General features: G+C 41.6%; 55 protein-coding genes and 1 pseudogene (1 of these 56 running past the window's edge). 17 read left to right on the top strand and 39 right to left on the bottom strand.

Annotated elements, in window-relative coordinates; genetic code table 11:
* The 8 genes from HC175_RS09890 to HC175_RS09855 all read right to left on the bottom strand — a co-directional run.
* A protein-coding gene (locus HC175_RS09890; RefSeq protein WP_168138338.1) for a monovalent cation:proton antiporter family protein crosses the window boundary here: on the bottom strand, positions 1-73 show its beginning. Its footprint begins 1898 nt before the window's first position; the window shows 73 of its 1971 coding nt (coding positions 1-73); the start codon lies at positions 71-73; its stop codon lies off the left edge, out of view.
* A gap of 93 nt (positions 74-166) precedes the next feature.
* A complete protein-coding gene (locus HC175_RS09885; RefSeq protein WP_168138337.1) occupies positions 167-712 on the bottom strand; it encodes a 2'-5' RNA ligase family protein in 546 nt (181 codons plus the stop codon).
* Between the two features lie 12 nt (positions 713-724).
* The gene (locus HC175_RS09880) at positions 725-1195 is read right to left on the bottom strand and encodes a hypothetical protein (RefSeq protein ID WP_168138336.1); all 471 of its coding nucleotides are present in this window, start codon (positions 1193-1195) and stop codon (positions 725-727) included.
* Between the two features lie 210 nt (positions 1196-1405).
* Entirely contained in the window at positions 1406-3238 is a 1833-nt protein-coding gene (locus HC175_RS09875; RefSeq protein WP_168138335.1) for an ABC transporter ATP-binding protein, read from the bottom strand.
* Positions 3239-3308: 70 nt separating this feature from the next.
* Positions 3309-4118, bottom strand: a complete 810-nt coding sequence (locus tag HC175_RS09870; RefSeq protein ID WP_168138334.1) for an alpha/beta hydrolase — start codon at positions 4116-4118, stop codon at positions 3309-3311.
* A 22-nt stretch (positions 4119-4140) separates the two neighbouring features.
* The gene (locus HC175_RS09865; RefSeq protein WP_168138333.1) at positions 4141-4473 is read right to left on the bottom strand and encodes a hypothetical protein; all 333 of its coding nucleotides are present in this window, start codon (positions 4471-4473) and stop codon (positions 4141-4143) included.
* Between the two features lie 223 nt (positions 4474-4696).
* Positions 4697-4933, bottom strand: coding sequence for a PLDc N-terminal domain-containing protein (locus tag HC175_RS24765; RefSeq protein ID WP_168138332.1), 237 nt, complete (start codon positions 4931-4933; stop codon positions 4697-4699).
* A 6-nt stretch (positions 4934-4939) separates the two neighbouring features.
* On the bottom strand, positions 4940-5332 hold the full coding sequence (locus HC175_RS09855; RefSeq protein ID WP_168138331.1) for a hypothetical protein: 393 nt from the start codon (positions 5330-5332) through the stop codon (positions 4940-4942).
* Between the two features lie 217 nt (positions 5333-5549).
* Here HC175_RS09855 and HC175_RS09850 point away from each other — a divergent pair, with 217 nt between their 5' ends.
* The gene (locus HC175_RS09850) at positions 5550-6836 is read left to right on the top strand and encodes a dipeptidase (protein WP_168138330.1); all 1287 of its coding nucleotides are present in this window, start codon (positions 5550-5552) and stop codon (positions 6834-6836) included.
* 111 nt (positions 6837-6947) lie between these two features.
* On the opposite strand, the gene HC175_RS09845 is transcribed toward HC175_RS09850, so the two are convergent.
* From HC175_RS09845 to HC175_RS09835, 3 genes are all read right to left on the bottom strand, one after another.
* A complete protein-coding gene (locus tag HC175_RS09845; protein WP_168138329.1) occupies positions 6948-7364 on the bottom strand; it encodes a hypothetical protein in 417 nt (138 codons plus the stop codon).
* A gap of 208 nt (positions 7365-7572) precedes the next feature.
* Positions 7573-8283, bottom strand: a complete 711-nt coding sequence (locus HC175_RS09840) for a TVP38/TMEM64 family protein (RefSeq protein ID WP_168138328.1) — start codon at positions 8281-8283, stop codon at positions 7573-7575.
* 3 nt (positions 8284-8286) lie between these two features.
* Positions 8287-9150, bottom strand: coding sequence for an SdiA-regulated domain-containing protein (locus tag HC175_RS09835; RefSeq protein ID WP_168138327.1), 864 nt, complete (start codon positions 9148-9150; stop codon positions 8287-8289).
* Between the two features lie 167 nt (positions 9151-9317).
* On the opposite strand from HC175_RS09835, the gene HC175_RS09830 reads away from it, so the two are divergent.
* Complete coding sequence (locus HC175_RS09830) at positions 9318-11609, top strand: transglycosylase domain-containing protein (RefSeq protein ID WP_168138326.1); 2292 nt, start codon at positions 9318-9320, stop codon at positions 11607-11609.
* A 128-nt stretch (positions 11610-11737) separates the two neighbouring features.
* Here HC175_RS09830 and HC175_RS09825 read toward each other — a convergent pair whose 3' ends face one another.
* Positions 11738-13261, bottom strand: a complete 1524-nt coding sequence (locus HC175_RS09825) for a DEAD/DEAH box helicase (protein ID WP_168138325.1) — start codon at positions 13259-13261, stop codon at positions 11738-11740.
* Between the two features lie 201 nt (positions 13262-13462).
* Here HC175_RS09825 and HC175_RS09820 point away from each other — a divergent pair, with 201 nt between their 5' ends.
* Both HC175_RS09820 and HC175_RS09815 read left to right on the top strand, forming a co-directional pair.
* The gene (locus tag HC175_RS09820; protein WP_168138324.1) at positions 13463-14176 is read left to right on the top strand and encodes a Crp/Fnr family transcriptional regulator; all 714 of its coding nucleotides are present in this window, start codon (positions 13463-13465) and stop codon (positions 14174-14176) included.
* A 90-nt stretch (positions 14177-14266) separates the two neighbouring features.
* Entirely contained in the window at positions 14267-14812 is a 546-nt protein-coding gene (locus tag HC175_RS09815; protein ID WP_168138323.1) for a hypothetical protein, read from the top strand.
* Between the two features lie 124 nt (positions 14813-14936).
* On the opposite strand, the gene cysM is transcribed toward HC175_RS09815, so the two are convergent.
* From cysM to HC175_RS09800, 3 genes are all read right to left on the bottom strand, one after another.
* The gene (gene cysM / locus HC175_RS09810) at positions 14937-15824 is read right to left on the bottom strand and encodes a cysteine synthase CysM (RefSeq protein WP_168138322.1); all 888 of its coding nucleotides are present in this window, start codon (positions 15822-15824) and stop codon (positions 14937-14939) included.
* Complete coding sequence (gene epsC / locus HC175_RS09805; protein WP_168138321.1) at positions 15821-16609, bottom strand: serine O-acetyltransferase EpsC; 789 nt, start codon at positions 16607-16609, stop codon at positions 15821-15823. Before epsC ends, cysM begins: the two co-directional genes overlap by 4 nt.
* A 337-nt stretch (positions 16610-16946) precedes the next feature.
* Positions 16947-19154 carry an FUSC family protein gene (locus HC175_RS09800; RefSeq protein WP_168138320.1) on the bottom strand — a complete coding sequence of 736 codons (2208 nt, stop codon included), beginning with the start codon at positions 19152-19154 and terminating at the stop codon, positions 16947-16949.
* 198 nt (positions 19155-19352) lie between these two features.
* Here HC175_RS09800 and HC175_RS09795 point away from each other — a divergent pair, with 198 nt between their 5' ends.
* On the top strand, positions 19353-20033 hold the full coding sequence (locus HC175_RS09795) for a type 1 glutamine amidotransferase domain-containing protein (RefSeq protein WP_168138319.1): 681 nt from the start codon (positions 19353-19355) through the stop codon (positions 20031-20033).
* Between the two features lie 9 nt (positions 20034-20042).
* Positions 20043-20942, top strand: coding sequence for an alpha/beta fold hydrolase (locus HC175_RS09790; protein WP_168138318.1), 900 nt, complete (start codon positions 20043-20045; stop codon positions 20940-20942).
* A gap of 42 nt (positions 20943-20984) precedes the next feature.
* On the opposite strand, the gene HC175_RS09785 is transcribed toward HC175_RS09790, so the two are convergent.
* Positions 20985-21704, bottom strand: a complete 720-nt coding sequence (locus HC175_RS09785; protein WP_168138317.1) for an SDR family oxidoreductase — start codon at positions 21702-21704, stop codon at positions 20985-20987.
* Between the two features lie 233 nt (positions 21705-21937).
* Here HC175_RS09785 and HC175_RS09780 point away from each other — a divergent pair, with 233 nt between their 5' ends.
* Positions 21938-22312 (top strand): hypothetical protein, encoded by a 375-nt coding sequence (locus HC175_RS09780; RefSeq protein WP_168138588.1) that lies wholly within the window; start codon positions 21938-21940, stop codon positions 22310-22312.
* Between the two features lie 74 nt (positions 22313-22386).
* Positions 22387-23013, top strand: coding sequence for a YqaA family protein (locus tag HC175_RS09775; protein ID WP_235942578.1), 627 nt, complete (start codon positions 22387-22389; stop codon positions 23011-23013).
* Between the two features lie 86 nt (positions 23014-23099).
* Here HC175_RS09775 and HC175_RS09770 read toward each other — a convergent pair whose 3' ends face one another.
* The gene (locus HC175_RS09770) at positions 23100-24212 is read right to left on the bottom strand and encodes a DEAD/DEAH box helicase (protein WP_168138315.1); all 1113 of its coding nucleotides are present in this window, start codon (positions 24210-24212) and stop codon (positions 23100-23102) included.
* A 211-nt stretch (positions 24213-24423) separates the two neighbouring features.
* Here HC175_RS09770 and HC175_RS09765 point away from each other — a divergent pair, with 211 nt between their 5' ends.
* Complete coding sequence (locus HC175_RS09765; protein ID WP_093112854.1) at positions 24424-24567, top strand: YqaE/Pmp3 family membrane protein; 144 nt, start codon at positions 24424-24426, stop codon at positions 24565-24567.
* 131 nt (positions 24568-24698) lie between these two features.
* Here HC175_RS09765 and galE read toward each other — a convergent pair whose 3' ends face one another.
* Positions 24699-25730, bottom strand: a complete 1032-nt coding sequence (galE, locus tag HC175_RS09760; protein WP_168138314.1) for a UDP-glucose 4-epimerase GalE — start codon at positions 25728-25730, stop codon at positions 24699-24701.
* A gap of 215 nt (positions 25731-25945) precedes the next feature.
* On the opposite strand from galE, the gene HC175_RS09755 reads away from it, so the two are divergent.
* From HC175_RS09755 to HC175_RS09745, 3 genes are all read left to right on the top strand, one after another.
* Entirely contained in the window at positions 25946-26230 is a 285-nt protein-coding gene (locus HC175_RS09755; protein ID WP_168138313.1) for a DUF3817 domain-containing protein, read from the top strand.
* 3 nt (positions 26231-26233) lie between these two features.
* Positions 26234-27517, top strand: coding sequence for a mechanosensitive ion channel family protein (locus HC175_RS09750; RefSeq protein WP_168138312.1), 1284 nt, complete (start codon positions 26234-26236; stop codon positions 27515-27517).
* A gap of 143 nt (positions 27518-27660) precedes the next feature.
* Entirely contained in the window at positions 27661-28758 is a 1098-nt protein-coding gene (locus HC175_RS09745; RefSeq protein WP_168138311.1) for an endonuclease/exonuclease/phosphatase family protein, read from the top strand.
* Here HC175_RS09745 and HC175_RS09740 read toward each other — a convergent pair whose 3' ends face one another.
* The 3 genes from HC175_RS09740 to HC175_RS09730 are packed head-to-tail and all read right to left on the bottom strand — an operon-like array spanning position 28759 to position 30946.
* A complete protein-coding gene (locus HC175_RS09740) occupies positions 28759-29148 on the bottom strand; it encodes an acyl-CoA thioesterase (protein WP_168138310.1) in 390 nt (129 codons plus the stop codon).
* 11 nt (positions 29149-29159) lie between these two features.
* A complete protein-coding gene (locus HC175_RS09735) occupies positions 29160-29591 on the bottom strand; it encodes an NUDIX domain-containing protein (RefSeq protein WP_168138309.1) in 432 nt (143 codons plus the stop codon).
* Positions 29592-29593: 2 nt separating this feature from the next.
* On the bottom strand, positions 29594-30946 hold the full coding sequence (locus tag HC175_RS09730; protein ID WP_168138308.1) for an NAD-dependent succinate-semialdehyde dehydrogenase: 1353 nt from the start codon (positions 30944-30946) through the stop codon (positions 29594-29596).
* 151 nt (positions 30947-31097) lie between these two features.
* On the opposite strand from HC175_RS09730, the gene HC175_RS09725 reads away from it, so the two are divergent.
* Both HC175_RS09725 and HC175_RS09720 read left to right on the top strand, forming a co-directional pair.
* Positions 31098-31505, top strand: a complete 408-nt coding sequence (locus HC175_RS09725; RefSeq protein WP_168138307.1) for a glyoxalase — start codon at positions 31098-31100, stop codon at positions 31503-31505.
* 97 nt (positions 31506-31602) lie between these two features.
* The gene (locus tag HC175_RS09720) at positions 31603-32055 is read left to right on the top strand and encodes a transcription elongation factor (RefSeq protein WP_168138306.1); all 453 of its coding nucleotides are present in this window, start codon (positions 31603-31605) and stop codon (positions 32053-32055) included.
* 5 nt (positions 32056-32060) lie between these two features.
* On the opposite strand, the gene HC175_RS09715 is transcribed toward HC175_RS09720, so the two are convergent.
* The gene (locus tag HC175_RS09715) at positions 32061-34106 is read right to left on the bottom strand and encodes an HD family phosphohydrolase (protein WP_168138305.1); all 2046 of its coding nucleotides are present in this window, start codon (positions 34104-34106) and stop codon (positions 32061-32063) included.
* 109 nt (positions 34107-34215) lie between these two features.
* Here HC175_RS09715 and HC175_RS09710 point away from each other — a divergent pair, with 109 nt between their 5' ends.
* Positions 34216-35394 (top strand): acetyl-CoA C-acyltransferase, encoded by a 1179-nt coding sequence (locus HC175_RS09710; protein ID WP_168138304.1) that lies wholly within the window; start codon positions 34216-34218, stop codon positions 35392-35394.
* 28 nt (positions 35395-35422) lie between these two features.
* Complete coding sequence (locus HC175_RS09705) at positions 35423-36169, top strand: C40 family peptidase (protein ID WP_168138303.1); 747 nt, start codon at positions 35423-35425, stop codon at positions 36167-36169.
* A gap of 56 nt (positions 36170-36225) precedes the next feature.
* On the opposite strand, the gene HC175_RS09700 is transcribed toward HC175_RS09705, so the two are convergent.
* Together HC175_RS09700 and gyrA are read right to left on the bottom strand one after the other, a co-directional pair.
* Positions 36226-37500, bottom strand: coding sequence for a tetratricopeptide repeat protein (locus HC175_RS09700; protein WP_168138302.1), 1275 nt, complete (start codon positions 37498-37500; stop codon positions 36226-36228).
* Between the two features lie 21 nt (positions 37501-37521).
* A complete protein-coding gene (gene gyrA, locus HC175_RS09695; RefSeq protein WP_168138301.1) occupies positions 37522-40077 on the bottom strand; it encodes a DNA gyrase subunit A in 2556 nt (851 codons plus the stop codon).
* A 257-nt stretch (positions 40078-40334) separates the two neighbouring features.
* On the opposite strand from gyrA, the gene HC175_RS09690 reads away from it, so the two are divergent.
* Positions 40335-42896: an ATP-dependent Clp protease ATP-binding subunit gene (locus HC175_RS09690; protein ID WP_168138300.1), complete on the top strand. Its 2562-nt coding sequence runs from the start codon at positions 40335-40337 to the stop codon at positions 42894-42896.
* A 159-nt stretch (positions 42897-43055) separates the two neighbouring features.
* On the opposite strand, the gene hisIE is transcribed toward HC175_RS09690, so the two are convergent.
* The 15 genes and pseudogenes from hisIE to efp all read right to left on the bottom strand — a co-directional run bounded on the left by hisIE (position 43056) and on the right by efp (position 57588).
* Positions 43056-43667 carry a bifunctional phosphoribosyl-AMP cyclohydrolase/phosphoribosyl-ATP diphosphatase HisIE gene (gene hisIE, locus HC175_RS09685; protein ID WP_317172107.1) on the bottom strand — a complete coding sequence of 204 codons (612 nt, stop codon included), beginning with the start codon at positions 43665-43667 and terminating at the stop codon, positions 43056-43058.
* Between the two features lie 166 nt (positions 43668-43833).
* Positions 43834-44589 carry an imidazole glycerol phosphate synthase subunit HisF gene (gene hisF, locus HC175_RS09680; protein ID WP_168138298.1) on the bottom strand — a complete coding sequence of 252 codons (756 nt, stop codon included), beginning with the start codon at positions 44587-44589 and terminating at the stop codon, positions 43834-43836.
* A 148-nt stretch (positions 44590-44737) separates the two neighbouring features.
* Positions 44738-45457, bottom strand: a complete 720-nt coding sequence (gene hisA, locus HC175_RS09675) for a 1-(5-phosphoribosyl)-5-[(5-phosphoribosylamino)methylideneamino]imidazole-4-carboxamide isomerase (RefSeq protein WP_168138297.1) — start codon at positions 45455-45457, stop codon at positions 44738-44740.
* An 88-nt stretch (positions 45458-45545) separates the two neighbouring features.
* Positions 45546-46154, bottom strand: a complete 609-nt coding sequence (gene hisH / locus HC175_RS09670; protein WP_168138296.1) for an imidazole glycerol phosphate synthase subunit HisH — start codon at positions 46152-46154, stop codon at positions 45546-45548.
* Positions 46155-46187: 33 nt separating this feature from the next.
* Entirely contained in the window at positions 46188-47324 is a 1137-nt protein-coding gene (gene hisB, locus HC175_RS09665; protein ID WP_168138295.1) for a bifunctional histidinol-phosphatase/imidazoleglycerol-phosphate dehydratase HisB, read from the bottom strand.
* A gap of 3 nt (positions 47325-47327) precedes the next feature.
* Positions 47328-48374: a histidinol-phosphate transaminase gene (hisC, locus tag HC175_RS09660; protein WP_168138294.1), complete on the bottom strand. Its 1047-nt coding sequence runs from the start codon at positions 48372-48374 to the stop codon at positions 47328-47330.
* Positions 48367-49665, bottom strand: coding sequence for a histidinol dehydrogenase (hisD, locus tag HC175_RS09655; RefSeq protein ID WP_168138293.1), 1299 nt, complete (start codon positions 49663-49665; stop codon positions 48367-48369). Before hisD ends, hisC begins: the two co-directional genes overlap by 8 nt.
* A 12-nt stretch (positions 49666-49677) precedes the next feature.
* A complete protein-coding gene (gene hisG, locus HC175_RS09650; RefSeq protein ID WP_168138292.1) occupies positions 49678-50535 on the bottom strand; it encodes an ATP phosphoribosyltransferase in 858 nt (285 codons plus the stop codon).
* Positions 50536-50749: 214 nt separating this feature from the next.
* Positions 50750-51562 carry a prohibitin family protein gene (locus HC175_RS09645; protein WP_168138291.1) on the bottom strand — a complete coding sequence of 271 codons (813 nt, stop codon included), beginning with the start codon at positions 51560-51562 and terminating at the stop codon, positions 50750-50752.
* Positions 51563-51581: 19 nt separating this feature from the next.
* Positions 51582-53609, bottom strand: coding sequence for a VWA domain-containing protein (locus HC175_RS09640; protein ID WP_168138290.1), 2028 nt, complete (start codon positions 53607-53609; stop codon positions 51582-51584).
* A gap of 162 nt (positions 53610-53771) precedes the next feature.
* Complete coding sequence (gene fabG, locus HC175_RS09635; protein ID WP_168138289.1) at positions 53772-54518, bottom strand: 3-oxoacyl-[acyl-carrier-protein] reductase; 747 nt, start codon at positions 54516-54518, stop codon at positions 53772-53774.
* A gap of 138 nt (positions 54519-54656) precedes the next feature.
* A complete protein-coding gene (sucD, locus tag HC175_RS09630) occupies positions 54657-55529 on the bottom strand; it encodes a succinate--CoA ligase subunit alpha (RefSeq protein ID WP_168138288.1) in 873 nt (290 codons plus the stop codon).
* Positions 55530-55593: 64 nt separating this feature from the next.
* Positions 55594-56004 (bottom strand): nuclear transport factor 2 family protein, encoded by a 411-nt coding sequence (locus HC175_RS09625; protein ID WP_168138287.1) that lies wholly within the window; start codon positions 56002-56004, stop codon positions 55594-55596.
* Between the two features lies 1 nt (position 56005).
* On the bottom strand, positions 56006-56938 hold the full coding sequence (locus tag HC175_RS09620) for a UDP-3-O-(3-hydroxymyristoyl)glucosamine N-acyltransferase (RefSeq protein WP_168138286.1): 933 nt from the start codon (positions 56936-56938) through the stop codon (positions 56006-56008).
* A gap of 84 nt (positions 56939-57022) precedes the next feature.
* Positions 57023-57588: pseudogene (efp, locus tag HC175_RS09615) on the bottom strand (elongation factor P).
* Positions 57589-57671 lie beyond the last annotated feature (83 nt).

Here is a 57671-nt window from a genome sequence, read left to right as displayed (position 1 = left end):
GCTGGAGCACCAGTACCACCACCACAGAAAATCCTAGTAAGACAACGATATCCTGAAGTAATGGAAAATGCATAAATAAAGGTTTTAAGCTGCTGAATAAAAATATTTAATTTCAAGTTGATATCGGCCGTCAAAGTAAAAGAAAAGTACTGGGAAAATCTTTTTTTCATTCCAGGCTTTGAAAAGGAAATTCCTCGAGTACACTCCAGCTTTTCCCATCGTGTTTCAATAAGCACAGAGATTCGGCATAAAAAATTTTTCTGAAGGCCCTACTGGAGAAATCCTCCCAGGCACGTTCAAAAAATTCCTTCCTAAGATCTTTGGAGGCCAGAGTAATGTGCGGGTGAATGCTCTTTGAAAGCTTTAGATCGTAAGATTCCAGTGCGGCAATGAGATCGAGATACAGATCCTGAAAGAATTTTTGTGCGTGAACCTGAAGAAAGATCACTCTTTTGCCAAAATGCCCAAGCCCATTAATCTCAACCTGCCATCGGCGGTGCGCTCCAGCTACTCTCGCAATTGAAGATTTAAATTGTTCCTCCTGCGATTGTTCAAGGTTAATTGGCGGAGTAATGGTGATGTGGGCAGGAAGTTTCAACGCATGCGAAGCATGGTACGTATCCTTCATTTCGAGCTTTAGGTCAAGAATTTCTTTGCTGATCTCTGCAGGTGGAAGAACGGCGGTAAAATAAAGAGCCCTTGAAAATGACATTTTAGAAAGGTCTTAGATCATACGTGTCAGCAGGGATTTACCTTTACTTTTTTGGCGACGGTCAAAGAGGGAACCAATAAAGAATCCCAGCAACAGGCAACATAACGGAACGTAAAATTTGATTTCAGAATCGGTATAAAGAATGAGAAGACTCATAATGGTGAGCCCCACAAAAAGTCCAGCTTTTAAACCGTACATGGCCCAGTAACTTTCAGGGACTAAAGAAAAATTTCGTCGCAAATTTCTTATAAAGGAAATCAATTTTGGTTCAAGTGCTGCTTCTGCATTTGAAGATTCGACATCCAGCCCTTCAAAAATTTCATCCAGCTCTTTTTCAACTGCAGTGAGCTGTTCCTGAGTGAGATTTTTATATTTTACCTCCTGAAGAATATTGCTGAACTTCTGCCTAATTCTATAAGAATTACTGCTGCCGTGGACTCCTACAGCCCTGTCAAGGCGCTGAATGGCTTCTTCTAATTTCATCTTGAAAATTAATCCTGGCTGTTAGACGCAGAATATATTTTTTGTTACCCTTCAAAAAGTTAAAATTTGAAGAAAAGTTTTAACAACACGATGGGAACCGATAGAAACTGACAAGCTATCCATAATATTTTTATTAAGTACTGAATCCCAAAATGTTTCCTTTCAGTTTTTGTTTGTAATAATTTAGATCCAAAAGTTTTCCTGCGAAAATTATTTATAGCCGGCAGCCTGGAGATTAAAGAGTTCGGCATAAAGCTTTCCGTTAGCCATCAACTCTTCATGCGTACCTATTTCGAGTACAGCTCCGTCCTTCAACACCATGATCCTGTCGGCTATTCGAACGGTACTAAATCTATGGGAAATGATCACCGCAGTTTTTCCTTCTGTAAGTTTGATGAACCTGTTAAAAGCTTCTGTCTCGGCACGTGCATCAAGGGCCGAAGTGGGTTCGTCAAGGATCAGCACCTCTGAATTCTTCATATAAGCTCGTGCAATTGCTATTTTTTGCCACTGTCCGCCAGAGAGATCCTTACCTTGCTTAAAGCGTTTCCCCAGCTGTTGGTCATAACCAAAAGGCAGTTCATGAACTACTTGATCTGCCAGGCTCTTCTCGGCTGCCAATGAGATCCTTTGCTGGTCATCGATGCCCGAGATCTCTCCCATTGCAATGTTTTCTCTAAGGGTGAGCTCAAACTTCACAAAGTCCTGAAAAATGACCCCAAAATACTGCTGGTATGCTCTGCGGTCATATCTCTTAATTGGAATTTCATCCAGCATAATCTCACCCTCTGTAGGCTCATAAAACTGCAGCAGAAGTTTAATAAGAGTAGTTTTTCCCGCTCCATTTTCCCCTACAAAAGCAAGTTTCTCACCTGCACTGAGTTCGAAATTAATGTGCCTTACTACCCATTTTTCAGATTTAGGATATTTAAAGCCAACATTTCTGAATTCAAAGCCTTTCTGAATAATTTCAGGCAGCGGAAGTACCCCTGTAGTATCTCGTTCTTCGTACTTAAGATCGAGGAATTCAAAATAATCCTGAAGGTAGAGGGCACTTTCAGTAATAGCAGTAAAACGAGTAAAAAATCCTTGCAGCTTTTGCCTTAATCTGTTAAAGGAACCTGCAAGGAAAGTGAGGTCTCCAAGTGAAAAGATCCCTGCAACAGTTCTAAAGACAATGAGTACATATGCGGCATAATAGGCCGTAGTGCCCACAACATTAAAAAATGCACCCCAGCCTGCCCGTTGTTTGGCTAAATTTTTACTTTGGGCGTAGTACCTTGTTGAGAGGCCTTTAAATCTATTGGCCAGATAATCACTTAAACCAAACAGCTTAACCTCCTTTGCTGTGACATCGCTTGCTCCAGCATACCGCAGATAATCAAGTTCCCGCCGCTCCTGTGTCCAGCTTCGGGCGAGGGAATAACTGGTGCCGCTGAATTTTATCTCATTGATCATTGTGGGTATTATCGACACGATGAGTAAGAGGATCAGCCAGGGTTCAAAGGCCACGACCCCGGCGAGCAAGGTGGCAATTACAATAATATCTTCTGCCTGGGTAAGAATATTAGACATCAACCCCACCCGGCCCGTAGTTTGCTGCCTGGCTCTCTCCAACTTGTCGTAAAACTCGGAATCCTCAAGTTCATCGAGATCAACTTCCGAAGTCTTTTTAATGATCTTTACAGAAGTATCAATAGCATATTGATCACCTAAAAGAGCATCGATCAAACTGATACCTCTGCTTAGTAGATCTGACAAGATTGCCAGCGCCAACTCTGCTGCAACGAGAGTCCACAGTCTGTCCATATCCTTTACCTCTGCTGCGATCTGAACTACCACCTCATCAATGATCAATTTTCCAAGCCACAGCATAAGAACAGGAAGGACCGCATTGATGATCCTGCCCACTATATTCGCATAGAACAAGGCAGGATTTACCTTCCGGATCTCTTTAAAAAAACGGGGAACAAACTTCAGGGAAGAAAAACTTTCCCTGAACCTGAATTTATTTGTGGATATCGACTGTTGCGGGCGTGGCAAGTTTGATTTTTTTACAGATTAAATGAAGATAGACCAAGCCTTCCTAAAAATTGAGTTTCAACAGGGCTTTTTAGTTTTCATGAAGGAGCCATTGCAATGCCTCCGGAAATTCGCTGCTCCAAAAAGCCTCATTATGTTCTGCTCCTTCTACGATCTTTACATGCAGATTTTCCTGCGGAAAATTTTTGTCCAGCAGGAGCGACTTCATTTTAAGAAGATCGGGGACCATAGCTTCGCCTTCAGCAGTACCTCCTAAAAAATATATTCTGGTGTTTGGAGAGATTTCAGAGGTTCTTACAAATTGAAAAATTTCTTCACTGTACCAGAAAGAAGGCGAAAAAACGCCGATCCTTCCGAAGGTATCAGAATGTTTTAAGCCGGCATAAAATGAAATCAATCCTCCCAGGGAAGAACCCATTATCCCAGTATTTTTTGATTCAGGGAGGCTGCGATAATTGCTGTCAATATATAATTTCAAGGTATTGACAATGAAGTCAACGTATGCTGCCCCTTCCCCGCCTCCGTACTTCTCATTTGCAAAAGGAGTGAGTTCTGCAATTCGATCTTCATTACCGTGATCTATGCCTACTATGATCACTTTTTGCCCTTTTTGAGCATCCAGGAATTCATCTACTTGCCATTCTCCCGAAAAAGCAGTTGCTGTATCAAACAAGTTCTGAGCATCATGCATGTACACCACCGGGTAACGCTCTTTGGCGGAATCGTAACCTGCCGGAAGATAGACCCGAATAGTCCTGATCGCATCCAGCTGAGGTGCCTCAAGTTGAAAGGTCTTCACATTGGCCGAAGCAGTAGATTGTGCTGCCGCTGAAATGCTGACAGAAAAAAGCAACGCGAAAATGACATTTTTGAGCGGCATAGCGGGAAAGTATTTATAAAAATTAAGCGTCCTTTACTTCTTCCCCTTCAGCAAGGCAGAAATGATCAAGACTAAAGATGTAAATACACCAAATTACTACCAGAAGGACGGAGAGCGTCCAGCTAACGGGTCTTCCGAGGTAATAGCCCATGAAAAAATCGGCTAAAATGGGCAGTGCGCCTACCGGTAAGATCCCGACAACCGCCAGGAGAATTCTTCTTTTTGCATCAACTGTCAATTTTATGCCACAGCTGGCACATTCCCAGCTGGAAAAAACATTCTGGAAAAAATGCTTTTTAAGGTGATAGCCAAAAGAGTATTTATAACCGCAATTGGGACAGGTACGAACTTTCATAATAAATTATTTTTCAGCTAAAAAAGAGGCTCTACTCAAGTTAAAAACATCAGTTCCTTCTGCAGCTTTTAACTTTTGATAAAGGTAAACATATCCTACAATAGATATCAAGAAATTTGGTGGCTTTCCGTTACAGGTCTCAATAGCTGTGCAGACAGGTTTTGAAGCTATGGCCGAGCCCGGAAAAGCTTCTCAAAAATGACATTTTTGAAAGGTATTATTTCTATTCCCTGCGGGGGCGAAATTCAGGGGCGAAACTGCGTCTTCGGCTTTGCTTGAAATTCTTTTTCAGCAGTAAATAGAGGATAGAACCCAGGAGCGGAAAAAAGATAATAATAAGCAACCATGCTAATTTCCATTTAACATCTTTGAACCTGGCATTGGCAAGATCCAGAAGGGCCCATATCCAGAAAATAAGGAATAGGAAAATCGGCAGAATGTAGATCAACCCCGTATCCATAAAAATTTATGAAGTTGCCAACCGCGGACTCAAAGATTCGAAAAAATGATTGAGCTCCTGTAAAGAGTCTTCTTCAATAAAGCTCTTTTCTATGAGCAGGGACTGTCCTGTTGTTTCGATACGATAGCTGTCTACAAATTTTCTTATTCGGGTGATCTCCGAAATTTGTATTGACTTTGGAATAAACGAATGTTTGATCAAATGGTTTCCCTCTATAGTGAGATATTGCTTCCTTTTTTGATAATAAGCCGTGCCCGTTTGCAACATTCCAATGAACACCCATAAATAACTAAAGAGCGATTCGCGGTTAATGTAAATAGCGAACAAGCCAACCGCGATCATCAATAGCCCATAAATAAAATTGTTCTTAACCCTGCTTTTTGGATATCTAACTTTCATGATTTCAGAAATTTAAATGTTAAATATTTTAACAAGATAAGAAGAAGAAATAAAACAGCAATAAAAAAAGCAATTTTCTCCACTTAAGATCCTGAATACAAAGCTGTACGGCTTCCTTTTTTGAAAAATTCCGCAGGCAACAAATCCAATAATCTCTGTAAAAGATGCCGTTCTTAAAATAATTATTATTTTGAGCTTTTTAATTCAAATCCCAAATATGAAATTCTCGAAAACCTACTGCCTTATATTCTTTGCTGCACTTACTGCCAATGCCCAGACGACAGATGAAGCCCTGAAAGAAAAGGCCCGGCGCATTCATGAAAAAGTTATTACTATTGATACTCATAACGATATCAACACCAATAATTTTACTGCTCAAAAGAATTATACTCAGGATCTGGATACCCAGGTCAACCTGCCAAAAATGGAAAAAGGAGGTGTGGATGTTACCTGGCTCATTGTATATACAGGGCAGGAATCTCTTAATTCCGCAGGCTACAAAGCAGCTTTAGAAACAGCCATGTCAAAATTTGAAGCCATTCACAGGCTGGTAAATGAGATTGCCCCATCTAAAATAGGTCTTGCCACCACATCTCAGGAAGTAAGAAAACTAGTGACCCAGGGCAAAAAAGTAGCCATGATAGGGGTTGAGAATGGTTATCCAGTGGGAACTGATATTAAGAACGTTAAAAAATTCTATGACCTGGGAGCACGATATATGTCGCTCTCTCATAATGGCCATAGCCAGTTATGTGATTCAAATACCGGCGAAGCCAATAAAGAATGGTTACATGGCGGACTAAGCCCTTTGGGGAAAGAAGTTGTAAAAGAAATGAACCGGCTGGGAATGATGATCGATGTCTCTCATCCTTCCAAGGAATCCATGCGGCAAATGATCGAACTTTCCAAGGCGCCACTCATCGCTTCTCACTCCTCGTCAAGAGCATTATGTAATCACAGTCGTAATCTTGATGATGAGCAGCTGCAATGGCTCAAAAACAATGGCGGAGTGATACAAACTGTGGCCTTTAGTTCTTATCTGAACACCGAAAAACACAATAATTTTGATGCTGCAGTAAAAAAGATCTACCAGGACGTAGGTGAAAAAATAGGATTCAAGGTTTTGAGCCGGGAGGAAGTCAGGGCGATGGAAAGCAAAAAACGCGATCTGTACTATGAAGACTTTAGGAGGGTGAGAAAGCTTTCCCAGCCAAAAATTCAGAAACTAAAGGAACAGGTTCCTCCTGTGAACGTATCAGATTTTGTTGATCACGTGGATTACCTGGTGAAGAAGATTGGAATTGACCACGTAGGGATAAGTTCTGACTTTGATGGTGGTGGCGGAATTGAAGGCTGGAATGACGCTTCCGAATCATTTAATATCACCCTTGAGCTGGTAAAACGAGGTTATACAGAGCAGGAGATCGCAAAATTGTGGGGAGAAAATCTGCTAAGAGTTCTGGATGAAGTTCAGGCTGTAGCACAAAGGCTTCAGAAAAAGTAAAAAAACAATAGAGGCTGCCCGAAAAATAAAAAACTTCATTTTGCTATTTTCCAGTGAAGCGTGATAATAAAGGCTTCACATAGCTAAAAAAATTTCCGGGCAGCTTCTGTTCTAATAACCAACATCGGGCCTAAAGTCTGGATTCGTAAGTCCCACTATACCTACAACTCCCATTACCGGCACCCCAAAATTCACAATATTTGACATTTTTCGATTTTTAAGATAGACTGCGCGTATCTCATTATCCTGAAATGGAATCTTCAAAAATTTGCCTTCTTCTACATTATTCCGGTCAAGAAACAGTTTTGCTGCATCAGATTTTTTTCCGGTAATACCTACCAGTTGTCCGCTGTCCTCTCTTCTTAATTCCCTGAGTTCGAAAACCAGGTTGTCAACAGTTTCTACTTTCACACGATTATTTGAATCTACCGCATGTTGAACATCTGTAGTATCCTGATGGTAAACACTGCATGCGGTCATTCCCCAAATAATCCCAACAATGGCCGACTTCTGAATAAAATTTCTCATATCACACATTTTAAATTACAAGAACAAAATGGGGGAATTGAAACGCCAGGAAATTGAAAATGGGGAAGAATATATTATAAAGCTAAAAAGTAAATAGCGATTTACCCGTCTTTAAGCGGAAAAGACTTACAATTATTTAAAGAAAAGCAAAAGAATAGTGAAAAGTGTTAGGATTTAGAGCAATTATAGCAGCAATAGCAATTTGATATTACTGCCGGGCCTTTCTTATTTTTTTATCCCAGAAAATAAAACCAATGAAAAGCGTAAGACTAATGATCGAGGTCCAGAGCAGCCCAGTTTTAAGACGCTCGTAATCTCCACCCAGGTATGCAATAAAAATGATCAAAGGAGAGATGCCTATCATGGTGGCACCAATAAATTTCCAATAGCCCATTTTTAAAACTCCGCCCACAAAACTTATTGCGTCATTTGACAAAAACGGACTGAGTCGAATAATGATCACCGTCCAGAATCCATATTCCTCAATAAAATTCGAGATCTTCTTTTCGGTTTTATAGCCAATAAGCTTTTCAACGATAACCGGACCAAAATACCTGCCTATAAAGTATCCGAAGCTGGAGGCCATGAAAATAGCTGCAAAGAGGATAACTGCACCAATAATGGGCCCATATGCAAGTACCGTCACCACCATTACCAGTGGCGAAGGAATTACGATGAGGAACATTTGCAAGATCATCGTAAGGATGATCACCAACGGTCCAAACCACCCAAATTGCGCCACCCAGTTCTTTGTTCTTTGCTCATCACCACTCGTAAGCACGCTCCAGCCTTCACTAAAAAAATCCTGCACCTGGGGAATAAAGAAATAACTTAGAACCAGGGCAACAACAATTGCGAGAGAAATATAGAGAGGTGCTTTACTTTGCTTAACCGAAGGGGTTTCGATACTATCGGGCATAAATTACTTTTTCTTTTTGAAGCTTACCCGCTGTATGGTAGCTGGATTTCCTTCGCTGGAAATATAGAGATTTCCGGCGTTATCAAAAGCCAGGCCTTCTGGCTGCGGAAAAATGTTAGGATCTAATCGATGTAAAGTCTGGGGTTTTCCCTTTTTATCAAGAATTAAGAGGTGCGGCATTTCGGCCTCGAGGATAAGATAATTTCCGCTCTTTGGATCCCGCACGAGATCTGACGGATAGAAAAGCCGATCTTTTTCTCTTTCCCGCAGGCTTTCAAAGATCTCTTCTTTAAAATCAAGTTCAAGAATGGGTTTGTTTTTCATTTTCATAGTCTGCACATCAACAGCATAGATCCCGTTAGCTTCTTTGGAATCTAATCCACGTTCTTTAGGAATGAGCAACAAGCTCTTTGAAACAGGATCAAAGAACAGGCTTTCAATATTGTTCTTGGAACTAAATGGAGTTTTGAACTTGTCTACAGATGCATTTTTATCCATAAAATCATTGATCCTAAAAATAAGCCCATCTGCCACCTGTACATAAGCTGTATTTCCATTTACCGCAATAGCTTCATAATCTCCAGAGCCAGAAAATTTGATCTGCCTTTCTATTGCAGAAGTTTCAAGGTTGTAAATAAAAATAACGCCTTTTTCATCCTGGACGCAGGCCAGGAGATTAGGTTCCAAAAATGCGATTCCTGAGATCTCTTTAAGATCATCGGGCAGCTCCCACGTCTGCTCCACCTCTACTTCGGAAGAAACTCCTTCCTGATATTCCTCCGCATTCTCATGCACCGTATAAAAAAATACGCCCGAAATCAAAAGTAGTCCGGTCGTAACCAGAAAGACTATCTTATTATGCCCCATCTCTTTCATTTTGCCTAAAAATAAAGAAAGCAATCGTGCAGGAGATGAACTTTAAAACTTCCTTTTAAAAGATTAAGACGGATTTAAGGAACTTGAAAATCCTAAAGTTTTTTAAACTTTCAGAATTTTTGTTCTAAGTCTTCGTTTCTTTGGCAGACACTTAGCCTATGAAGTTTAAGAATTTCAAATTAACACCTGTAAAGAAATGGGTGTTAGGATCCATACTTGCAATTTTCCTGCTCTTCGGGTTATTTTACTTAAGTATCTACTGGGGCTGGTGGGGAAAAGTACCCACAACCGCCGAACTTAAGGATCTAAAACAAAATGAGGCTACCGAGGTTTTCTCTTCTGAAGGAAAACTGATAGGCAAATATTACATTTTTGACAGGCAACCTGTACTCTTTGAAGAACTGCCTCAGCATTTGCTCGATGCACTTATAGCTACTGAAGATGTGCGATTTTATGAACATTCGGGCATCGACAGCCGGAGTCTACTCCGTGTTTTTGTGAAGACGATCCTCATGGGTGACGAATCTTCGGGCGGGGGAAGCACCATCACCCTTCAGCTTGCCAAGAACCTTTTCGGCAGGAAAGACTACGGGCACCTTAGTATCGTAGTGAATAAACTACGTGAGTCCATTATCGCAAGACGCCTGGAGGATATTTATTCAAAGGAGGAAATTCTTGGTCTTTACTTTAACACTGTTCCATTTAGCGACAATACTTATGGCATTGAAAGCGCTGCCATGAAGTTCTTCAATACCACCACCAGTGAGCTAACACTCGAAGAAGCAGCAACCCTTGTAGGCACCTTAAAAGCTTCACATTATTACAATCCGCGGCTCAATACGCAGCGCAGCCTGGAACGCAGGAATGTTGTTCTTTATCAAATGAACAAGTACGGATTCTTACCTTCAGAAAGGTATGTGAAGGCTAAATCTCGACCCATTAATTTGGATTACCAGTACTTCAGCAATAATGGCGGAGTGGCACCGTATTTTCGGGCACAGCTCAAGAAAGATGTAGAAAGCATCCTTGACACCTTAAAAAAGGAAAACGGAGAGCCATATAATCTTTACCGGGATGGCCTTCAGGTTCATACCACCATAGATTATGAGATGCAGCTTCTTGCCGAAGAGGCAATGCAGGAGCATATGGCGCAACTGCAGGAACAATTTGAAAAAGCCTACGGAAAGAATCCGCCCTGGAAGCGAAAAAACTTACTTGAAGAAGCCCTTAAACAGAGTGAGCAATATAAATCTTTAGCTAATGCCGGATGGAGTGAAGAAAAAATACTGGATTCCCTGCATCGAAAGACCGACATGGAGTTTTTTGACTGGGGCCAGAAGAAGCTAACCCAGGCGAGTATTGCAGATAGCCTGCAGCATTACATGAAATTCCTTAATATGGGAATGATCAATCTAGAACCCAGTACAGGAGCAGTAAAATCCTGGGTGGGCGGCATCAATCACAAGTATTTTAAATATGATCATGTGACCCAAAGCAGGCGCCAAATTGGTTCTACTTTTAAACCTGTGGTCTATACTGCAGCAATAGAAGCGGGAATTGATCCCTGCACTTATTATTCTTTACGAGAGGTCACTTATGAAGGTGGATGGACGCCATCCAATTCGGGTGATGAAGAGGAAGATCCATACATGAGATACCCAATGCCTACCGCCCTGGCAAGATCTATTAATACCATCGCTGTAAAAGTGCTTTATGATGTAGGTTTGCAAAAAGTCATTGACCAGGCCGAAAGGATGATGTTCCCTAAAGACCTTCCGAAGTATCCTTCCATTGCGCTTGGAACTGCCGAACTTACAGCAGCCGAATTAGCGGGATCTTATGCCAGTTATGCGAACAATGGCAAAGCAGCTAAACCTTATTACCTCACCAGGATCAATGACAAATATGGAAATACCATTGCCGAATTCCGCCCACAGGTTGCCTCTACTCCCGCATTCTCAAGTACTACCCGGCAGGTGATGATCGAAATGATGAAGGGTACGGTGAACTCGGGTACTGCTGCACGTTTGAGGTACAAGTACAACTTGCCTAATGACATTGCAGGAAAGACCGGAACTACCCAGAACAACCGGGATGGCTGGTTTGTGGGGATCACTCCAAGTCTTATTTCGGTAACCTGGGCGGGTACAGATGATCCTCGTATTGGCTTCCCCTCTACTGCGCTGGGACAGGGGGCAAATTCGGCACTACCGGCCTTTGCCCTGCTCCTTCAAAAAATGAATGCCGATTCACAGTTCAATAAGATTACCAAGGCACAATTTTCCCCTCCTTCCTCCACAGTACAGATGATGCTGGACTGTGAACCGGAACAGCGGGATAATTTCTTAGAGCGGCTTTTTACAAGGTCAGATCAACCCAGAAAACCTGAGAAAAAGGAAAAACAAGGCCTGTTCAAAAAGATCAAAGGGATCTTTAAAAAGAAGAACTAAGAAGGCGAAAATCATTTGGTCAAAAGATCGGCTGATCGAAAATCCTTCAGAAGCAAAGGATATCACAGAAAACAGCTAGTATAAGAGGTGTCAAAAAAGGCATTTTTGACACCTGATAGATTTCGGCTTCAGGAAGAAAAATTGGCTTGATTGATCTTCATCCTCAGCTTTCGCATGTAGTCTTCTTTGAGCCAGTCGCGATAATTTTTTGTGCTGTTACTAATACAGTAGGAATATTTTCTAATGCGGTAAGCAATATCTTCTTCCAGCTCTTTGGCGAGAATTCGCGCATCAAAAACATCCTCACTGTTCTCAACACACATGCGGCAATGTTGCTCCAGCGAGCGTTCTAAGACCGCTTTTGACTTCAAGCCTTTCTTTATGATGTCATCATATTCCTCGTCTACATCAAAGAATACATCTTTGGTCTTTTCAAACTTTTTTCTAAGCTCCTTAGGCATTTCATACCTGAAGTTTTGTTCGATCTCTTCATCGCTCACAAGGTTTTCTAGGAAATAATCTGGAGATCTAAAGATCTGTTTCCAATCTACAGGTGCACTCCAAAGTCCAAAACGAGCAGCATTGTTTCCAAGATCTATAACAGTGAATTCACTTTTGCCGGGCAAGACGCGAGATCCCCTACCTATCATTTGGTAATACAGGGTGAGCGATTTAGTTGCGCGATTCAGAATAATGGATTCAACCGTGGGCTCATCAAATCCTGTAGTTAAAATACTTACTGAAGTGAGAATAGCATCAGGTTTCTTTTTAAACCATCTCAGAATATCCTTTCTGTCTTGTTTGCTTGTAGTATTATCTAAGTGTCTTACATCAAATCCCGCATTTCTGAAGGTTTCATAGACTTCCCGGGAAGTATTGATCCCATTATTGAAAATAAGCGTCTTCTTTCCCTGTGATTTTTCCATGTAGGCATCAAGCAGCTTTTCCTGCATACTGAAATTGGAATAGAGCTCCTCTGAAGATTTTACTGTATAATCTCCGTTGATCCCTACTTTTAAGGTAGAGAGACCCACATCATAGCTGTAGGTATTAGCCTTGGCCAAAAAGCCTTTTTCAATGAGGGAACTAATGGAATCCCCTACGATCAATTCCCTGTAGTTATCTTTCATGGGAAGCTTGATATTGGAACTAAGAGGTGTGGCCGTTACCCCCAGAATAAAGCACTTATTGAAGAATTTAAAAAGCTTTCTGAAGGAATTGTAATGTGCCTCATCGATGATCACCATACCCAGGTTCTCCAGCTCTACTTTTTCGTCGTTTAGACGGTTGTTGAGGGTTTCAACCATAGCCACAAAGCACATGTACTCATTCTGGTCTGGCAGTTCTTTGATACTGGAATTGATGATCTTATTGTGAACTCCAAAGCCCGAAAGCATTCTGGAGGTTTGTTTGCAAAGTTCTATTCGGTGAGTAAGAATGAGAACTTTCTTGTTAGTGCGCTGAATATATTCTCTCACGATCTGTGAGAAGATCACTGTCTTTCCACCTCCTGTTGGCAGCTGGTATAGTAGGTTGTAACGTTCGGGATGAGCTTCAATAACTTTAAATATCTTATTGATATCCTGTTGTTGGTACTCGTAAAGTTCCTTGTCTACTGTCTTTTCTACTATTCCAAAAGTGTCCTGCGCCATTTATTGTTCCTTTCAATTGCAATTTTGCAAAAATAACTGAAATTCAAGCTCGTACAAAACATTAGGTCTTAAAACCTGAAAAATTAATTTCTGGTTTTAACAAACCCCTCATTTTAAATGGCTTACCTTTAAATCATCAAAATGAAATGATTCCCAAATATTCTTGTCCCCAGATTTTTTGGTGTATTAAAGCCAGTGAGTATGAGAAGAGAAAAGAAAAGGAAGAAATATCTGGAGGCACTAAAGACAAACAAATTACTAAAAGATTTAAAGGAAGAGGATCTTGTAAATTTCCTAAACAAGTTAGAGGAAGAAATATGGCCAAAAACCTCTTGTAATGTAAATAAGAGCCGCACCTCGCATTACTTCCATTTTATAATTTCGGGTCGCCTTAAAGTATACCAGGTAGAAAGAGAGACAGGTAGAGAATTCACTTTTTTTATCCTGAGGAAAGGAGATGCTTTTGATGTTCTATGCCTATTAGATGGGTGCGAACACGATGTTTACTACGAAACCATAGACAGAGTTGTGCTCTTATCAATACCCATTGTTGCTATGCGAGATTGGATCGCAAAACATCCTGAGATCAATAAAAACCTTCTCCCTTACCTAAGCCATCAAATGAGGATCCTGGAAGAGTATGCTTCAAATGTCACCCTTATCGATATCTCAACGAGACTCGCCAGGCTTATTCTCAAGAATATCAATAGGGAATCTCATCAACTGGAATTGATCAATGACCTTTCCAACGAAGAAATTGCCAATCTTATAGGTTCTACAAGAGCGGTTGTGAACAGACATTTGCAACAGTTCAAGCATGACGGAATTTTAAGTATTGGCAGGGAAAAAGTGGCCATAAAAGATCTTGATCTCTTACTGGAGAAGGCGCGAAGCCAGTTTCCACCGTCTTTTTAAAATGCGATTTAACATCATATGCTACTTAGGTAGTTTTCAACCCGTTATATTCAAATTAACTTTACATCATAAACATCTAACACATGTACTATGAAAAAGTTATTAATTTGTTTGTTCCTGTTCGGCTTTATAAGCACAGGTCATTCACAGATCCTTTTAAAGGAAGCCAAAGTTGATTACAAACCAGAATCAATGAAAATCGATCCCAGTACCAACAGTTTAGTTGTAGAGATAAAAGAAAAAGTTGCAGGTGATTTCCAAAAAGATCCTCTTGATTTTATGAGAAGACAATTCGACATACAAAAATTTATTGTAGACAATGAAGATTCCGACTATGATAGCTATTTTGTAAACTTTAAAAGTAATAAAGGATATTTAGCTGCAAAATTTGATGAAACAGGCGACTTGGTATCCTCTTTTCAAAAATTTAAAAACATCGCACTTCCCGAATCTGCACGGTTATCAATCCTTGCAAAGCATCGCGATGCTTCAATTGTAGGAAATAAGTATTACGCATCAACTAAAGGCTGGGACCTTACTAAATCGCACTATATTGTAAAGATCAAAGACGGAGATAAAACAAGACGTGTGCGTGTTGATAATAACAGAGGTCTGTACACTCTAACCAGTTTATAAAGCTTTTGTTACCTGCTTGAGAGGTTGCCAAACTTCAGAATGATTTGTTTTCAGAATAAGATCTCAAACTCTTATAGTTATTAGAAAACAGAGTATTCAAAAAAGGTTTTTTGGCAACCTTTTTTTATTGGTCAAAGAGATCTGATGAGAGATACCTGTCTCCCCTGTCACACACAATGCTTACCACAACTCCTTTTTGGAGCTCATTACACAACCTCACGGCTGCAGCTGCAGCTCCCCCACTACTCATCCCGGCAAAAATTCCTTCCTCTTCGGCTAATCTTTTGGTCATGTTTCGGGATTCCTGCTCTGTTACTTCTAAGATCCTGTCCACTTTTTTTGGATTGAAAATACGCGGCAGGTATTCCTGAGGCCATTTTCTTATCCCCGGAATTCTTGCATCTTCTCCAGGTTGCACCCCAATGATCTGGATGTTATCATTTTTTTCTTTTAGAAAGGTAGAAGTACCCATAATTGTACCTGTGGTGCCCATGGAAGATACAAAATGGGTGATCTCGCCGTTTGTATCTCTCCATATTTCGGGTGCAGTAGTATGGTAATGTGCCTGCCAGTTGTCATCATTTCCAAACTGGTTGAGCATAAAATAGTTACCGGTTTTCATCCGTGCTTCGGCGTAATCCCTGGCACCTTCAATCCCTCCTTCGGCATCTGTAAGGATCACTTTGGCGCCATAAGCTCTCATGGTCTGTACGCGTTCTACGGTAGAGTTTTCGGGCATTACCAGTTCAATATCCAGCTGCAGCAACCTGGCCACCATGGCAAGCGCTATTCCGGTATTTCCACTCGTGGCTTCGATTAGCTTTGTTTCCTTAGAAATCTCTCCTCTTTCCAAAGCTTTTGAGATCATATTGTATGCCGGACGATCTTTTACGCTACCTCCAGGATTTTGACCTTCCAGTTTAAAATAAAGCTCCACTTGGGGATTTTTTATAAGATTCTGAGCCCTTACCAGGGGCGTATTTCCTATAAGATCGAGTACGGTTTTATTCATTGTGCTATGTTTTTTATTTTAATGGTGGGAGAATGCGTTACAAAAGAATTTGCCGGCACCGAGCTTGTAAGCCAGGCATTCCCACCAATGATGCTATTGGCACCAATAGTGGTTGCTCCTCCCAAAATAGTGGCATTGGCATAAATGGTAACCCCATCTTCAATAGTAGGATGCCGCTTGACATTTCGAAGTTCCCGTTCCACATATAAAGCTCCCAGGGTAACGCCCTGGTAGATCTTTACATTGTTCTTGATCACAGTGGTTTCTCCAATTACCACTCCTGTTGCATGGTCTATAAAAAAGGAATCTCCAATTTGGGCACCGGGATTAATGTCTGTTCCAGTCATCTTGTGAGCGTACTCGGTCATTAGACGTGGTACCAGTGGCAGCCCCATTTTATAAAGCTCATGACTTAACCTGTAGACCGCAATGGCATAAAACCCCGGATAGGATAGATAAACCTCCTCCACCGAATTTGCAGCTGGGTCATTGCTGGCAATAGCTACAGCATCAAGGTTGATCTTTTCCAGTAAGTGAGGCAGCTTCCTGCAGTAGCCCTCCCAGATTTCTATACAGGGTTTTCCGGGCTCCCAGCACACCAGCTCACCCAACTCTTTAAAATCATATGCAAGATCATTGAGGTTCTTTTCAACGGCCGTATCCCTGTCAAAAAGGGTATAAAAAAGATGCTTTGTAAAAGCCTCCACCTTTTCCTTGATCTTGAATCGAAGATTGGGAAGTTGTTTTTGAGCTGTGATTCGTTGAATTACTTCTTTATGGTCCATAGGAAAAGAGTGAATTTCAAAATTAGTAAATAGCAGTAAAGGCCCGCTTTTTTTTTGACTTAATGTTTTCTTACAAAAATAATTAACTATAAAAGAAAGGTTAAAAATCGCGCCTCCTAAAACCATTCTTAGTCAGGGTGTTGTAATTTTAAATGTATTATTAATCAAAAACTTATAACCATGGCAGAAGACCAAAAAAAATCCGGACAAAAACAAGATTCAGCAAAGAAGAGCGATCAGAAATCGGATAAATCCGCAGGAAGACAGAACACTAAGAAATAAGCTGTTCTTGAAATATCATTCGAGCATGTTTTTAGGCCACCTCAAAAGGGTGGCTTTATGCTTTTGACAGAAAAAACTTCCTGAGACTCTCACTTATTTCCTCCAGCCACTTTAACCTGTCCATCACTACCTGCACCTCTTGTAACCGCTCTCGCACGGGATCCTTCTTCTCCTTTCCATGTTCTACCTCCAGCAGCTGCTGGTACAGCTGCCTGTAATATTTTTCGGCTGCACTTATGTCATCTTTGGAATCTTTAACTGCAACTTTATCTTCGGAAGAGGAAAAAGAAAGATGTTGCTGAATGGCCGCCATATAATTCCTGAAATGCACGGTTGCTTCTGTAGTAGGATGTGATCTTATAAAAGTTCCCAGAGAAGCTGTCGCCGAAAGCAATTCTTGATTTAGAGAAACTATTCTAAAGGTCTCCTCGAGATGTTGTTTATGCGTTTTAGGTTCCTGAGCCATGCGTTGAAAGGCGGCGTTGAGATCACCCATAGCCAGAAACGCCTTTTTTCGAGCCAGTCTGTAAGACGCCATTTCTGTTTCATTGCTGTAAAGCAGCTCAACCTCTTTTAAAAACTCCCGATTTGCCTGAATGCTTTCCTTTATAAAGTTATTGATAGTGGCATATTCCCAGGTTGGCCAGAGAAATTTTGCAGCTAAAAACGCAATGCCTGCACCAATTATGGTATCTAAGACCCGAAATTCTATCACTTCAAGAACGTCGGGACGCAGAAGGCTGTATATAAATACCACGTTAAGTGTAATAAAAGCGGCAGCCGTCTTATAGTTCCGCTGGATCATGGAATGAGCCAGCACCAGAGTGATTACAGCCAGCACGCCATAAACAACAGCACTTTTAATGAAGATCACGATAGTGACTGCCACTGCGCCACCTATTAAGGTGCCGAAAAGGCGTTGTTTGAACCTGTCTCTTGTTAACGCGTAACCCGGTCTCATGATCACCAGGGTTGTAAGCAGGATCCAATAAGCATTTTGTACGGCGAAAAATTCTCCAATGACAAAACCAGTGATCATCGCTACCGTTAATCTAAGGGAATGCCTGAAAATTGGCGATTGTAGATCAAGATGATCCTGTAAGGTCTTGAGGTCATACTCTGTAGTGGTTAAAAACCGAACTGCATCCTGTCGCTTCATCCCCGTTTCACTTTTTCCCTGCCACTCGGTGATCAAGCGCTCTATGGATCTTACCTTCTGAAATTGTTTATCCTTGAATGAAATAAGATTGCGGTAGACCAGGAGTAAATCATTTTCCTCAAGATGGGAAACCTTGCTTTCAAGAAGTTCAAAATTCTTCCAGATTTCAGCTTTTTTTAGCTGGAGCCTTGTATCCTTTTTATAGCGCCTGTCTCTTCTAAGAACTTCAGCAATGATCCTCAACCTATCGGCCATCAGGTTACTCCAGGCTTCCACCTGCTTTACTTCTGCCTCATAATTTTTCAGCAGCTTTTTCATTCTTTCTGAAGTTACAGGATTTGCCATTCCCAATTCAAGAATATCAACAAGTTCCATGAAAATGAGCAGCCTCTTCCTTACCATGCCCGACCTTCCGAAGTTCTTGCGCCTGCTAATAACCATTTCCCGAATAAGCTCATGCTTCTCATTAATGGAGGTTTGAAGCGCAAAAAGCTCCTTATGAAATTCCTCTGCTTTTTCCCCTTTTTGAGACATGAGCTGCGCCCGAATTTCCAGATACTTTGCAGTAAGTTCAAAAGCTTCGGCCAGTAAATGATCGGTTTCTCTTCTGCGGAAGAGGTAGTGCAACACGAGAGAAAATAACAGATACCACAGTCCGCCGGCTCCTATCCAAAGTGCATGTGTGATCACACCTCCTTCTGAAGCTACCTGCGCCAGGCTTAGTACGATCGCCAGTAATCCCGAAAAGGAAATAAGGGAGGCTCTAAAGCCATAGACCGAGATCATGGAAAAATGAAAAATCAGGAGAATGAAAACAGGCAGAAATAAAAAGGTATAGGACGAAGCATAACCTATAATGAGGGTAGCAAGTACGGCGATGATCACAGAAAGTGCGACCCCAATTACCCGTCTGCGCAGGCTGCCTGGCACTTCACTTGGAGAAGTGAGCAGCACCCCCACCGCCATGGCTATTCCTGCATTCATTTGCCCAAGATAATTCGCCACCACCAGAGGCAGGATTGCAGCAACAGCAAACCGGATCCCTCTGGAGAATTCGGCGGTTTTTAAGAGTTGGAAAAAGGATCTTATTTGCTGAAAAAGCATCTACTACTTCAAAATTTATTACAAAGCTAAACTCGTTTTTAAAGTGGAGGCAGAAGAATCACGAAAAATTATATTCAGGGCCCATTTTTAACCTTTAATTAGTATCTCAACTTTGGCATAAGCCTGCAGGCATCGTAATTTTAAAAAAATTGATGCAGGGCTAAAATTGCTTTGCTCCCACCAAAAAAAAAGAAAACTATGAAAATTTTAATGGTCTTAACCTCTCATGACCAATTGGGAGACACAGGAAAGAAAACAGGTTTTTGGGTAGAAGAATTTGCTGCCCCATATTATATACTTGCCAATGCGGGTGCCGAAATAACACTGGCTTCCCCAAATGGAGGTCAACCTCCTATCGATCCTTCAAGTACTACAGAAGATGCGCAGACAGACGCCACCAGGCGTTTTGATAAGGATGAGGAGCTTCAGAAAAAACTTGCAATGACCAAGAAACTGGAAGATGTTGAGGCCTCCAATTTTGATGGAGTGTTTTATCCGGGAGGCCATGGCCCTTTGTGGGATCTTGCCAACGACCTGAAGTCTATTTCACTTATCGAGGATTTCAATCAACAAATGAAGCCTATGGCTTTTGTTTGCCACGCCCCTGGTGTGCTTGCCAATGTTGAAGACCACAAAAATCCTTTGGTGAGAGGGAAAAACGTCACCGGCTTCGCAAATTCTGAAGAAGATGCCGTAGGTCTTTCAGACGTGGTGCCATTTAAAGTTGAAGATAAAATGAATCAATTGGGTGCCAATTTTAGCAAAGGAGAAGACTGGAGCTCTTATGTAATGGTGGATGGGAAGTTGATCACAGGACAAAATCCTGCATCTTCAGAAAAAGCGGCGCGAGAATTACTGCGCATGCTGCAAAAATCCTAGGGCAATCATATGGCGAAAAAAGAGAGATCTGTAACAGAGGTCATTAAGGAGCATGAAGCCTCCGGGATTTATTTTGATGTAGATGGGCTTAATACTTTTGCCCTAAAGTATGGCCGTGGAGAAACTGTGCTTTGTGTACATGGCGTTCCTACTTCCTCCTTTTTATACAGAAAAGTACTTAGGTCTCTTGAAAAAAAAGGCTACAAAGGAGTGGCAATAGATCTCCCCGGATTGGGATTATCTGACAGGCCTGAGAATTTCGAATATTCCTTCTCGAATTTGGCCGACTTTCTTTATAAAGCAGTTAAAGCGCTGAAGCTTAAAAAATTCCACCTGGTGGTTCACGACGTAGGCGGGCCAATAGGTTTTGCCCTGGCCGCGAGACATGCTAATCGTATTCTATCCCTGACTGTTCTCAACACGTGGGTTGATGTGGTCAATTTTAAAAAGCCTGTTGTAATGCGGCCTTTTGAAAAAAGAGTTTTAGGAGAAGCAGAACTACAAATGATCACACATCTCACCTGGCCTGTCATGTTCAAGCAAATGGGTGTTTTGAATACTTCGGAAATTAGCACTGCAGAAATGAACGCTTACGTAGATCTCTTGAAGAGAGATGATGGCGGAAAAGCATTTCTGAAGATCATGCGCAATTTTGATCATTCCCCCGAATTCCGGGAACTGTGTTATAAGGCGGTAAAGAACAAGGATTATCCGGTGCAGGCGATATGGGGAGCCAACGATCCTGCACTACAGCTTGAAACCCACGGAAAAGAGATCCAGGCAGCTGCTGGTTTAAAAGAAATTCACCAGTTAAAATCCCGCCACTTCTTACAAGAGGAGGTCTGGCTTGCCCTGGCCGATAAAATTGTGGACCTGGCAAAATCTGTACACCTGTCTCCGAGAAAGTAGAAAAAAAGGAGGTCTAAAAAACCTCCTTTTTGACACCTCAAATTATTTCTGAGGCGGTTTTGTGGGTCGAATTTCAATCTTGCTAGGTAAGGCACGCTGGTTCATCTTGAGAAGGTCAACCACCAGTTCTCCAATATCTTCACTTTGAATTTTCCAGGCATCCTCTTCAGAGGGTGTATGGTCGTTAAAGTGCGTTGCAACAGAGCCGGGCATAATGGTAGTCACCTTGATGTCGTAATTTCGGAGATCTAGCATTGCAGCCTGGGTAAAGCCTGTAACTCCAAATTTACTGGCATTATAAGCCGAGCCTCCCGCAAAGAAATTCGTTCCTGCTAAACTGGAGATCGTAAAAATATATCCATTTGTTTTCTTGAGGTGAGGGATAGCAGCTTTAAGGCTGTAAAAAACACCGGTAAGATTGGTGTCTATAGTTTGCTGCCACTGCTGTGGGGTAAGGTCTTCTATAGAACCAAAATGCCCTACCCCTGCATTGGCTACCAAGACATCCAATTGCCCCCATTTTGCGGTGACCTGGGCAATCGCCTTTTTCTGACTCTCAAAATCTCGAACATCGGCTTCAATGCCTATTACCTCAGCTTTCCCTTTTGATGTGATTTCCTTTGCTGCTTTTTCTGCTTCTTTTAAGTGCCGGCTGGTAATTCCAACTTTTACACCCATTGCAGAAAGGGCTGCAGCTACGCCGTAACCTATACCTTTGCTTCCGCCAGTGACAAAAGCAACTTTGTTGTTTAAATCTTTCATGCTTTTATTTTATGATAAAACTATTAAATACTTCAGCTAACAGAAAAATACATCATTTAAGAGTTTGTTAATTGTTTCAGGAGAAATCCTGCTCAAAAATTAACTTCCGAAGCGAAAAATCTTTAAAAAAAGTCCGACAAATTACACCGAGATTCAATTATCTTTGCACTCCTTCTAAGCAGGGAAAAAGTTTTTCCTGATTAGAATCATGTTTAATTAAAAAATTGCAAAAGTTGGAAAATCCAAAGGCACAAAAACTTCTGAACAAAATACAGCGCGACCTGATGCGCAATGGCATTATTACCAACACCATCGTTGAAGATCTTAAGGAGTTGAGGCCGTATGCAGTAGAAGAGAAGAATCCTTTGCTTGCAAAAGTGATTAGGCTTACTTACGAACATATCGAAACCTACCAGACCTTTGATATTCCAATTCCGGAAGATGAGCCAGTAGAAGATCTTGAAGAGGAAGAAGAGCCTAATGAAGTTGATCCAAAAGAAAGCCTGGATTATTTACTTTCTTTAATGGCGGAATCTCGAAATAAGATCAACGCCCTGGAACTTAGAGAGTACAGTGAGAACTTAATTGCGTACGCCGAAGAGAATTAACCTTTTGTTGAGGCAATGTGGCTCAATAATTGGATATATTTCTGAAAATCGAGCTTTTAATGGAGGAAACGAATATGAAGAAGAAAAATGAGGTAGTTCTGAACAAAAAACCCCGCTGGAAATTACTTCATCAGTATTACAACTACACTGGATTTTACCGGTTTGTAGGCAATAGTGTCAAAAAGGCCATTTTACCGATCATTCTTTTTCTGGCCGCCTTGTTTGCCATTAATGAATATGTGATCAATATCAATCAGGTCCTGGTCACTGTCACAGAGACCTTTTCTCCTATAGGAATACTTGCATTTTTCCTGGCATCTGAATCCATTTTCCTGGGATTAGTCCCACCGGAATTGTTCATTGCCTGGGCAGGAAAATCTGCTATGCCTGTTATTTATCTGAGTCTTCTGGCACTGGCATCTTATTTGGGAGGTATTATTTCCTACTTTATGGGGAAAGCCATTACCAAAATCCCGGCAGTTCATAATTACATGGAAACGCGGATGGCCAAGCATATAAAGAACACCGAAAAATGGGGAGGTTTTCTTATTGTAGTTGGAGCCCTGCTTCCAATTCCCTTTTCCATTACAAGTGTTGCTGCGGGTATTATTAACTATAAATTCAAATATTACCTGCTTTTCGGGCTTCTTAGATTCATTCGATTCTATGGATATGCCCTGGTCATTTTCAAGATCGTATAGTACTAAAATATAGATTATAAAAAAATCCCAGTAGAAAGGAGTTCCTTCTACTGGGATTTTTTGTTGATATCACCACAGAAACAGAACTACCTGATCTGTGTAAATTTAATACCCAAAGTTCTTTCCAGCTGAGTAATTTGTCTGCGCTCGTATTGATTTACAAGGGCGAGGGAGATTCCAGTTTTACCGGCTCTCGCTGTACGGCCGCTACGATGAGTATAATATTCAGTTTGATCGGGTAATTGATAATGCACTACAAAGGCAAGGTTTGCAACATCAATGCCACGAGCAGCAACATCTGTTGAAACCAGGAGCCTCAGGTTCTCATTTTTAAAAGCCCGCATCACCTTATCCCTGTCTTTCTGCAACATGTCTCCTTCCAGAAGTCCCACTTCATAGTTCTTAGCTATTAATTGCTTGGACAAAGTTCTGGCTGCAGTTTTTGTTTTGGTAAAAATTATTCCACGCTTCTTGCCCATGGACTTGAGAAAATAAGCGAGCGTATCGAGTTTACTATTGTCATCACCTGACACATACTGATGCTCAATCCCTGTATTTACCGCGTCCTGCTTATCTATAGCAACTCTTCGGGCATTCTTATTTACATACTTGTTGATGATCTCATTGAGTTCCTGAGGCATGGTAGCAGAAAACAGCCATACGTTTCTTTCTTTAGAAGCCGTCATTTCCAGGATGGTAGAAAGATCTTTCTTGAAACCCATGCTTAACATCTCATCTGCCTCGTCCAGGATCAAAGTCTTGATCTTTCTGATGTCTATCGCCTTTCTTTTTATAAGATCAATGAGTCGGCCCGGAGTTGCAACTACAATTTGGGTGGGGCGATTTAATCTTGCGATCTGGATGTCGATCTTTTCACCTCCATAAACAGCTTCAGTAAAAACTTTGTCTGTGTATTTAGTAAACTTGAAGATCTGACGGGCAATTTGCTGGCCCAGCTCCCTTGTAGGTGCAAGAATTAAAGCCTGTATCTCTTCATTTGAAGGATCGATCTGGGCGAGTAATGGCAAACCAAAGGCTGCCGTTTTTCCAGTTCCCGTCTGCGCCTGGCCTACAAAATCTACAATACCTTCTGTCAAAACAGGAATGGCTGCTTCCTGTATTTTTGTGGGATGTTCGATTCCCATCTCTTTCAGCCCTTTTATAATTTCCTCTGAAACTCCCAGTTCCTTAAATGTCATTGCGTTAATTTTTAGCGAAGATAACTTTTTCTTAAGGATCGCGCTCTCCTGGGCTTCAAATTACCCGAGGCCGCACGGCATCTGCACTCATTCAAACAGCTGGTTAATTTATTAAGGATGTGCATGTTAAAATGAAGCTAAACCAAAAAATCTGCGATAAATTTTAATAATTTATCACTAATTTGGTTGTATAACCAATAAAAAAGAAATTATGCTTACTATTATTCTGAATATCCTTTTACCTCCTTTAGCAGTCTATCTGAATCATGGTGTAGGGACTACTCTTTTAATAAGCATTATCCTTACGCTGATTGGTTGGTTGCCTGGAGTTATCCACGCCTTTATAGTAAACTAATGAAAAAACTGTCTAAAACGTAAAATCCCCTTTTAAAATCCTGATGTAAGAGATCAGGTATGACCTTCCCAGAAGGTATCCAAAAGTTTGAATTAGCCTTTAAGCTTATGTTTTAGACAGTTTCTTATTTTTTATTGCTCCTTTTCCTCTAGCTTTTGTTGCCATTTCCATGCGCTGGCCATTGCATCTTCAATATTGTACTCTGCCTTCCAGTTAAGCACCTTATTAGCCTTATGTGTATCGGCATACGCCGAAGTTATATCTCCTTCCCTCCTCTCGGCGAAGGAATAAGGTAATTTTTTACCCGAAACTTTTTCGAAAGCCTGAATAGCCTCCAGCACAGAATTTCCCTTTCCTGTGCCAAGATTGAAAACTTCGTAGTTGTCCTGCTGTTCCCCATCCAGCAGCCGCTCCAGAGCTACGACGTGAGCCCTGGCGAGATCCATAACATGAATGTAATCTCTTATACAGGTGCCATCTGGTGTGGGATAATCCTTTCCAAATACAGAGAGTTGTTCCCTTTTTCCCGCTGCAGTTTGTGTTATGAACGGCACGAGATTTTGTGGTGTGCCAATGGGTAATTCTCCAATCTGGGCGCTGGGATGTGCTCCAATAGGATTAAAATATCTCAGGGAAATAGCCCGTAAACCCGGCACCACTTTGCAGGTATCAGCAATGATCTCCTCACCTATCTGTTTTGTATTTCCATAAGGTGACTCCGCCCGTTTTACTGGTGCATTTTCTGTAATAGGCAGTTCATCTGCCTGGCCGTAAACAGTACATGAGGAACTAAAAATGAAATTTGAACTTTTCTTCTCCTTTAGCTGCTGTAACAGGTATACAAGCGTATTGATATTATTCTCATAATAAAGCAACGGGTTCTGAACACTTTCCCCAACAGCCTTCGAAGCAGCAAAATGAATTACTCCTGCAAGATCGCTATACTTCTCAAAAAAGCGATTTACATCTTGTTTTTCCCTTAGATCAAGATTTTCAAATTCGGGGGAGATCTTTGTGATCTTCGTTATACCTCCTAAGACATCCAATGAAGAATTGGAGAGATTGTCAATAATCACTACCTCAAAACCTTTCTCCTGAAGCGCTACCACAGTATGGGAACCAATATATCCTAAACCTCCTGTAACTAATATTTTTTTACTCATTATATTTATCTTCCAAATCATTCGCAAAATAAGAATTACCTGGCTACTTTCTGCGAAATCGTATAAATATGTGGTTCCAAAAAGGGGATTTTTGATCTCCTTTCTTTGACGCTGTTTAACCTGCTGCAACTCAATTTAGTTACTAAAGAAGAATGTATTATGGGACCGCATTTCGATTAAAATGAAATATATTTGCAGCAACAAAAAAAGAACACATGTCGCTGGAAAATCAGGTTAAAACCTTTAAGTGGATCAGTATTTTAGAAGGGATTTCTTTCCTGGTCCTTTTGTTGATCGCCATGCCTCTAAAGTACATCTGGAATGCTCCCGAAATGGTACGACTAGTTGGAGCGGCCCACGGTTTCTTGTTCATAGCCTACATCATGGGTGCAGTTTTCCTTTTCAAACCTTTGAGGTGGGATCTTAAGACCCTGTTGATCATCTGTGTGAGCTCTGTCTTACCTCTGGGTCCATTTTACGTTGAGAAAAAATACCTTTAGAGAATGTGGGAAAGGATCAAAGAACTAAGTAATTATTTAGCAGAATATCTTATTGGGAAAGGCCTGGACGAGGATATTGCGCATTTTCTGAATATGCTGGTGAATATTGCTGTAGTATTTGTTCTCTGGTATTTCATTCATCATATCACAAAAAGGATCTTACTTACGGCTTTTCAAAGGTTTACCAATAAAACTAAAACTACTTTTGATGACTACCTTGTCAAAAGTAATTTTCCCAAATATGTAAGTAATATTTTTCCCCTCCTGCTCCTTATACTTACAGTTCCTGTAGTTTTTGAAGATTATCCCAAACTTCTTGAAGTCTTTGAAAAACTGGTAGACATTTATATCATCCTGCTCACAGTTTTCATTTGCCGAAGCCTGGTGAGAACGACTACCAATTACATGAAGCGCCATGAGCGTTATCATGATAAGCCTATTGAAAGCTACGCGCAGGTGCTCATGATAGGTTTCTGGTCTATTGGGCTTATTTTTATTTTTTCAGAAATCACCGAAAGATCTGTACTCGGCTTTCTTATTTCACTGGGTGCAGCTTCGGCTATAATCCTTTTTATTTTCAAGGACACCATTTTAGGATTCATTGCTTCAATCCAGGTTTCTGTTAACGACATTGTGCGAATTGGAGACTGGATCACCTTCAGCAAATATGGAGCCGATGGGTTCGTGACAGAGATCAACCTGGCTACAGTAAGAGTGCAGAACTGGGATAATACATATACGACAATCCCAACATATAACCTGATCGCCGATTCCTTTCACAACTGGCGCGGAATGCAGGAATCTCCCGGAAGACGCATTAAAAGATCTTTGAATATCAAGCAAAACTCCATTAGATTTATAAATGAGGAGGATATTCAAAAGTTTGAAGAGTATGGTCTCGTTGCACCATACATTAAGCAAAGGCAACAGGAGATCAACGAATACAACCTGAAGCTGGGCATCAATAAAAAACATTTGCTCAACGGCCGACATCAGACCAATCTTGGTGTTTTCAGGAACTACGCACTGGCTTATCTCAAAGCCCATCCTCAGATTCACCAGGAAATGACTATGATGGTTCGGCATTTACCGCCTACCACTCAGGGTATTCCGGTGGAGATCTACTGCTTTAGTGCAGATAAGCGTTGGGAATACTATGAAGCAATTACCGCCGATATCTTTGATCATCTTATAGCGGCTGTACCTTATTTTGATTTACAGCTGTTCGAATCTCCTTCGGGTGACGACATTATCAAGTCTTTGAAACATATTTCAGGAGGTAAGTAATTATTCTGGATTTTGAACGCATGGCTCGAAGGCTGGTTTCAACCCAAAGCTTAAAAAATATCTCTGTTTTCCTTTCCAGACGAAAGAAAGCTCTACTTTAGATAAAATTTTCACAGCTTTTCACCAAAACAGGAAAAACGCACATGCATCTTAAACCATTTCTTCAGGGGTTCGGTATCATTGCCGTTATTATTTCTCTTTTTCCTTTTGTAGCTGCAGATTACTGGTGGATAAGAATGTTCGATTACCCACATGTACAGCTGACTGTACTAACTTTTGTCGCCTTAATGGTTTATTTCTTCAGGTTTGACCTTCGTAACTGGAGAGACTATACCTTTATAGGTGTTCTGGGAGCCTGCTTTCTGCTACAGTTAGGCAAAATTTATCCATATACCCCATTTGCCAATGTGGAGGTAAGAAAAAATACAGTTGCCATACCCCAAAGCAGCATTAGCATACTAGCCACAAATGTGCTTCAGAAAAACAAGGAGTATGGAAGAGTAGTCAATGAAGTATTTTTACAGGACCCCGATCTTTTGATCTTTACAGAAACCGACAAGACCTGGCAAAAAGAATTGAGAAAAGGTTTGAGAGGATTTGGCTACAACTACAGAATGGAGATGCCGCTTGACAACACCTATGGCATGCTGGTTTACTCTCGCTTTAAGCTACTAGACCCACAAATTCGATTTTTACTTGATGACAGCATCCCTTCCATGCACGCGAGGATCATTTTACCTTCGGGCGAACTGGTGCGCCTTCACGTTATTCATCCTACTCCTCCCATGCCGCCACATGACGCTACCTCTACAGATAGAGACGCCCAGATGATGATGGTCGCAAAAATGGCAAATGAAGAGGAGCTTCCTGTAATAGTGACAGGAGATTTTAATGATGTTGCCTGGTCTGAGACCACCCGACTGTTCCAAAATGTAAGCGGATTACTTGATCCCCGAATAGGCAGAGGGTTTTACAATACCTTCAATGCAGAAAGTTGGATCATGAGGTGGCCCCTTGATCATTTGTTTGTTTCAGAAGAATTCAGGCTGGTGGAAATAAAGGTGGGTAATGACGTGGAATCAGATCATTTTCCGCTTTATGCCAAGCTGAGCCTGGAGCCAGAGAAAGCAGCAGTTCAGGAATTACCTCCTCCCAAAGAGGAAGATTTACAAAAAGCTGAAGATCAAATCGAAAAAGAGAACAGAAAGGATCAGAAAGAAAAGGCCGAAGGCAAGGAGTAACTACTCTTTCAGTCTGTCTTTTACATATTCGATCTGGGTTTTACCGTGAGGTTTGGCTTTACCTTCTTCGTCCAGACACACCATTACAATTCTTTCGATACTAATGATCACCTGCCGATTCATTTTATTCCTTACCTCACACCTTAAAGTTAAAGAGGCCTTGCCAAATTTTACAACGTCCATTCCAATCTCAATGATATCCCCTTCCCTCGCAGAACTTTTAAAATCGATCTCACTCATGAACTTAGTTACGGTACGGGGATTCTCAAGCTGAATAATTGCATAAAGAGCAGCTTCCTCATCAATCCATTCCAGAAGTCGGCCGCCAAATAAAGTTCCATTAGGATTGAGATCTTGTGGCTTGATCCATTTACGGGTATGAAATCTCATTGCTTTTCTGTTTACTGATTTTTAATTTCAGAAAAATAAGACTTTTTCGCCTCTTCTAATATTTCTGAATGATCAAAAGCCAAATCTGGCAACTGGTCAAGCTGAAACCATTGTGCATCTTCGGCGTCATCGCTTCCCTGCACTTTCTCTTCTGAAGTAACAACTCCATAGAAAGGAATACTGACGGTTCGACCCCGGGGATCTCTGCCCGGAGTACCGAAAGCTTTTAACTGCCATAACCGATCAACAGAAAGCCCGGTTTCCTCTTTGAGCTCCCTTTTTGCACCCTCCTCCAGAGTTTCCTTTTCTTCAAGAAAACCTCCCGGAATAGCCCATTGGCCTTTATACGGATCTTTTTTCCGTTTTACCAGGAGCACCTTGATGGCTTCAGAATTTTGGTAGAACACAACGCAATCTGTAGTTACTGAAATTTGCTGCTTCATCTTTACTTAAAATATATCGTTTGAACATTTACAAATTCCCTGATTCCAAAAGCAGATAATTCCCTGCCATAACCCGATTTTTTTGTGCCGCCAAATGGTAGCCGCGGATCACTTTTTACAAGTTCATTAATAAAAACAGCTCCGTCCTCTATTTGGGGAATTAAACGCTTGGCCCGTTCCTTATCTGCCGTAAATAAAGAAACACCCAGCCCGAATTGCGTATCGTTCATTAATGCTACCGCTTCATTTTCAGAATTAAAAATGGTTATTCCAATAGCCGGCCCAAAGGTTTCTTCATTAAAGACCGGCATTTCGCTGGTAACACCACTCAAGACAGCAGGTTCAAAAAATGCCTTTTTTCGCACCCCACCCAACAGCAGCTCTGCTCCCATTTCCACAGAGCGCTCCACCTGTGATTCCAGATCTTTCGCCAGATCCTCCCTTGCCTGCACTCCAATATAAGTATTGGGATCCATAGGATCTCCCGCCTTCAGCGCTTTAACTTTATCAATAAAGAGTTTTGTAAAGTCGGCTGCAATTTTTTCCTCTACCAGCAATCTTTTTCCGGCGATACAGCTTTGTCCCGTATTTTGGAAACGGGCCTGCACGCAGTTTTCTACTGCCGCTTCAAGATCTGCATCTGCAAAGACCACAAGCGCATTACTTCCTCCAAGTTCCAGAACTGACTTCTTGATAAGCCCGCCTGCTGTTTTTGCCACAGCACTACCCGCAGGACCACTTCCTGTTAAAGTAACTGCCTTGACCCGGTCATCTTTTAAAACCTCCTCAACCTTTTTACTACCAATGATCATATTCTGAAAGATTCCCTTAGGAAATCCAGCCCGTAAAAAGACCTGTTCGATCTTCCCGCCACACATCATGGTATTACTGGCGTGCTTTAGTACCCCCACGTTACCTGCCATGAGAGCCGGGGCAGCAAATCTGAATACCTGCCAAAAAGGGTAATTCCAGGGCATTATTGCCAGCACCACTCCGAGAGGTGCATAATTTATGTAACTGTCTTCAGCGTCTGTCTCGATAGCTTCAGGTGAGAGCTGGGCTTCGGCATGTTGAGCGTAATATTCGCACACCCAGGCGCACTTTTCCACTTCAGCAATTGACTGACTAATAGGTTTCCCCATTTCCTTCGTAATGGTCTCTGCGTACTGCTGCTTATTTTCTTTTAATTCTTCCGCAGCCTTCAGCATTAATCCTGAACGTTGAGAAAACGAGGTCTGCTTCCATTCTGAAAAGGCATGGGTCGCTTTGTCCAAGGTAGTATTGATATCTTCAGAAGTAAATTCTTTGTGCTCCTTTAGCTTTTCACCGGTGTAAGGGTTATGGGAAATGATCATGAAAAATGGCTTTTTTTAAAGGTAAAAAGAAGAAGGTAGGCATAAAAACTATTTACGGGATTTTAACGGGTGTTCACAACCCGTTTATAAGTGTTGAGCGCGTTTGTTATCGCTGCAAAACCTTTTCTTATATTTAGGTAAAACACAGATTATGGATACTCGTGATGAAAACCTGCTAAGGGCAAGGCCAAACATTGACTCGGCTGTTGTTTCTTCGGCTACCTTACCCGATGAAAGCTTTCAAAATCGCACTTTAAGACCTGTGATCAAGTTGCAGAACGACCTTTTACTGGAGGCATTTAAAAATTATGTTCAGAAGCATAAGAACGGTTTCCTGGAAATGAGTGTGGAAAAGAGGTTGCATTTTATTGAAAACGCCATCCAAAAAGATATCAAATTCCGCAATAGCCTTAAGGGAATGATCATTGGCCAGTTCACGATCGAGGAGTACCAATACTATATTACCAACTCTTCTGCACTTAATAAAAGGATGATGAATCTCGTGATTGAAAGGATACAAAATTCGATACAGCTCCTCGACCCAAGATCTGCAATTTAAAGGTACTCCTGTGGACAAGAAATACAATTATTAAACTTTTGCTAATTGTTCTTTATTAAAAATCACGTTGGCTAATTTTAAGGAAAACGTGAAAAAAATGAGCATTAATAAAGAAGAACTTTACAACAAATGCCTGGATTTGGTCAATGACAGAATTGACCAGTACAACGAAAAAATGGATACCATAAGCGGGCAGAATGAACAGCATAAATTTCATCCCGACTTTGATGAATATGGTAACAAAGGAGAGATGCTTACAGAGTATGAGAAGAACGCTGTTTATCTCGACAGGGTTCGTACCATGAAAGAAACCCTGGCTAATCTTGATATTGAGCATCGCAGCGAAGTAGTGAGGCCGGGAAGCGTAGTTGAGACCAAAAATGCTTACTACTTTATATCGGTGCCCCTTGGGGAAATTGATTTGGAAAGTGGAAGCAAGGTCTATGCAATTTCCACTCAAGCTCCTTTATATAAAGAACTGGAAGGCAGAAAGGCAGGAGATTCCTTTAACTTCAGAGATGGCGAGGTAGAGATCGTAAAGGTTTGGTAGAAGCCTTATTCCGGATATTCTATTCGCAGGTGATAGATATTTTTGAGCTTACGCTTCAGCACCTTTTTGACCAGCTGGATTTCCATAAAAGTAATATCTGAATTAAGGAACTGTCCTTCTTCCATTTGCTTGTTGATGATCTTCTCAACAAATTCATCAATGATCCTGGAAGTGGGTTCCTTAATACTTCTACTAGCTGCCTCTACACTATCACACATCATGAGAATAGCCGTTTCCTTACTAAAAGGCATTGGCCCGGGATACCTGAAGTCTTCTTCATTTACTTCACTCTCGTTCTCCTGTGCTTTTTTAAGAAAGTAATATACGGTTGTTGTGCCATGATGGGTACGTATAAAATCGATCACTCTATCTGGCAAATTCCTTTTTTTGGCAATTTCAATCCCATTGATCACGTGTTCAATGATGATCTCTGCACTTTCTTTAGGAGAAAGTTCATCGTGGGAATTTACAGAGGTAGTCTGATTTTCGGTAAAATAAGTGGGATTCTTCATCTTCCCAATGTCGTGATAAAGCGCCCCTACTCTTACGAGCATGGAATTGGCATTGATCTCGTTTGCCGCAGCTTCGGCGAGGTTAGCAACATTTAAAGAGTGGTGGAAAGTACCTGGAGCTTTATCTGACAACTCCTTAAGGAGCTTGCTGTTGGTATCGGACAATTCTAACAGGGACATGTCTGAAATGAGTCCGAAGATCTTTTCATAAGCATAGATCAAAGGTTGCACAAAAAGTGTTGCCAGCCCTCCCAATAAGAACATAAGGAAAGTTTCGGGCTCCAGCTCGTAAATGGAACCTTCCTGAATGATGGTAAAAGCAAAATAGGAAAGGATGTACACCAGGGTGATCTGGCCTACAGTGATAAAGAGATTGGCCCTTTTGTAGAGTTCAGAAACCGTGAGAATAGTGACTATCCCTGCAATGATCTGCAGGAACATGTACTCATAACTGTCGGGAACAATAAAGCCCAGCAGGAGCACGGTAATGACGTGCGTAAACAATCCCAGCCTGGAGTCAAAAAAACCTTTAATAGTAAGAGGCAGAATACATAGTGGTACCACATATACATATTCCACATTAAAATTGATCACTACTACTGTAAGCAGGACCATTAAAATAACATTGAAGAAGATGAAAGTTACTTTTGTATTATTCTGAAAGATGTCATAGCGATACTTTCTAATGAACAGCATCAACATGAGAAGCGCCAGAAAAACCAGGAGTGTATAACCCACAATCACCCAGTTGTAGTTTGCTTCGCTCCACACCTGAGATTCATATTCGGCCTTTAATGAGTTCAATATCTGCAACTTATTCCCCTCAACCACTTCACCTTTAGCTACAATGATTGTCCCTCTTTCTACATTGCCCCGCGTATAGGAGATCTGATTATACCTGCTTTCGAGATCGCTTTGGGTGAGCGCCTCATTATAGGTAACATTGGGTTTTACCGCATCAAAAAAGAGACTTATAAGATCATCCCTGAAATTCTGAAGCCTCGCCTGGTCAATTCGCCGATTGAGAAAATCTCTTAGCTGATTCTGTTTTAGAATACTCTTATAGGTAGTTTCTGTGACCTCATTTCCCTCTCTTAAATAGACCAATTGATCGGGTTCCAGAGGTAGAATTTCCTGAAGTAATCCACTTTCATAAATTTCACTATAGGTGCCATCAATGAAATTCTGCAGCCTATTTCGTTCATTCCGGCTAAGGGTGTCAGAAAAGATACGGGGAAATTGTTCATCAAGAGCGGTTTCTACCTGTACTGCGACTTCAGGATTATAATCATAATAAGGAATATGATTCTTATTGATCTCCGCCTTTTCTGCAGCGAGTTCTTCTGGAGTTTTGAGGATTGCAAAATCGAAGGGAGCATAAAGATTCTCGTATTGCCAGGGTTTACCCTTCGGGATTTCATACTTGAATTTACCTCCTTTGGGAAAGAGGTACACGATGAGAAAGGTGGTAAGGAGAAATAAAAAAACCTTGTAAAAAAGGTCCTGATTTTTATAAAGGCTGTTTACAAACGGTTTCATACAAACGTTATCACCTTTCAAATGTACTAAAAAAACGCGGCTGTGGAGAACGTTGGTTTCTTCCTGATAAAATGATTAAATTCGCAATAGAAAATTTAAAACCTAAACCATGAGTAAGGAAGTAGTAATAGTAAGCGCAGCAAGAACTCCAATAGGAAGTTTTTTAGGCAGCTTATCCACCGTTCCGGCAACGAAGCTTGGATCTATAGCAATTAAAGGAGCCCTTGATAAAATTAGCCTTGATCCCGATATGGTAGATGAAGTGCTCATGGGAAATGTGGTACAGGCAGGATTGGGACAGGCACCTGCAAGGCAGGCTGCTCTGGGTGCAGGAATCCCACACTCTGTACCATGTACTACAGTAAATAAAGTATGTGCAAGCGGAATGAAAGCAGTAATGCAGGGAGCACAATCTATTGCTTTAGGCGATGCAGATATTATTGTGGCCGGCGGAATGGAAAATATGAGTATGATCCCTCACTACCTGCACTTGAGAAATGGTCAAAAATTTGGACCTGCGACTATGATCGACGGCCTGCAAAAGGATGGCTTAATGGACGCATACAATCAACTTGCTATGGGTGTTTGTGCTGATAATTGTGCTATCGAACATGAATTTTCCAGGGAAGATCAGGACAAATTTGCTACCCAATCTTATGAAAGATCTGCCAAAGCGTGGAAGGAAGGAAAATTTGACAATGAGGTGGTACCAGTAGAAGTGCCTCAACGCAAGGGTGACCCTCTTGTGGTAAAGGAAGATGAGGAGTACAAAAATGTAAAGATGGATAAACTATCTTCTCTGCGTCCTGCTTTTAGCAAGGAAGGAACCGTTACTGCAGCCAATGCATCAACCATCAATGATGGTGCAGGAGCAGTGGTGCTTATGAGCAGGGAGAAAGCCGAGGAACTAGGTCTAAAAATACTGGGTATCATTAGAGGTTTCGCCGATGCAGCACAAGATCCAGAGAAGTTCACTACCGCCCCGGCTATTGCATTACCAAAAGCTTTGAAAAAAGCCAATGTCTCTAAAGAGGACATAGATTTTTTCGAATTTAATGAAGCATTTTCTGTAGTGGGACTGGCGAATATGAAACTTCTGGGATTAACAGATAAAAATACAAACGTGAACGGAGGAGCAGTTTCTTTGGGGCATCCCCTGGGCTGCTCGGGAGTAAGGATCATCATCACGCTCCTGAGTGTACTCGAGCAAAATAATGCAAGGCTTGGTGCTGCTGCCATTTGTAATGGAGGTGGAGGAGCTTCAGCAATCGTTATAGAACGTCCGTAAAGAAAGCCATCCACAAATCACATTTTTGATGCAATATGCCATAGGCAATTTAGGCATGGTTCCTCTAAGGGCTGAACCTTCACACACTGCGGAAATGTTAAGTCAGTTGCTGTATGGAGAGACATTCAGAATCCTGGAGGAGCGAGCAAGGTGGTCCAGAATTAAAACTTCATTTGAAGATCTCGAAGCCTGGATCGACAATAAGCAGGTCTTCAAGATCAACGAAAGCAGCTATCAGGAACTTTTGGCATGTTCTGCTGAACTTTCTGCCGATCTCGTGGAATTTGTGACAACCGAGAAGGAACTCATTCCTATTCCCCTGGGATCTTCCTTAACTGGAAAACAAATCTTGAATCACAGGCATTCTGGAAGTACCACTACTGGAATAATTGGAAAGGAGCGACTTATTGATACTGCTTTTTTGTATCTCAACGCACCTTTTTTGCATGGCGGAAGATCGCCCTTTGGAATTGATGCCAGTGGCTTCACCCAAATGGTTTATAAGCTACATGGACATAGGTTATCTCGATTTGCTTCAGAACAGGCCAGGCAGGGAGATTCTTTAAGTTTTATTGAGGAAAGTGAGCCAGGTGACCTGGCTTTCTTTGATGGCCCTGAAGGAATTATCAACCACGTGGGCATTATGATGCAGGACAATTACATCATTCATGCAGATGGAAAGGTTAGAGTTGACAGGATTGACCATTCGGGAATTTACAATGCCGAGCTTAGAAGGCATACTCACCAGCTTCGGGTGATCAAAAAGATCATATAACAAATAGCCCGCTCAAGTTGAGCGGGCTATTATTTTTATTCAGACTTCTGAGCTGATTACTGTCCGTTAGCCGGAGTTCCTTCAGCCTGCATTTGGTCGATCTTAGCTTTCATTGCTTCAGCTTCCTCGGTTTGATTAAGCTGGTAATGAATGTTCATGATCGTTCTCGCTGCTTCTATATTAGAGGGATCATTTTCAAGCACCTTTTCAAGGTGAGGAAGTGCATCTCTATATAGTCCCTGACGGCTTTTCGCCAATTCATCATATTTCTTTTGATCGGCCTTGCTCATTCCGAGGCTGTTCATCTCCTTAACAATAGGCTCCTCTTTTGACAAGATGACAAATGCGATATTAAGACGTGCATTTTTCATGCTTGGATCAAGCTCAATAGCTTTCTTGTAATATTCAATAGCACGATCATTTTCTCCAAGTTCTGCAGAACTAACTCCTAAGTTATAATAGAGGGTAGCGTCATCGGGATTTTGCTCCAAAACCTTTTCAATGGTCTCACGATACTTTTTCATGTCGCCCATTTTGTAGTACATATCGGCTTCAGCCTGCATGAGACTGGCATCACCAGGATTTTCCTGCTTAGCGCTCTCCATTGCAGCAATGGCTTTCTCATTTTCTCCTTTTTCAATGTAGATCAAGGCGATATTCTTAGCAATCTCACCCTTTCTGGATTCAGATTTCTTTTCCTGCGGATTGATATAAGTACCAGCCTTTACAAAAAGGTCTCTCTGCTCTTTTGAAGCCATTCTCTCCTCTTCTCCAGTTTCTTTGTTTACAGCAGTATACATTACTTCTTCTCCTGTAAATCCAAGATCTCTTAGCTCATTATAATACTTTAAAGCCGCATCATAATCCTGTCCATTTACAGCATTAGAGGCTGCATAGTATAAATAAATTGTGTCTTGAGTATTCAACCTGTAGCTGGTTTCCAGTTTCGTTGCAGCTTCGGCATATTTCTCGGTGTTCTGATCTGCTATTGCCGAATTTACCAAGGCATTGCTAACCGTTGCCATACCCTCCTGGGCTTCTTCATGCCCTAACTCTTTAGCCTTTTTCATAGCCTCTGCAGCTTGCATTAGATCGGCAGAAGCTACGTTCTCACCATTTCCTACCAATGCATATCCTTTGTAAAGGTAAAAATCTGCCTTTTCATCCTCATCAGCATTGGCCAATTGTGCTTCAGCCTGATTTAAATAGCTCTTTGCTTCCTGGTACTCGCCTTTTTCAACAGCTTTACCGGCACGCTTTATTTCCTTTTTCTGCGCAAATGATACGACAGTAAACATAGCTAGTACCGCCGTTAAAATTCTAGTTTTCATCTTTTTTGGTTTTGATTTAAATTATTCCTCACTATCGTTTGCAATAGTTGTGCCATCGTGATTTTGATCAGTGTTTTCGGGTGTTGCATCTTCTGCTACGTCTTCAACATCCTCCTCTTCATTGATCACTTTTGCAACAGCAGCAATAGAATCGTTATTCTTTAAATTAATAAGTCTCACTCCTTGAGTAGCCCGGCCCATAACTCTTAAGTTAGACACAGACGTTCTTATGGCAAGACCCGATTTGTTAATGATCATTAGATCATCAAGATCGGTAACATTTTTAATTGCAACCAGGTTACCAGTTTTGGAAGTAATGGAAATAGTTTTCACCCCTTTTCCTCCACGATTGGTAATTCTGTAGATTGGTTCCCCATCTTCGGGATCATCTATATAGGTACGTTTCCCATATCCATTTTCAGAAACTACAAGAACTGTTTCTTCCTGCGGGTTCTGAATAGCGATCATTCCAACTACTTCATCATTATCATCGGCCAAAGTAATACCTCTTACTCCGGAAGCATTTCTACCCATTGGGCGCGTTTTGCTTTCGTCAAAACGAATTGCCTTCCCGCTCTTAAGGGCCAGCATTACCTGACTTTCTCCAGTAGTTAACCTCGCTTCAAGCAGCTCATCTCCTTCACGAATGGTAATTGCGTTAATTCCATTTGTTCTAGGTCTCGAGTATTGTTCCAGAGAAGTCTTTTTTACCTGTCCTTTTTTCGTAGCCATGATCACATAATGGCTATTGATGTACTCCTCATCCTTGAGATCTTTAGTACAAATAAAGGCTTTTAGCTTATCGTCCGGATCTAGATTAATAAGGTTCTGAATGGCTCTCCCTTTTGAAGTTTTACTTCCTTCTGGGATCTCAAAAACTCTCATCCAGAAACATTTACCTTTTTCAGTAAAGAACAACATGTACTGGTGATTCGTTCCGATAAAGAGATTTTCCAGGAAATCCTCGTTACGGGTTGTAGATCCTTTTTGACCTACTCCCCCACGGTTCTGGATCTTATATTCTGTAAGAGAAGTTCTTTTGATATAACCAGCATGTGAAATGGTGATCACCACCTGCTCATCTGGAATCATATCTTCCATACTAAGATCCCCTCCAGCGTATTCTATTATAGAGCGTCTTTCATCGCCGTATTTCTCTTTTACTTCGAGCATTTCATTTTTGATCACCTCCATTCTTCTTTCCTTACGGGCAAGAATATCCTTAAGATCTTCAATGGTAAGCATCAACTCTTCATACTCCGCTCTAAGTTTATCCTGTTCAAGACCTGTAAGTTGTCTCAATCGCATTTCCACGATCGCTTTAGCCTGAATTTCAGAAAGCTCAAAACGCTCAATTAATTTAGCGCGCGCTTCATCTGCATTGCTGGAAGATCTTATAAGAGCGATCACTTCATCAATATTATCAGAAGCGATGATCAATCCTTCGAGGATATGTGCTCTCTCTTCCGCTTTGCGAAGCTCGTATTCTGTACGTCTCACTACAACCTCATGTCGATGCTCCACGAAATGGTGGATCATATCCTTTAGGTTCAGCATTTGTGGCCGTCCCTTTACAAGTGCAATATTGTTTACACTAAAGGAACTCTGTAATGCGGTATGCTTATATAAGGTGTTTAAAACTATATTTGGAATAGCATCTCTTTTGAGGATGTAGACAATGCGCATTCCATTTCTATCTGACTCATCTCTTATCAAAGAGATACCTTCTATTTTTTTATCATTTACCAGCTCAGCTGTTTTCTTGATCATTTCAGCTTTATTGACCTGGTATGGGATCTCGGTTACGATAATTGCTTCCTTCCCCGCTACTTCTTCTGTAGTGGCCTTGGCTCTTATAACTACACGTCCACGGCCGGTTTTAAAAGCTTCTCTTACCCCATCGTAACCATAAATAGTCCCTCCCGTAGGAAAGTCAGGCGCCTTTACATGCTCGATTAATTCATCTATAGTCACCTCACTATTATCGATGTAAGCTATTACCCCATCAACAACTTCTGAAAGGTTGTGTGGCGGCATATTGGTAGCCATACCTACAGCAATACCACTGGCTCCGTTCACCAGGAGGTTAGGAATACGGGTAGGTAGAACTACCGGCTCGTGAATGGTATCGTCAAAGTTGAGCTGAGTATCGACAGTTTCCTTGTCAATGTCGGCAAGCATGTCTTCACTTATCTTGCGCATCCTGGCTTCAGTATAACGCATTGCAGCCGGGCTATCCCCGTCCACAGAACCAAAGTTACCCTGCCCGTCAACTAGCATATATCGCAAACTCCACTCCTGCGCCATACGCACCATAGTGTCATATACAGAAGAATCTCCGTGAGGGTGAAACTTACCTAATACCTCCCCTACGATCCTGGCCGATTTTTTGTGAGCTCTGTTGGAAAGCACCCCTAGCTCATACATTCCATATAGAACCCGGCGGTGAACCGGCTTCAAGCCATCACGCACATCTGGCAGTGCACGTGACACAATGACCGACATTGAATAATCAATGTAGGCCGACTTCATTTCATCTTCAATATTGATAGGAATTAACTTTTCTCCTTCAGCCATAAATTTTCATATTTTGGTTCAAAAATCTAACGTGCCAATTTACGCATTTTAGGCAACCTGGCCGTTATATTCATTGAGGTTTTCTTGTATTTTATTAACAAATTTTTAGTTGTTGTTCGTTAATAAGTTCATTACATTCTTCTTTGTTTTAAGGGATCAAATTCGTCAATTAGCTTTACTTCAGAAACGGCATTGCTTATAATCGGGTACGATTTTTGAAACCTGAATAAAAAATAATCAGAGAGAAAGGAAATAACATGGATGATAATTTTTCACCAAGAGTAAAAGATGTAATTGCCTATAGCAAAGAAGAGGCCTTAAGATTAGGTCATGATTTCATAGGTACAGAACATTTGATGCTGGGACTATTGAGAGATGGTGATGGGAAAGCTATAAATATATTGAACGCCCTTGATGTAGACCTCACTCACCTACGCAGAAAAGTGGAGATCCTTAGCCCCGCAAATCCCAACGTGGCTATAGAATCTAACGAGAAAAGAAATTTACACTTAACAAGACAGGCAGAAAGAGCTTTAAAAACCACATTTTTGGAAGCTAAGCTTTTTCAAAGTACTTCCATAAATACTGCTCACCTCTTGCTTTGTATTTTAAGGAACGAAAATGACCCCACCACCAAGCTTTTAAATAAGCTGAAAGTGGATTATGACGGAGTTAAAGACCAGTTTAAATATATGATCACAAACGATGACGATTATATTGAATCGCCGACTTCTGAATCATTTTCTGATGAGGATGCAACTTCAGACGATTCCGGAAAAAGCAATCCTTTTGCCGGTACACCGGGAAAAACGAACAAGAAGTCCAAAACTCCTGTGCTGGATAACTTCGGAAGGGATCTAACTGCCCTGGCAGAACTTGATAAACTTGACCCTGTGGTGGGCCGCGAAAAAGAAATTGAGCGGGTATCGCAGATCCTTAGCAGAAGAAAGAAGAACAACCCGCTTCTCATTGGGGAACCCGGAGTTGGTAAATCGGCTATTGCTGAAGGGCTTGCCCTGCGCATCGTGAAGCGAAAGGTGTCAAGGATACTTTTTGATAAGCGTGTGGTAACTCTTGATCTTGCAAGTTTAGTGGCAGGAACCAAGTACCGCGGGCAATTTGAAGAACGTATGAAAGCCGTAATGAACGAGTTGGAAAAGAACGATGACATCATCCTTTTCATTGACGAGATCCATACAATAGTTGGTGCCGGTGGCGCTACAGGAAGTCTGGATGCCAGCAACATGTTCAAACCAGCCCTTGCAAGAGGTGAAATTCAATGTATAGGTGCGACAACGCTCGATGAGTACAGGCAGTATATTGAAAAGGACGGAGCTCTTGAAAGACGTTTCCAAAAGGTGATCGTAGAGCCTACTTCTATTGAAGAAACTATTGAGATCCTGAATAACATCAAGGATAAATACGAGGAGCACCACAATGTTACTTATACAGATGAGGCTATCCAGGCATGTGTGAAGCTTACCAGCCGATACATGACCGACAGGTTTCTGCCAGACAAGGCTATTGACGCCCTTGATGAAGCAGGTTCCCGGGTGCACATTACCAATATTGAAGTTCCAAAGCAAATTCTCGAGCTAGAAAGAAAACTTGAGGAGGTAAGAGAACTTAAGAACACTGTTGTCAAGAAACAGAAATACGAAGAGGCTGCGAAGCTTCGCGACGACGAAAAGAATATTGAAAAGGAGCTGGCCAAAGCTCAGGCACGCTGGGAAGAAGACTCCAAAATGCATCGCGAAACTGTGACAGAAGATAATGTTGCCGATGTTGTTTCCATGATGACAGGAGTGCCGGTAAATAGAATTGCACAAACCGAGATCAATAAGCTCTACCAGCTACCTGAATTAATTAAAGGTAAGGTCATTGGACAGGATGAAGCCGTTGGAAAGGTTGTTAAGGCAATCCAGCGTAACCGTGCCGGATTAAAAGATCCGAACAAACCGATTGGTTCCTTTATCTTCCTTGGGCAAACCGGAGTTGGTAAAACGCAGCTGGCAAAGATCCTTTCCCGTGAGTTGTTCGACAATGAAGATGCGTTGATACGTATTGACATGAGCGAATACATGGAGAAGTTTGCTGTAAGTAGATTGATAGGAGCACCTCCAGGATATGTTGGGTACGAGGAGGGTGGACAGTTGACCGAGAAGGTCCGCAGAAAGCCTTACGCGGTGATCCTGCTGGACGAGGTTGAGAAGGCACATCCCGATGTTTTCAACATGCTGCTACAAGTCCTTGATGACGGATATTTGACAGATAGTTTAGGTCGTAAGATCGACTTTAGAAACACCATTATAATCATGACCTCCAATATTGGAGCTCGTAAACTTAAAGATTTTGGTCAGGGAGTTGGATTTGGAACTTCGGCAAGAAAGAACCAGTTGGACGAGAATGCCCGCGGAGTAATAGAAAGCGCTCTGAAAAAGGCCTTCGCGCCAGAATTTCTGAATCGTGTAGATGACGTAGTGATCTTTAACCCGCTTGAGCAGGAAGATATTCACAAGATCATCGATATCGAGCTTGACAAACTCTTTGGAAGGATCGGTGCCTTAGGTTATGATCTGGAATTAAGCAAAAAAGCGAAAGATTATATTGCTGAAAAAGGATTTGATAAGCAGTATGGTGCGAGGCCATTGAATCGGGCTATCCAAAAATATATTGAAGATGCTCTGGCCGAAGAGATCATTACCTCTCATATTTCTGAAGGAGACAAGGTCTTTATGGATCTGGATGAAGAGAAGAAGGAATTGACCATCAAAGTTGAAAAGGCCAAAAAGGAAACAAATTCCGAAGATTCTAAATAATATTTTGAAGAATAGATTTGTAAAGAGTCTGTCTGAAAAGCATGTAATACGTCATCCTGAATTTAATTCAGGATCTTAACCGATTGAAAACGAAAGTAAATTGGAAATGGAAGCTGAAAAAGTTCAGCTTGACGAAATGCAATTTTCAGACAGGCTCTTTTATTTTCTACTGTGTCTTGACTTCAATATCTCAATGACATCGGCAAGTGTAAATCCTTTGGCCTGCAACAGGATGAGATAGTGAAACAGGAGATCGGCACTTTCATTGAGGAACAGGTCATCATTATCATCTTTAGCTTCGATCACGGTTTCTACTGCCTCCTCACCTACTTTCTGGGCAATTTTGTTGATCCCACTTCTAAACAAGGAAGCCACATAACTTTTTTCATTTTCAGGATTTGATCTACGGTCAGAGATCACGGTTTCCAGCTGTGTCAAAAATGACATTTCTGAAACATTTTTTTCTCCCCAGCAGGTGTCAGTTCCTTTATGACATGTTGGCCCCTGAGGTTTCACCAATACCAACAGCGTATCATTATCGCAATCGACCTGCATGTTTACCAGGTGAAGAAAATTACCACTTTCCTCTCCTTTCGTCCAAAGCCTCTGCTTGCTCCTGCTGAAAAATGTCACTTTTTGGGTCTCTTGTGTTTTCCTGAATGCCTCTTCATTCATATAACCCAGCATCAGAACATTTTTCGTCTCCGCATCCTGTATAACCGCCGGAACAAGGCCATCCGGGTTTTTATTAAAATCTATTTTCATTTTTATCTTTTTATTCTTGAGAAGATCTCTTTAAATTGGAAGCACCAAATTCCAGGTAATATTTTTCTGCGTTCTTTGCGAAAATCTTCGCGGCCTTAGCGTGAAAATTAAATCCGTAATTTTATTTCCATTATCATAATTACCTAATCACTAATCCACTTTTAGCCAACACCTAAATCCTAACTTCAATCCCCTGTTTTTTCATTTCCTGTTTAAGATCCTTGATTTCAATTTCCTTAAAGTGAAAAACACTTGCCGCCAAAGCAGCGTCGGCTTTTCCCTTTTTAAAGGCCTCACAAAAATGTTCTTTATTTCCTGCACCGCCGGAAGCAATAACAGGAATGCTCACCAGCTGTGATACTTTCGCGAGAGCTTCATTGGCAAATCCTGCCTTGGTGCCGTCGTGATCCATGGAGGTGAAGAGGATCTCCCCGGAACCGCGTTTTTCTACTTCGACTACCCAGTCAAAAAGGTCAATTTCTGTCGGTACTTTTCCACCAACCAAATGCACCAGCCACTTGTCCCTCACCTGCTTTGCATCTATCGCCACCACTATGCACTGCCTTCCGAATTTTGCTGCGAGCTCATTAATCAACTCCGGATTTTTCACTGCTGAAGAATTAATAGCAACTTTATCGGCGCCATTCTGAAGCAGAACATCCACATCTTCTACAGATGAAATTCCGCCACCAACTGTAAACGGAATATTTATAGTAGCCGCCACCTTCCGCACAAGTTCGGCAAGAGTCTTACGTTTTTCTTCGGTAGCCGAAATATCCAGGAACACCAGCTCATCTGCGCCCGACTTTGAATAGATCTCCGCCAGCTCCACAGGATCTCCCGCATCCCGAAGACTCACAAAATTCACTCCTTTTACAGTTCTTCCGTCTTTGATATCCAGACAGGGAATTATTCTTTTTGTCAGCATGATTTAGATATTAGATTTGAGATGTGAGATGTGAGATTCTTTTTGCTAATCCATCCTCTCATTTTATTATTGGAATTTGGTGCTTATAATTTGGTGCTTATAATTTTTTTGTCTTGATTCTTGTCTCTTGATTCTTGATTCTTGGTTCCTATTGAAGAAAATTCTCCAACTGCTTTAGGCTAATCCTATTCTCATAGATCGCCTTTCCTAAAATGGCTCCTTCACATCCAATTTCCTGAAGCTTCGGAAGATCATCAAATTCTGCAATTCCTCCTGAAGCTATCAGTTTTACATCTGGTATTTCCCTGAGTATCTTTTGGTACAGGTCGAAAGACGGACCTCCCAGCATGCCGTCTTTAGCAATATCTGTACAGATCACATACTGGACTCCGTTCTCATGATATCTCTGGATAAATGGCAATAAATGTTCCTCAGATTCTTCAAGCCAACCACTCACCGCGATCTTTTCGTCCTTGGCATCTGCTCCTAAAATGATCTTTTCGCTTCCATATTTCTCAAGCCACGAAAGAAATGTTTCCCTGTCCTTTACCGCGATACTCCCGCCGGTGATCTGAGCAGCGCCACTATTAAAAGCGATCTCCAGATCTTTATCAGATTTTAATCCGCCGCCAAAGTCTATCTTTAGATCTGTTCCTGAAGCGATCTGTTCAAGCACCTTATAATTGACAATATGCTTTGACTTGGCTCCGTCCAGATCTACCAGGTGTAAATACTGAATTCCGTGATCCTGAAACTGCTTCGCCACCTCCAACGGATTTTCATTGTAAATTTTCTTTGAATTATAATCGCCCTGGGAAAGCCTTACACACTTTCCGTCGATGATATCTATGGCTGGAATAATACGCATTGTTATTAGTTAGTCGTTAATAGTTAATACTGCAATTTGGTCACCTCGAGCGGAGTCGGGAGGTTCTTAACCTCACGTTTTCAAATCTTCAAATCTTCAAAAAATTCTCAAGAATTTTTTCCCCTGCTTCACTGCTTTTTTCCGGATGGAACTGTACGCCATAGAAATTGTCTTTTTGTAACGCAGAGGAATAATTCACTCCGTAGTCACATTTGGCTATGGTTTCTGAGCAGACCGGCGCATAAAAACTATGTACCAGGTAAACAAATTCCTGTTCAGATATCCCCTCAAAAAGGTCAGTTTTAAGCTCCTTTATTCTGTTCCAGCCAATGTGCGGAACTTTTAAAGTTTTTTCAAAGTGGACTACATCCACATCAAAGATCCCGAGTCCTTCTGTATCTCCTTCTTCAGACCAGTTGCACATGAGCTGCATGCCCAGGCAAATTCCCAGAACGGGCTGCTTTAACTGCGGAATAACTTGATCCAATCCTGTACTTTTCAGTTTTTTCATGGCCGAACTCGCCTCTCCCACTCCCGGAAATATTACTTTATCGGCAGCCTTTATTTCTTCCGCATCACTGCTCAGGATTCCGGTGTAGCCAAGTCTCTCCAGGGCGAATTTTATACTCTGAATATTCCCTGCCCCGTAATCTATAATAACAACTTTCTCAGAAGCTTTATTTCTTTCAATTCCCATATCTAATATCTCAAGTCTAACATCTCAGATCTATTACAACATTCCCTTTGTTGAAGGCAAGATCATTTTATCGGGATCCCGTTTAACCGCAACCTTTATCGCTTTCGCAAAAGCCTTGAAAATGGCTTCGATCTTATGATGTTCATTGGTGCCTTCCGCTTTAATATTCAGATTTGCTTTTGCGCCGTCGGTAAAGGATTTGAAAAAGTGGTAAAACATTTCTGTAGGCATTGCACCTATCATTTCTCTTTTAAAATCGGCTTCCCAAACCAGCCAGTTCCTTCCGCCGAAATCAATGGCTACCTGCGCCAGACAATCATCCATTGGTAGTGCAAAACCATAGCGTTCAATTCCGAGTTTATTTCCCAATGCTTTAGAAAAAACTTCACCCAAGGCAATCGCAGTATCTTCGATCGTGTGGTGTTCGTCTACTTCCAAATCTCCTTTCACCATAATCTCCAGGTCCATTTGTCCGTGGCGGGCGATCTGGTCAAGCATGTGATCAAAGAACTTGATCCCGGTGTCGATCCTGCTTTTACCGGTGCCATCGAGATTCAGAGAAATAGAAATATCGGTTTCATTCGTTTTCCTTTCGATGCTGGCCGTACGCTCCTCCAGCTTCAGGAACTCATAAATTTCTTTCCAGCTGTTGGTCTCCAGCCTTATGCTTTTTTGAAGCTCCTCCTTTTTTACTGAAAGCTCAGTGCTTCCTAATTCCTCATGACCGGTGATAAAAATTCCTTTTGCACCCAGGTTCCTGGCCAGCTCCATATCGGTAAGCCGGTCCCCTAGTACGAAGCTATTTTTCAGATCATATTTCTCAGTATCGAAATAAGCTTTCAGTAAACCTGTTCCCGGTTTTCGCGTAGGCGCATTATCTTCCGGAAAAGTGCGGTCAATTATTACTTCTGAAAATTTCACTCCTTCATTTTCAAAAGCCTTCAGCACAAAATTCTGCACGGGCCAAAATGTATCTTCCGGAAAGGAATCTGTTCCCAATCCATCCTGGTTGGTGACCATCACCAGCTCGTAATCCAGTTCCTGTGCAATCTTTGAGAGGTATTGAAAAGCTTCTGGATAAAATTCCAGCTTATCAATATGATCAAGCTGAAAATCTTCCGGCTCTAATACAATTGTACCATCACGGTCTATAAATAATACCTTTTTCATGCTTCAAGTTCCTTTAATTTTTTTTAATAATTCCTGATTTTCCGCAGGCGTACCTACTGTAAACCTCAGAGTGTTCTCACATAGCTGCTGATTGCTGCGATTGCGTACCACCACTCCGGCTTCGATTAGCTGCTCATACTTTTTCCCGGCATTCTCAACTCTCGCCAAAATAAAATTCGCGTCTGATGGAAAAATCTTCTTCACAAATGCCATTTTTGAGAGGTTAGCAGCAAGCTGTTCTCTTTCCGTTAAGATCAGCTGCACTTCCATATTAACCTCCTCCGGTTTTGAAAGCCGTTCCAGTGCTCTTTGTTGCGTAAGCTCATTAACATTATATGGCGGCTTGATCTTGTTGAGAACAGCAATAATTTCTTCGGAAGCATAACATATTCCCAATCTTATTCCTGCCATGCCATAAGCTTTTGAAAGTGTCTGGGTGATCACCAGATTCGGAAATTCCTCCAATCGTTCCAGCCAGCTTCTTTCAGCTGAAAAATCTATATATGCCTCATCAATTACCACGAGTCCGTTGAAGTTCTTCAGGATCTTTTCTACCGAAGCTTCTAAAAATGAATTTCCTGTAGGATTATTTGGAGAGCACAAAAAGATAATTTTCGTCCGCTCATCAACTTTTTCAAGGATTGAATCCACATCTGGCTGAAAGTTCTGCTTTAAAACTACTTCCCGGTCTTCAATTTCGTTTAATCCCGCCAATACCTTATACATGCCATAGGTTGGCGGCAGCGTAATGACATTATCAACCTGCGGCCGACAAAATGCCCTGAAGATGAGATCCAGCACTTCATCACTGCCGTTCCCCAACAAAATTTGTGCTTCCAAAACCCCTTTTTGAGAGGCAAGCACCTGCTTCACCTTTCCCTGCTGGGGATCGGGATAACGGTTCACTCCATTTTCAAACGGATTTTCATTGGCATCCAAAAATGTCATTTTTCGGCCGTCTGTTTTGTACTCGTCCCTCGCCGAAGAATACGGCTTCATTTGCAGAACATTTGGTCGCACCAGGCGATTTAGATCAAAATTCTTATTCATTTCCCGAAGATTTCAGCTGGTTCAACCTTAAAGTAACGGCATTCTTATGAGCCAGTAAACCTTCAGCTTCAGCCATAAGTTCAATGGAACTACCAATATTCTGAATTCCTTCCGCAGAGATCTCCTGAAAAGTAATGGCTTTGGTAAAGCTATCCAGATTCACCCCGCTATATTGTTTGGCGTAACCGTTAGTAGGCAAGGTGTGATTCGTGCCCGATGCGTAATCTCCTGCGCTCTCGGGGGTATAATTGCCTATAAAAACCGAACCCGCGTTTATAATTCCGTGCACAAAAAAGTCATTTTTGGAGGTACAGACGATGAAATGTTCAGGGGCATATTCATTAATGAGATCTAAAGCTTTTTCAGCAGAACTCATATAGATAAAGCGGGAATTTTCTATTGCTGCCTGTGCGATCTCCTTCCGCGGAAGATCTTTCAACTGACTTTCAATTTCAGCTTCTACTTTATTCAAAAGCTGTTTGGAAGGAGAAACCAGCACCACCTGACTGTCAATACCATGCTCGGCCTGAGAAAGCAGATCGGAAGCTACAAAAGCTGCATCAGCAGTATCATCGGCTATCACAAGCAGTTCTGAAGGACCCGCCGGCATATCGATGGCCACCTTATATTTTGTCGCCATTTGCTTTGCCACAGTGACATATTGGTTACCCGGGCCAAAGATCTTGTAAACCTTCTTGATACTTTCAGTACCAAACGTCATGGCAGCAACGGCCTGGATCCCTCCAACTTTGTAAATTTTTTCTATGCCACAAAGCTTAGCGGTATATAAAATGGCGGGATTTACAGAACCATCTTTTGCCGGCGGCGTGCAAAGAATTACCTCTTTACATCCTGCGATCTGTGCAGGGACAGCAAGCATCAAGATCGTTGAAAACAAGGGAGCGGTACCGCCGGGAATATACAGACCCACTTTTTGAATAGGTCGTTTTTCCTGCCAGCATTTCACTCCGGCTAGAGTTTCGACAGAAACTTTTTCCGTTTTCTGAGCTGCGTGGAATTTCCGGATGTTCTCCTTGGCAAGAGCAATAGCAGCTTTAAGCTCTTCTGAAACCTTGCCATTTGCTGCTTCTATTTCTTCGGAAGAAACTTCAAAAGTTTCAGAATTGAAGCCATCAAATAGTTCGGCGTATTTTCTTACTGAAGCATCACCATCGGCTTTGACTTCTCTAAAGATCTGTTCCACGATCTGCTCGATATCGGCAACAGTTTTGGTTGGACGTTCAAGGATTGCCTCCCATTCAGTTTGTTCCGGATCAAAAAATTTCTTCATGGCTTCAGCTTTTTAAAGTACCATTTTTTCGATTGGAGCGACCAGAATACCTTCAGCTCCGTTTGATTTCAGCTCATCTATTACCTCCCAGAATCTTTCTTCAGAAATCACGGTGTGCAGGGAGCTCCAGCCTTCTTCAGCCAGTGGCAGTACAGTTGGGCTTCTCATTCCCGGTAAGAGTTTTACAACCGCTTCGATTTTAGAATTCGGGACGTTCATCAGGATATATTTTGAATTGCGGGCGCGTAATACAGCTTGGATCCTGAACTGAAGTTTCTTCAGGATCTCATCAACTTCCGAAGAGATCTTTGGAGAAACGGCAAGTACGGCTTCGCTCTTTAGCATGACCTCTACCTCCTTGAGATTATTCTTAAACAGGGTGCTCCCACTGGAGACAATATCACAAATCGCATCGGCTAGACCAATGTTTGGCGCAATCTCTACCGAGCCGTTGATAATATGAAGGTCGGCTGTAACTCCCTTTTTTGAGAGGTAATTTCGTACCGTATTGGGATAAGAGGTGGCGATCCTTGCTCCTTCCAGGCCTTCAACACCGTTGTAGCGGGCCGATTTTGGAACAGCCAGGGAAACCCTGCATTTGGAGAAGCCCAGTCTCTCGGCCGTTTTGATGTCTTCGCCTTTTTCAACAAGCACGTTCTCACCAATGATCGCAGCATCAACAACTCCATCCCGTAGATACTGAGGAATATCACCATTTCGGAGATAGAATACCTCCAGCGGAAAATTGCCGGAGGTAGCTTTTAGTTGCTCTCTCCCGTTGTCAATGGAAATTCCGGCATCCTTTAAAAGCTTTAGGGAATCGTCATGTAACCGCCCCGATTTTTGTACTGCTATTCTTATTCTTTTCATGATTTTCATTTTTAGTCTGGGCAGAACAAAGGGAATAAAAAAACCCGTTTGAGCTGCTCAAACGGGTTTTAGAAATATGGTTTATACACATATCAATCTCACCTCGCAAGAGCGAACGTATGAGAATGATGATGATGTAGTTGTTGTGACTTCATTTTACTATTGCGAAAATACAGATTTATTTTAAAATCAAAAATTCTTTTTCGCTTAAGTTTTAATTATTTCCCAGAATGATTGGCATTCCATTTTCGCCACCAATCACCACCACTTTCGCATTTGGAGATTTTGCCAGTTCCAGGGTCGCCTGTATTCCTTTCTCCTCCAGTACTTTATCTGTAAGAGAAGCTGCCAGGATCTGGTTAGCACGCGCCTTTCCTTCGGCATCAATACGTTGTCTTTCGGCCTCTTGTTCGGCCTTTGTCAAACGAAATTCATATTCTAAAGATTCCTGCTCCTGTCTCAACTTTCTTTCTATGGCTTCCTTGATCGTAGAAGGCAAGGAGACATCCCTCACCAGTACCTCGTTGATCTGCACATACTGATCTTTAAGCAGTAACTGTGTTTCTTCGAAGATCTCCTTCTGAATAGCCTCACGTTTACTTGCATAAAGCTGCTCCGGATTATATCTTCCTACTACAGCACGGGCTGCCGATCGAACTGCCGGCTGAAGTACCCTCTGAATATAAGCCTCTCCTTTTTCCTTATGCAACGCGCCAAGATCCTTATAATCTGGCTGAAACCATACAGAAGCATCTATCTCGATCTCAAGTCCGTTAGAAGACAATACCTGCATTCTTTCATCCAGGGACTGCTGCCGAACTTCGTAAACATAAACTTTATTCCAGGGAGCTACAAAGTGAAAACCCTCCCCTAAAGGCGGCTCATCTATCACAACCCCACCTCCAAAGGTCTGGTACAAAACTCCGGCTTCCCCGGAATCTATGGTGATGGTGGATTTGGCAATAAGAATAATTAGAATAATTCCTGCAAAAAGAATTGGCAGGCCAATTTTGGGTAATCTTTCCATGATAAAAATTAAGTATGAATTATATAAGACCGTAATATTTTCTCAGGAACCACTCCGCACTAAGCGAAAGAATAATGATGAGCATCAAAAATTTCCAGTCGATCAAAGATACGTCCTTTTGACGGCTTTTCTCAACCGCAGCGTAAGAACTATCTGATAGCAGCTCATTTTTGAGCTGCTCAAATCCAGTTGGGAAAAAAATATCCTGATCTTTTTCCCGGGCAATTCTCTGCAGCCCATCCAGATTGGCACTGGCAAACTGTTCCTCTACATTGAAGTCCATAATGCTAAAATTACCAGACCGCATAAGCCCGTCGCCTTTTACTCTTACAGTAAAGGCATATTCCCCGGGAGGAAGGCTGCTGAGATCTACTTCATAAGAATTTTCTTTTAAAAGAAAAGGGATCTGTCTTTGTTCCCCTTCTTTTGCAGTTAGAACCATTTCCAATGAACCTCTGGGATCGAACAAATAGCTTTTATCGAAATATTCGGCCTGAATGCTAATTCCATCATTGCCCTGATATAATGGCTGGTAATGCACAAGGAGACGTTCTTTCCTGCTGCCACTAGAAAGAAACTGAATCAGCTTTCCAATTAGTGCATCAAATTTTTCAAAGGAAGCCTCGGTTTGAAACACGTGATTTCTCCAGCGCCAAAGGTCAGCTCCCATCAAAAATGCCTTTTTTGAAGCCTCTGTTTCTGTAACTGCCAAAAGAGGAAGCTTGGTGTCAATTCCCTGTATCTTTCGATAGAGCAGCACATCGAGCTCTTCTGAAACCTCAAGATTTCCGAAATTTCCAGTAAGCGGAGGAAATCTGGAGAACTGCAGATCTTCAGTTTGAAAAGCCCTAAAGTTTTCATTCCAAACAGGTATGAATTCTTCAGATTGTCGGGTGATCTCCTGGGTTAAGATCTGCTGAGCATTATTGAGAAACGACCAATCGGTGCCGGGACCAGCAATAAGGAAGTAACCTTTTTTACTGGCAGCTAAAGTAGACATCAGGTTACTAAACCTGCTATCGGGCTGATAAAGGATCACGAGCTGAAATTCATCGGTTCCCTCTACCTCAGTAATGGGCAACAAGCTCACCTGCCGCTGCTCATTACTTTCGATTGATCGTTTTAATGCTCCCAGATCGGGATGTAAAAATGAGTACGCGATAAGCACCTTTGTACGTTCATCAATCACTTCTACGGCAAACTGCCGGGTGTTGTTCAGCAAGTTCTTTTCCCCTTGTAAAGGAGTGATCTCTACCTTGTAAATATGCGTTCCGATACTGGATGCCGGAAGTTCTGCCCTTACCACAGCAGCTCTTTTTTCTGAAGAAAAAAGGAGCTTTTCTGAATAAACGACTGCGTTAGCTTTTGAAATTTTCAGTTCAGTTTCGACTGAAGAATTCCCCGAAGAACTCAGCATGACCTCAACCGGAAAACGGTTATTCAGAAAAGCATATTTATTTGCATTGACCCTGTTGATCGCAAGGTCCTGGTAACGCGCTGTGTCTCCCACCACTACGGGAATTACTGGATTTGCAAAACCTTGCGCTGAATACGTAAAATCCTCACCCACGGTTTGATTTCCGTCAGAAATCAGGATCACTGGTGCAATTTTTTCCTGGTAAAGACTTCCTAAATTCTCGAATAGACGGGAAAGGTTGGTTTGTGTCTCAGAAAAATCCAGATTATCGTTCTGTGTTACAGTCTTTCCGAAGCTAAAGATCTGGATCTCAAATTTCTTTTTGAGTTCCTTATCATTTTCGAATTTGTTCACAAACTCCTTTACCTCATCACCTGCTTCAAATGTTGTAATAGACGATGAATTGTCAACTGCCAACACAAGGTTTGGCTTTTCAGTAAAATAGGTTTTTCGGTTGGTCTTAGGATTGATGACCAACACCAAAAGAGCGAAAAAGGAAATAAATCTTAGGCTGGCAAAAATGACATTTTGAGAACGTCTTCCTTTTGCCTTATAGAAGTATTGAAAAAAAGCGAGTGCCAGCGATAAAAAAAAGGCAGCAATGATTAAAACGATTGTAGTTGCCGGCATTCATTGTAAGATTAGTTAAAAGAGTTGTCTGAAAAGCCCGTTTTTCGTTACACAGAACTTGTTTTAGCTTCCAAATTGCGATGAACTCTCAACTTGTTAAGTTGCTGAAATAAAATTCAGGAGGACGTTGTGACAAGCTTATCAGACAGACTCTTTACAATTTTAGGTTAGCATTCCGCCGTCCACGTTAATTACCTGGCCGGTGATATATGCACTCAGGTCACTTGCAAGGAAGACACAGGTGTTAGCGATATCTTCTGGGGTGCCGCCACGCTTCAATGGAATGGCGTCTCTCCAGCCTTCCACGACTTTCTCATCCAGTTTTCCTGTCATTTCGGTCTCAATAAATCCTGGTGCGATCACATTGGTACGAATGTTTCTAGAACCCAGCTCAAGAGCCATAGATTTGGAGAAACCTATCATTCCAGCTTTGGAAGCGGCATAATTAGCCTGCCCCGCGTTTCCTTTCACTCCTACCACACTGCTCATGTTGATGATACTTCCCTGGCGCTGCTTTAACATGGTTCTTTGAACGGCTTTAGTCATGTTGAAAACAGACTTCAGGTTCACTTCGATCACCTTATCAAAATCCTCCTCACTCATGCGCATAAGGAGATTATCCTTTGTTATACCGGCATTGTTGACAAGCACATCAATACTTCCGAAGTCTGCCAGCACATTTTTAACAAGCTCTTCAGCTTCAGCGAAATTGGCGGCATTAGATTTATATCCTTTGGCTTTCACACCTAATTCCTGAAGTTCCTTTTCCAGTTCATTTGCTGCTTCTACAGAGGAGCTATAGGTAAAGGCAACATTGGCCCCGTGTTTTGCGAATACTTCGGCTATTCCTTTCCCAATTCCTCTACTGGCACCGGTGATGATAGCATTTTTTCCTTCTAATAATTTCATGATTGATTATCTGTTTTCCTGGGTGATTATTATTCGTTCAAATATAATAAAACAAGTGGCTTCCAATAAAAAACCTCCGAAAATTGCCCTTTTTGACAAGTTACGGAGGTAAATATTATTAAAAAGCTTCTGGGAAAATTATCCCATAACTTCTTTTACTTTCTTGCCTATCTCGGCTGGAGAATCAACTACATGAATTCCATTCTCTCTTAAAATGGCTTTTTTAGCCTGGGCTGTATCTTCACTTCCACCAACTATAGCACCTGCATGCCCCATAGTTCTACCTTTTGGTGCAGTTTCACCTGCTATAAATCCAATTACTGGTTTTCTGTTTCCGTTTTCCTTCACCCATTTGGCCGCATCGGCTTCTAACTGGCCTCCAATCTCACCGATCATTACAATACATTCGGTTTCATCATCGTTCATGAGTAATTCAACTGCTTCTTTGGTAGTAGTTCCAATAATAGGATCTCCTCCAATTCCTATCGCCGTAGTAATTCCCAGTCCCTGTTTCACAACCTGATCTGCTGCTTCATAAGTAAGAGTACCAGATTTAGAAACGATACCTACATTCCCTTTTTTGAAAACAAAACCAGGCATGATCCCCACCTTAGCTTCTCCCGGAGTGATCACTCCCGGACAGTTTGGTCCTACCAGGCGGCAGTTCTTATCCTTGATATAATCAGCTGCTTTAATCATATCGGCTACAGGAATACCTTCAGTAATGGTAATGATTACCTTGATCCCTGCATCTGCAGCTTCCATAATAGCATCGGCTGCGAATGCCGGTGGTACAAAAATAATAGATACATCGGCTCCGGTTTCCTTAACAGCATCAGACACGGTGTTGAAAACAGGTTTTTCAAGGTGTTTTTGTCCTCCTTTTCCTGGAGTAACACCACCTACCACATTCGTTCCGTATTCGATCATTTGTCCGGCGTGAAAAGTACCTTCACTTCCGGTAAAACCTTGTACAATTATTTTTGAATCTTTATTGACTAAAACGCTCATAGTTGATTTTTTGAATTTTCAGTTGCAAAATTAGGTTTTTAAAAAAGAAACCTAAAGGGTTTTATTAATTAATTGGAAGAAAAGAATCGAGATTTTCAGGGCTGTCATCGGCTTGCTGACTAATCTGATGGCCGCGATACATTTTGCCATCCTTCACCTGCCAAATGGCAATAAAATGTGCCATAGGAAGTTCCTCATCCGGATTCTCTACAGTTCTCACATAATACGTGAATCTTATGGTAACCATGTCCTGATCACTAAGAAGGTGGCTGATATCTGCTCGTAGGCTTTCAAAGGATTTTGAGAGCTCCTGAGAAAGGGCTCCCAGTTCAGGATAAGTAAGCTTGTGAAATCCTCCACTGCTATTCCAGAAAAGTTCGGCATCGGGATGAAGATACTCCTCTACTGAAGCAGGATTCTTGTAAAAATCTGATGAATAAAATTTTGCAACGCAGTCTTTGGGTTCTAAGCTCATATCAACTGTTTAATTTTTCCATTAATTTAGGCAATCGACGCAAAAGCGCCAACTCTTTAAGCCATTCCCTGGATTCCATCGCTGGATTCCCTGAATATACGGTATTTTCTTTTGTTGACTTGGTTATTCCGGCCTGCCCCATTACGACACCTCCTTTTTTGACCACGATCCCACTGCGGAAACCGGCCTGTCCCCAAATGGTTACCTCATCTTCGATCACCACCGCACCAGCAATACCGACCTGAGAAGCGATAAGACAATTTTCTCCAATCACAGTGTCGTGACCCACCTGGATAAGATTATCCAGCTTTGTTCCTTTTCCGATCGTAGTGTCTCCTGTGACCCCTTTATCAATAGTACAGTTCGATCCTATATCCACATGATCCTTAATAACCACTCTTCCTCCGGAAATCAATTTGTCATAACCCTCAGGACGTTTCTTATAATAAAAAGCATCTCCACCTAGAACAGATCCCGAATGAATGGTGACATGATCTCCAATTACCGTATTGTCATACAAACTTACATTTGCATGAATAAGACAATGCTTTCCAATCTTCACGTTATTCCCAACAAAGGCTCCCGGCTGGATCACACTTCCCTCCCCTATTTCTGCGGAAGGAGCAATCGTTGCTGCGGCTCTTTCAAATGGTTTGAAGTATCTCGTGAGCTTGTTGAAATCCCTGAAGGGATCATCTGAAATAAGCAATGCCTTTCCTTCAGGACACTCTACTTCCTTGTTAATAAGGATCACTGTAGCAGCCGATTGTAAAGCTTTATCATAATATTTCGGATGATCAACAAAAACAATATCTCCCGGGGTAACCACATGGATCTCGTTCATTCCTAATACAGGAAATTCTGCCGGACCAACAAATTCCGAAGAAATGATAGTAGCGATCTGTTCAAGAGTATGTTGCTGCGGGAACTTCATTTAATAGATATGAGATATGAGATATGAGATATTAGATTTGAGTATGGAGTTTTTATCTGATCACTGACCACCGATCACTGAACACTATTCCTTAATTCTCTCTTTATATGTTCCTTTTTCAGTTTCGATCTTGATCTTATCTCCTTCGTTGATAAAAAGCGGAACGTTCACCTCAGCTCCTGTTTCTACTGTTGCAGGTTTGGTAGCGTTTGTAGCTGTATTTCCTTTTACTCCGGGCTCTGTATGAGTAACTTCAAGAATTACACTTGCTGCATCTCTACAGATAGCGGCATTTGATCTTCGGTGTTGATAAGGATAGTTACCACTTCACCTTCTTTAAGAAGACCTGGGGCATCAAGAGCATTTTCTGTCAGCCTTATCTGCGTATAATCTTCAGTATTCATAAAATGGTAGAATTCCCCATCGTTATAAAGGAACTGAAATTTATGCGTTTCCACCCTTACATCTTCGATCTTATGACCTGCAGAAAAGGTGTTGTCGATCACCTTTCCCGTGGTAACACTTTTCAATTTTGTTCTTACGAAAGCAGGTCCTTTGCCCGGCTTTACATGAAGAAATTCTATAATTTTGAAAATATCGTGGTTGTATCTAATGCACAATCCATTTCTAATATCACTTGTACTTGCCATTTTTAAGACTTATTAATTTGAACTTATATATCCTTTCATAATTCCGCGCTGGGAATTTTTGATGAACTCTAAAATATCATCCC

The sequence above is a fragment of the Salinimicrobium oceani genome (assembly GCF_012037645.1).
Note: the sequence above shows the minus strand (reverse complement) of the source record. Positions and strands in the feature narration are given on the sequence as shown.

Excerpts from the sequence above, each read along its gene's own strand:
- HC175_RS09705 (WP_168138303.1), top strand. The coding sequence starts at position 35,423 with ATGCAATATGCCATAGGCAATTTAGGCATGGTTCCTCTAAGGGCTGAA.
- HC175_RS09795 (WP_168138319.1), top strand. The coding sequence starts at position 19,353 with ATGAAAATTTTAATGGTCTTAACCTCTCATGACCAATTGGGAGACACA.
- HC175_RS09640 (WP_168138290.1), bottom strand. The coding sequence starts at position 53,609 with ATGCCGGCAACTACAATCGTTTTAATCATTGCTGCCTTTTTTTTATCG.
- HC175_RS09725 (WP_168138307.1), top strand. The coding sequence starts at position 31,098 with ATGGATACTCGTGATGAAAACCTGCTAAGGGCAAGGCCAAACATTGAC.
- HC175_RS09785 (WP_168138317.1), bottom strand. The coding sequence starts at position 21,704 with ATGAAAGATTTAAACAACAAAGTTGCTTTTGTCACTGGCGGAAGCAAA.
- hisC (WP_168138294.1), bottom strand. The coding sequence starts at position 48,374 with ATGAATAAGAATTTTGATCTAAATCGCCTGGTGCGACCAAATGTTCTG.
- hisA (WP_168138297.1), bottom strand. The coding sequence starts at position 45,457 with ATGCGTATTATTCCAGCCATAGATATCATCGACGGAAAGTGTGTAAGG.
- HC175_RS09620 (WP_168138286.1), bottom strand. The coding sequence starts at position 56,938 with ATGAAGTTCCCGCAGCAACATACTCTTGAACAGATCGCTACTATCATT.
- HC175_RS09790 (WP_168138318.1), top strand. The coding sequence starts at position 20,043 with ATGGCGAAAAAAGAGAGATCTGTAACAGAGGTCATTAAGGAGCATGAA.
- HC175_RS09865 (WP_168138333.1), bottom strand. The coding sequence starts at position 4,473 with ATGAAAGTTCGTACCTGTCCCAATTGCGGTTATAAATACTCTTTTGGC.
- HC175_RS09710 (WP_168138304.1), top strand. The coding sequence starts at position 34,216 with ATGAGTAAGGAAGTAGTAATAGTAAGCGCAGCAAGAACTCCAATAGGA.
- HC175_RS09770 (WP_168138315.1), bottom strand. The coding sequence starts at position 24,212 with ATGACATTTAAGGAACTGGGAGTTTCAGAGGAAATTATAAAAGGGCTG.
- fabG (WP_168138289.1), bottom strand. The coding sequence starts at position 54,518 with ATGAAATTATTAGAAGGAAAAAATGCTATCATCACCGGTGCCAGTAGA.
- hisF (WP_168138298.1), bottom strand. The coding sequence starts at position 44,589 with ATGCTGACAAAAAGAATAATTCCCTGTCTGGATATCAAAGACGGAAGA.
- gyrA (WP_168138301.1), bottom strand. The coding sequence starts at position 40,077 with ATGGCTGAAGGAGAAAAGTTAATTCCTATCAATATTGAAGATGAAATG.
- hisB (WP_168138295.1), bottom strand. The coding sequence starts at position 47,324 with ATGAAAAAGGTATTATTTATAGACCGTGATGGTACAATTGTATTAGAG.
- HC175_RS09830 (WP_168138326.1), top strand. The coding sequence starts at position 9,318 with ATGAAGTTTAAGAATTTCAAATTAACACCTGTAAAGAAATGGGTGTTA.
- HC175_RS09690 (WP_168138300.1), top strand. The coding sequence starts at position 40,335 with ATGGATGATAATTTTTCACCAAGAGTAAAAGATGTAATTGCCTATAGC.
- hisD (WP_168138293.1), bottom strand. The coding sequence starts at position 49,665 with ATGAAGAAATTTTTTGATCCGGAACAAACTGAATGGGAGGCAATCCTT.
- hisG (WP_168138292.1), bottom strand. The coding sequence starts at position 50,535 with ATGAAAAGAATAAGAATAGCAGTACAAAAATCGGGGCGGTTACATGAC.
- HC175_RS09840 (WP_168138328.1), bottom strand. The coding sequence starts at position 8,283 with ATGCCCGATAGTATCGAAACCCCTTCGGTTAAGCAAAGTAAAGCACCT.
- HC175_RS09835 (WP_168138327.1), bottom strand. The coding sequence starts at position 9,150 with ATGGGGCATAATAAGATAGTCTTTCTGGTTACGACCGGACTACTTTTG.
- HC175_RS09820 (WP_168138324.1), top strand. The coding sequence starts at position 13,463 with ATGAGAAGAGAAAAGAAAAGGAAGAAATATCTGGAGGCACTAAAGACA.
- cysM (WP_168138322.1), bottom strand. The coding sequence starts at position 15,824 with ATGAATAAAACCGTACTCGATCTTATAGGAAATACGCCCCTGGTAAGG.
- HC175_RS09815 (WP_168138323.1), top strand. The coding sequence starts at position 14,267 with ATGAAAAAGTTATTAATTTGTTTGTTCCTGTTCGGCTTTATAAGCACA.
- HC175_RS09885 (WP_168138337.1), bottom strand. The coding sequence starts at position 712 with ATGTCATTTTCAAGGGCTCTTTATTTTACCGCCGTTCTTCCACCTGCA.
- HC175_RS09740 (WP_168138310.1), bottom strand. The coding sequence starts at position 29,148 with ATGAGATTTCATACCCGTAAATGGATCAAGCCACAAGATCTCAATCCT.
- epsC (WP_168138321.1), bottom strand. The coding sequence starts at position 16,609 with ATGGACCATAAAGAAGTAATTCAACGAATCACAGCTCAAAAACAACTT.
- HC175_RS09700 (WP_168138302.1), bottom strand. The coding sequence starts at position 37,500 with ATGAAAACTAGAATTTTAACGGCGGTACTAGCTATGTTTACTGTCGTA.
- HC175_RS09855 (WP_168138331.1), bottom strand. The coding sequence starts at position 5,332 with ATGAAAGTTAGATATCCAAAAAGCAGGGTTAAGAACAATTTTATTTAT.
- HC175_RS09825 (WP_168138325.1), bottom strand. The coding sequence starts at position 13,261 with ATGGCGCAGGACACTTTTGGAATAGTAGAAAAGACAGTAGACAAGGAA.
- galE (WP_168138314.1), bottom strand. The coding sequence starts at position 25,730 with ATGAGTAAAAAAATATTAGTTACAGGAGGTTTAGGATATATTGGTTCC.
- HC175_RS09755 (WP_168138313.1), top strand. The coding sequence starts at position 25,946 with ATGTCGCTGGAAAATCAGGTTAAAACCTTTAAGTGGATCAGTATTTTA.
- HC175_RS09745 (WP_168138311.1), top strand. The coding sequence starts at position 27,661 with ATGCATCTTAAACCATTTCTTCAGGGGTTCGGTATCATTGCCGTTATT.
- sucD (WP_168138288.1), bottom strand. The coding sequence starts at position 55,529 with ATGAGCGTTTTAGTCAATAAAGATTCAAAAATAATTGTACAAGGTTTT.
- HC175_RS24765 (WP_168138332.1), bottom strand. The coding sequence starts at position 4,933 with ATGGATACGGGGTTGATCTACATTCTGCCGATTTTCCTATTCCTTATT.
- HC175_RS09715 (WP_168138305.1), bottom strand. The coding sequence starts at position 34,106 with ATGAAACCGTTTGTAAACAGCCTTTATAAAAATCAGGACCTTTTTTAC.
- HC175_RS09625 (WP_168138287.1), bottom strand. The coding sequence starts at position 56,004 with ATGAGCTTAGAACCCAAAGACTGCGTTGCAAAATTTTATTCATCAGAT.
- HC175_RS09880 (WP_168138336.1), bottom strand. The coding sequence starts at position 1,195 with ATGAAATTAGAAGAAGCCATTCAGCGCCTTGACAGGGCTGTAGGAGTC.
- HC175_RS09720 (WP_168138306.1), top strand. The coding sequence starts at position 31,603 with ATGAGCATTAATAAAGAAGAACTTTACAACAAATGCCTGGATTTGGTC.
- HC175_RS09645 (WP_168138291.1), bottom strand. The coding sequence starts at position 51,562 with ATGGAAAGATTACCCAAAATTGGCCTGCCAATTCTTTTTGCAGGAATT.
- HC175_RS09775 (WP_235942578.1), top strand. The coding sequence starts at position 22,387 with ATGAAGAAGAAAAATGAGGTAGTTCTGAACAAAAAACCCCGCTGGAAA.
- HC175_RS09765 (WP_093112854.1), top strand. The coding sequence starts at position 24,424 with ATGCTTACTATTATTCTGAATATCCTTTTACCTCCTTTAGCAGTCTAT.
- HC175_RS09735 (WP_168138309.1), bottom strand. The coding sequence starts at position 29,591 with ATGAAGCAGCAAATTTCAGTAACTACAGATTGCGTTGTGTTCTACCAA.
- HC175_RS09750 (WP_168138312.1), top strand. The coding sequence starts at position 26,234 with ATGTGGGAAAGGATCAAAGAACTAAGTAATTATTTAGCAGAATATCTT.
- HC175_RS09730 (WP_168138308.1), bottom strand. The coding sequence starts at position 30,946 with ATGATCATTTCCCATAACCCTTACACCGGTGAAAAGCTAAAGGAGCAC.
- HC175_RS09850 (WP_168138330.1), top strand. The coding sequence starts at position 5,550 with ATGAAATTCTCGAAAACCTACTGCCTTATATTCTTTGCTGCACTTACT.
- HC175_RS09845 (WP_168138329.1), bottom strand. The coding sequence starts at position 7,364 with ATGAGAAATTTTATTCAGAAGTCGGCCATTGTTGGGATTATTTGGGGA.
- hisH (WP_168138296.1), bottom strand. The coding sequence starts at position 46,154 with ATGGGAATTGAAAGAAATAAAGCTTCTGAGAAAGTTGTTATTATAGAT.
- HC175_RS09800 (WP_168138320.1), bottom strand. The coding sequence starts at position 19,154 with ATGCTTTTTCAGCAAATAAGATCCTTTTTCCAACTCTTAAAAACCGCC.
- HC175_RS09870 (WP_168138334.1), bottom strand. The coding sequence starts at position 4,118 with ATGCCGCTCAAAAATGTCATTTTCGCGTTGCTTTTTTCTGTCAGCATT.